Origin of the sequence: Acinetobacter haemolyticus (genome assembly GCF_900406815.1) — a bacterium.
Taxonomy (GTDB): domain Bacteria; phylum Pseudomonadota; class Gammaproteobacteria; order Pseudomonadales; family Moraxellaceae; genus Acinetobacter; species Acinetobacter haemolyticus_A.
Window position 1 is genome coordinate 115,343 of record NZ_OVCN01000006.1, and the last position, 48,892, is coordinate 164,234.

Here is a 48,892-nt window from a genome sequence, read left to right on the forward strand (position 1 = left end):
CTTCAGAATGGGTTACGTCAACTGAAATAGCACCTAAAGGCGTTGCAAATGCAGTACCCAATAATGCTGATGCATATCGCTCTGTTGCTTGAAAACCCGTGTATCCAGTCAGGTAATTGTTAATACCGAGTTGGTATTTACCTTGCACTACCCAAGGATCTAAGTCGATATCGCGATCGCGGAATTCTCCCGCCGTGACAGAGTAACGGCTCATGCCGGGTCTTAGCATCTGCACGACCGAAGCGTAGGGAATTGAAAATGTTTGAATATCGCCATTTGATTCAATCACAGAAACTTCAAGCTCTCCACCAAACCCAGTTGGGTAGAGATCATTAATTTCAAAACTACCTGGAGATACTGTGGTTTGGTAAATCAATTGTCCTTGCTGACGTACTTCGACTTTGGCATTGGTTTTTGCATTACCACGAATTCGTGGAGCATAACCCAACATACTATTTGGTAGCATGCGGTCATCACTCGAAAAATCGACACCGCGATATCCAAATGAATCGAAAACTTCACCATTGGTGAAGCTTTCACCTAATGTAAGTACACCACGATATTGTGGAAATGCACGTTGTAAATAGGTGCTTGTAGATTGATAATTTGATTTACTTTCTTTTTCGTTCGGCTGATCTTTCCACTGCCATTGACCATTGTGACGTAATTGCCAACCAGCAAGATTCGCCCCGGCAGTTAATGCCATAAATGCATTGGTGGTTTCTTTATTATCATTGCTTCGATTAAATGTTTTATATGCACTACCGCTATAAGATAAAAAGCCAGCATTTACACCACGATCCCAAACACTTGGATCGACATAGCCTTGAGCATTTTTTTGTATCGCAACCTGAGGAATAGAAATATCTACACGCAACTTAGACGTATCGAAATCGTAGTACGCATCTTCAATCCATTCATCTATTTTTAAACAACTATTTTGTGAAAGAGCAGATTGATGGATCGCTAAAGCATCTTGCTTAACACCATACTCAAGTAAAGTATTAGAGTTGAAACAGGTAACCGCATTTTGCTTAGGATCGATGGCTTTAAATTGCATGCGACGTTTGCCGAACCATTTACCATTGATATATACATCCACATTATATTCACCCGGCAATACTGGGTTACCGTATTTAAAACGTGAAATATCGATCTTTTGCGCGTCACCAATCAAAAATGAAGAGTCGAACTCAGCCTCCATTGCATTATTGTTCTTGAGTTCGTCTGCATACACCATCACTGGCATAGTCATGCTGATCATGCCAGAAGTAAGGTAAAAACAAATATGACGCTTTAATAATCTATATGGTGCGTGCTTTTTTGACATGATAAGGATCGCCTATATTGTATAGGTACTTAAAATTATTGGTTATTTGGATGGAAAATGATTATTGAAACTTAATCGGTTTCTCGACACGTCCGCCGTAATCATTCACATTGATAAAGCTCATTTTCTCAGTATTAGAGATTTTTAATTGGACTCGGTCTTCAGAAAATGGCTTTAACATTAAACCTTTAGGTAGCAAATCAACTTTTTTATCACCATTGACTTGATAGATTGAAGTCATCGTAATGTGAAAAGGCGTTGGGTTTTTGATGACCACATTTTGACCCGCTTTTTGCCATTGCAGCTTATCAGCTGCCAAGTTAGCATCTTCTTTAAGACTCGCTGGGCGGTAGAAGAATTTAATTCTTGAACGAATCGCAAGTTGTAAAAAATTATCTGGTGCTGACTCTGCGCCTTTACCTGTCGGTCGAGGTGGAATATCCAATACGTTTAACCAAAGTACAGATTCCTGCTGTTGATTTAGCTGTGATGCATTTGGTAAAGCGGTAATCCGGAGAGTTTGGCTTTTGGTTGCTTCAACACGTGAAATCGGAGGGGTGATCATAAAAGGGACTTTTGATTGATCAGGCGTACTTTTTGGATCTCCTTCATCAATCCAAGCTTGGACTAATGCAGGTTTTGAGCCGTTATTACTGAGTTGTAAAGTGACTTCACGTGCATCAGAAGGATAAATAACACGCGTGCCGTGAATGACAATCTCTGCATGAGTAGCGGTCGCTAACATTGAGCAGAGTGCAAAACCAGACAAGAATTTACTACCATTAAATGACATGTGAAACAATCTCAGAAAAAGGCAAAAGTTATTAAATAAAGAGGAGTTTCTATGCTCGTAAACATAGAAACTCGGTTATCAATAAATTATTGATAAATAATTGTGTATTGTACTGAAGTTGTTACTTCACCAGCAGTTGAAGCGCCAGTTGCATAGTATTCAGCATAGTAGTTAAGATCAGCGCTACCGCCTTCTACTACGTCAACCCACTGAGAGTTAGCTTGAGCACCATTCGTACCAGCAGCTAATACAGGGATTACTTGGTTGTTGTCACCGAGTAATTGAACATCAACGTTTTGAGCACCAGCAGCAGCTTGGTTGATTAAACGGCCAGTATTGAAGTCAACAGTTGCACCTGGTTCGAAATAAGTTGCAACTTTACCAGCTGAACAGTCTTCCAAGTTGATTTGGAATGGTGTACGACCAGCTACATCACCAGAATTTGCTAGAGTTTGTCTAGAAACTGTTGGGAGAGTAACAGTGAAGTCTTTACCTGCTGGAGTAACGATATTGCAAGTTTTGTCAGTTACTAAACCATTGATTGTAATTGTTCCGTCAGCAGCTTGTACATTTGCAATACCAACAACTGAAAGAGCAGCGATCAAAGCAAGTTTTTTCATAATAAATTCTCAAATACATCAGCTAAAAGTTTGAATTATATTACCTTTTCAGTTAAATTTTTGCGCTGAACAAGTAATGTGCGAAATATACCATTTATTAAATAAAATGCAAACTACGTCACAAAATTGCACTTGTGGATTTTTTGTGGAGATGAATTAAAAATAACTTATTGTTTATTTTTAACATTTGGTAAAAAATTACAAAAGAATAAAAAATATAAATCAGAATTTTCATAAAAACGATGAATTTTTATTTAATAAATTTTGATTGATTGTTTAATTTTTGTTCAGAATTAAGGGATTTTTATATGAATTTTTTATGACAATCGAGCTATTAAGTAGAAGAATTAAACTAGAGTCGAAAAGTTTAAAAAAAATGGTTAACAAAAACCTTCAACTATTTTTAAGAAATTTTTAAGTTTGCAGGACTAGTTTTTAAGCATGAATCGATGAAAAAAACACCGTCAGGAGATATTGATGAACATGCTTTATACCCATAAACCAGACTACTATTTCTTCGCACACAAGTTTGTTTTGTTCCTACAAGATTATTTGAAATCTCATCCGACAGAACAGCAAACCAGTTTTAATTTGCAAACGATTTATGATTTGTTTGGACATGATCGTGCTTCGAGTACTACTAATCTTGAAGGTATTCTAAATATCGCTGATGAATATGTACTTGAAACAGATCAAGGGAAGCAAGCATTGATTGATGCCTATCAAGTTCATTTAGATAGTCATATTTTAACTTTGGAATTTAACCCTAAAGCATTGCAAAGTCTAATCGCAGGAATTCAAATTGCACGACCACTTGCAGCGTAAGGTAGACTTAAGCACTGAAGCTGAATGTTTTATATATTTTAGACAAGTGTTTTAGCTTTAGCTGAATTTATCTAGGCTATTGGTTATGATGTTATTTCATCACATGATCAGAATAGTGCAATGGATAAGAATTTTGACTCTGAAACCTATACTGTAGATAAGAGTTTAACCGATACCTTAATGTGGTTAATGCGACATCAGGATGTGTTTGACTCTTTTCATTTTGATGTACACTCACAGGAACTATCCGTTACACATGCTGCTGGTGTAGATATTATTCGAGAAGGTATGTTTCTAAATGCAAAATATGGCATCTTAGTAACTTCAATTTAATTTTTCTAATTCTTTTAGTCTATCAAAAAGAACAGCCTTGCTTTGTAACAAGGCTGTTTGTATTTATGCACTCATCGCATCGATAGAAAGTTCAGCGATGGTTGGTTTTGGTTTTTCAGCAGTTAAACCTAATTTGGCAAATAACACTTGATCTTTACCTTCACCTGCATTTGGCGTAGTAAGAAGTTTCTCACCAGAGAACAACGAGTTTGCGCCAGCCATAAATGCCAATGCCTGATCCGAATCACTAAGAGATTCACGTCCAGCAGATAAGCGAATATAACTATGTGGCATAATGATACGAGCAACTGCAATGGTACGAATCCATTCTGTTACATCAAGCTTCTCGACATCAGCAAGTGGTGTTCCTTCGATTGGCACAAGCATATTAATCGGTACAGATTCAGGATGCACAGGCATAGTAGCGAGTTCATGTAATAAACCGATACGGTCATTGCGACTTTCACCTAAGCCAACAATACCGCCACTACATACTTTCATGCCTGCTTGACGGACATGGTCTAAAGTATTTAAACGGTCATCAAAAGTACGTGTACTGATAATATGTGAGTAGTATTCACGTGATGTATCAAGATTGTGGTTGTAATAATCCAAGCCCGCATCTTTTAAACGTTCAGCTTGAGATTGATTTAACATGCCGAGAGTCATACAGGTTTCTAAACCTAATGCTTTTACTTCGCGTACCATTTCTAGGACATAGGGCATATCACGCTCGTGAGGGTTACGCCAAGCTGCGCCCATACAGAAACGAGATGAACCAGAGTCTTTGGCTGCTTGCGCTTCACGAATCACTTTGTCGACAGCTATACGTTTTTCTGCTTCTAGTTTTGAGTCATAACGTGCTGATTGTGAGCAATATTTGCAGTCTTCAGGACATTTACCCGTTTTAATTGAAAGAAGTGTGCTGACCTGAATCGTGTTGGCTTGAAAATGTTGGCGATGAACACGTTGTGCTTCAAAAACTAAGTCTAAAAAAGGTTGATCATATAAAGCTTGGATTTCATCACGAGTCCAGTCATTACGTAGGGTCATTGTTATATCCATGATGATTGATTACAAAGATTGAGATTAATCATACAGAAATCATGCCAAAGCCATAGGGCAAAAAACATCATTTTTCTATTTGATGAACAGTAGATTGTTGCAATTGTTGTTGAATTGCCCAATCAATATGTACATTTACAATCTCATCATGCCAAGGTTTAGCTTCTTGCAATTTGGCTATGATTTCATTTGAGTATGGCGCATTTCCGAGTCCGATTGCAATATTACGTTTAAAGGATTGATAGCCTGTGCGTCGTATTGGACTGCCTTCAGTATTTGCTAGAAAAGTTGCTTCATCCCACTGCCAAATATCCAGTAAGCTAATATTGTCTAAGCCATGTCTAGGATCAAAATCTGGAATTGTTGCTGTCTTCGCGAAGCCGTTCCACGGACAAATTAACTGACAATCATCACAACCAAAAATTCGATTTCCAATGCCTGCGCGGTATTGTTCTGGAATAATGCCTTTATATTCAATTGTTAAATAGGCAATGCATTTCCTGGCATCTAACATATATGGTTCAACGATCGCTTGAGTTGGACAGATATCAATACAAGCTGTACAAGAACCACAATGCGCCGTTGCAGGCTGATCAAAGGGTAGCTCGAGTGAGGTAAAAAGTTCACCCAAAACAAAAAAAGAACCTGATTTTTTATGGATGAGTAAAGTATGTTTCCCAGTCCATCCCATACCTGCACTTTCGGCTAAAGATTTTTCAAAAATTGGTGCTGAATCTGCAAAAGGGCGTGACTCAAAATCGCCGACTTTTTCTTTAATTCGATTCGCTAAAGTTTTGAGTCGTCCACGCATGACTTTATGATAATCCCGCCCTCGGGCATAGCGTGCAATAATCGCTGAATTTGGCTCAAACGGTACATAACGGGGTTTAGGCGATGCTACAAGATAGTTCATTCGTACACAAATAATGCTTTTTGTGCCTGGAACCAGTAGCTTGGGATCCGCACGTTTTTCTAGGTTTTCTTCTAAATAGTGCATATCTGCATGATAGCCACGTTCTAAATATTCTTTAAAACGGGGCATTTGATCTTGAGCATCTGGTTTGGCAATGACACAATCAGAAAAGCCCAAGTCCAAAGCTTGCGCCTTTATCCAGCTTTTAAGCTCGTAAGGATCAAGCTGTTGAATCTCAATCTTTTGAGAAGAATTTTGAGAGAAATGAGTTGAGGCCATAAACCGATAATAAGAGGAAAACCATGCAACGTTTAGTTTACCATAGCCCAGTTTATGATAGTCAAAGTATACAAGCGTGGGAGCAACGGTGGTTTGCGCAGCAAAATTCATCTTTAGGGTTAATGCAGCAAGCAGCGTGGGCAATCTCAGAACAGTTAGCTGCCCAGTTTCATCAAAATAAGATTCAATCTATTGCAGTTTGGTGTGGGCAGGGTAATAACGCGGGTGATGGCTATTATATTGCGGCATTTCTGAAACAACAGGACTTTAAAGTCACCATTTTTGCTACTGAACTGGGGCATTCTTTTGATTTACAACAGGCTTTTCATTATGCGCAAAGCCAACAAGTTGATATTCAAGCAATTGACTATTTACTATCTGAATATGAAATAAAACAAGATTTGCCAATATTTGAATGCCACGTAGATGCATTATTCGGGATTGGGTTAAACCGAATGCTGGATCAAAAATGGCAGAACATCATTCAACTCTACAATCTGCAAACAGGTTTAAAAATATCGATTGATATCCCCAGTGGATTACATGCCAATACTGGACAAGCTTTGCCTTGTGCAATTCAAGCAGATCAAACCTTTACCATATTAGGATATAAGGCTGGGTTATTTACGAGTCAAGGCAAAGAGTATGTTGGGCAATTACATTTAGTCAGCTTGATTCCAGTCGATACTGAATTAGAGCCGATTGCCTATTTGTCACCAAAAAAAATTTTACTGCCGAAACGTCAAGCATTTGGTCACAAAGGTAGCTATGGACATGTTCTCGTCATTGGGGGGCATGCAGATATGGGCGGAGCAGTGATCATGTCTGCTGAAGCAGCATTCCATGCGGGCGCAGGAAAGGTAAGCGTAGTTTGTCATGCTAGGCACCATCAAGCGATTTTGGCACGTTCTCCAAATATCATGGTCAGAGATATAAATGCCTTAGAGCAAAATGAAATTGAGCAATTATTAAAACACATCGATGCAGTCTGTTTTGGTATGGGTTTAGGACGGGATGAATGGGCCAAAACAGTATATTTGAAGTGGTTTGAATGTCTGAATCAGAATTCACATTTAGAAGTCGTACTCGATGCTGATGGACTTTGGTTCTTGGCCAAACATCCACAACAATTAAACAATCATATCTATGCAACCCCACATTCAGGTGAGGCTGCGACTCTATTAGGTTGTAGTGCTACAGATATCGAGCAAGACCGTATCGCTGCAATTCATCAGCTACGACAAAAATACGCTGGTCAATGGGTACTTAAAGGCGCGGGTAGTCTCATTTTAGAGAAAGAATTAGTTATTTGTACTCAAGGCAATGCAGGTATGGGTACAGGTGGAATGGGCGATGTGTTGGCAGGTATGATTGCCAGCTTAAAAGCACAATTTCATGAGCAAGTCGCATTACATGAAATTGTCAGCTTACATGCACAGGCAGGTGATTTACTTGCTGAATACGGGAAGAGAGGCTTGCAAGCACATGAAATGGGCAAAACGATTTATCAAGTGGTGAATCAATCTACTTAACGCCGTCTAGTACTTGAACGGCTGCGTCCGCGTGCCATACCGCCTAGTGCATTTAAAACTGCTAGCTTTGTCATACTTCCTGAAGCGTGAGCATGGCAAATTGCAGCAGCAAGGGCATCGGCAGCATCTGCTTGAGGCTTAATGGTTAAATTTAATAAGCGCATCACCATCATTTGTACTTGTTCTTTATCCGCAGCGCCATAACCTACGACAGACTGTTTAATTTGACGAGCTGTATATTCCGCTACTTGTAAGTCTAGATTCACCAATGCAGCGATCGCTGCGCCACGAGCTTGACCAAGCTTTAAAGCAGAGTCAGGATTTTGTGCCATAAATACTTGTTCTACAGCTGCTTCAGTTGGTCCGTGAAATTTAACAATGCGCTCCACGCCTGCAAAAATACGTTTTAAACGTTCAGGCATTTCTTGAGTTTCTGTACGAATAGTGCCTGCATCAACAAAACGTAATTTATTACCGTCTTTTTCGATAATGCCATAACCTGTTAAGCGGGAACCCGGATCAATACCAATAATCAGTGACATGAAGCGCTATAAAAATATAAATGTGCAGCTATTGTTGCATAAGCCATTCTATGACGGCACTATTTTTTGTAGTGTTTTGAATTAAAAAGAGAATAATTGATCAATGATATAAGGTAAAAGTTTTAGGTTTTGATGCTGATCTTAATTAAGGCGTTGATAAAAATAATCTTTGAAAATGCTAGACAATGTAAAAAAATTCCTGATTCGTACTATTTATGAGCAATATTTTTAATATTTTGCGAATTTTATAGAAAATGTTTGCATTAAATTAGATATGGGCGTATAAAGCTAACTCGCTGATGCGGGGTGGAGCAGTCTGGTAGCTCGTCGGGCTCATAACCCGAAGGTCGTTGGTTCAAATCCAACCCCCGCATCCAAATTAATTTTGCTCTGTGATGTATTGAAAGTAGTTGTTTGTTCCATAAATCAAACATATGCTACCTTAGCTTAAATAACCCTAAATATAGCTAAAATTATTAGATTCTAGAAATGTAGTATTCCCGTCTCATCTGTCTAGCATTGTAGTAAATTAAATCGATCACCTGAGCTCAGTAATGAGTATAGTGAATTGAAAATTATTAATGAGTGGCGTATAGCCAAAGCCAGTAATGGCAATGAAATTTGTGTGAAAATCATCCCTTTGAAGCGTCAGCAAAATACGTTGAATGGTTCAAAATGGGTAGAAGTAGGTAAGAAAGTACTGTTGCAGTCTGGTCAAGAAGTTGACTTTAACTTGGATGGTAAGAGCTTTTATGCTTCGGTTAATCAGTTATATCGATTGATTTAGATGTTTTTTGTACTTGAAGTATCTATTTAATAAAGATAGATTGAGTTAAATCTAAATATCTAATCTAGATTTAATTCATAAATGAACAAAGTTTAAAAGGTTTAAAAAGTATGTCTGATACAGTTACTGGCACTGTGAAGTGGTTCAACGAAACTAAAGGTTTTGGTTTTATTCAAGCTGATTCAGGGCAAGACGTTTTTGCTCACTTCAGCGAAATCCAAAGCAATGGTTTTAAAGTTTTACATGAAGGACAACGTGTTTCGTTCGTTCTTGGCCAAGGTAAGAAAGGACCACAAGCGACTAGTATCTCTGTTATCTAATAGAAAATACTTTTAGCGAAAAAAGCCTGCATCTCGATGTAGGCTTTTTTGTTTTATTTTTTTACGATTTTTCGGGGTTAAACCTCAGAATAGCTCACTCTCTTAGACGAGATAGTTATTGCGCAAAAAAAGAAAAGTCGTGTATAGTGAATATTAACTAGAAGAATAAGACTGCTGATTCAAAAAATCTTTTCATTTCGTAGTTTAGTCAAACCTTTCGTTTTATCAGATTTCTTCTCAGAGTTTATGATTCCAAGTTGCTTGCTGCTAAGCACCCTCCATTTTTAAAAATAGGTTAAAGATATGTCTAATACTGTGACTGGTACAGTGAAGTGGTTCAACGAAACTAAAGGTTTTGGCTTTATTCATGCAGATTCTGGACAAGATGTTTTTGCACATTTCAGTGAAATTCAAAGTACTGGCTTTAAAGTTTTGCATGAAGGTCAAAGAGTAACATTTACGATTACTGATGGTAAAAAAGGACCACAAGCAACAGGTATTACTGTTGTACCTTAAAACTCAGCAATAGCTTTAAAGAAGCCCGCATTTTGTGGGCTTCTTTGTATTTTGAAATGTTTAAATCATAAAAGTTAGATATTAAGCTGAAGTTGATCTAAATAATGTGACAATTACTGTCGGAAATGAATTAAATTTTTAATAAAATGCACTAACAGGATATACGACTTTTTGCTAATTCCATTTCATTATTTTTTTAGGCAAATTAATGAATGTAGTACATTCAAAGAGTGCTAAAGTGATGGAAAACTTAAAACCCTATGCTCAAGGATTTGAGCAAGATATACATGTACATTGTTGTAAGAGATCGATAGGGACATTGCTGTTTAGTCTAGCGATTTTGATTACAACAAGACTTTAAGCGATAAAGCACCTTATAGGTGCTTTTTTTTATTTATTCCGCCTTTCTATGTTGAATAGACAATTGATCACCTATATTCATTTTTATTAGTGAGGCTTTTTATTTAAGATGTTAGACTTATTGCAAAAGGAATAAGTCGATGGACATTGTACAAGTAAAAGATTTTTCAGCTGAGAAAGGATATACAAAGGCAATCATGGCAATGGATGAATGGATAAGTAACCTACCTTATTTTTATATAGTCAAGAACCATTATTTGGTTGATGAAGCCATTCGTCTCGAATACATAATTATTCAGTAATTAATCAAAATCTTGAATTTAGATCAGAAAAGATACTTTCTGTTTCAAATCATAGACATAATAATTTATCTTTTTTGATATCTTAATTTTTTAAAATTTAAGAATACAAACTTATGAAAAAGATCTTATTTTTAGGTTTAATCATGTCTTCACTTGCTGCATGCTCATCCACACCAAGCAATGAAATGACACCACCAAAAATTGGAATGGCGAACCCTGCAAGTAAATATTGTGTTGAACAGGGTGGTCAGCTAGAAGTTCGCAATGAAGCAAATGGGCAGGTGGGTTATTGTAAACTACCAAATGGTCAAGTTGTAGAAGAATGGGAGCTTTTCCGTGCGAGCCAACCAAAATGTTTAGAAGATGAAGCACAAAAATTGATTGGTCAAACAGGCTTAAGCGAAGCGCAGATTAAAGAAAAAACCAAATCTGAAATTGTACGTAGCATTGGACCAAATCAAGCAGTAACTATGGACTATCGGGAAAATCGGATTACGGTAACTGTTGATCCAACGTCTAAAAAGATTACCAAAGCAACTTGTGGTTAAGCCATAAGCTATTCATTGCTCTCAATTAAAAACATTTGATTGAGAGCTTTTTTATATCTGTGAATAATTGAAGACTTGATAAATTTTAAAAAGCACCCATCTCTTTATTTAGTTATTTTTTTATTTGCTGTGCTGGCTTTACTTTTATAAACTCTGTGCTGCATATTTTTTTCAACCTTCTGAGATAGACGAAGCTTTGACATGAATCTACTTCTTATCGTGGTATTTGGCACAATTGCTGAAGTTTTAGTATGGATCGGCGTGGGCGACCTTGTGGGGAGTATGTGGTACGTATTCTTTTGGTTTATTATCGCCTTCTTTATCGGTCTAAATATTATGCGTTCAAGCACGTCTAGTATTATGCCGCAATTACAACAAATGCAAATGACAGGGCAGCTAGGCAGTGATCCAGCAGTAACGAAAAAAATAGCGTTGGCAATGTCTGGTTTCTTGTTAATGATTCCTGGGTTGATCACAGATGTGTTAGCAATGCTCGTACTAGTTCCAGCAGTTCAAACAGGTCTGCGTAATGCATTAATGAAAACCATGGCAAAACGTCAGCAAGCCATGATGAATCAAATGATGAATGGAATGGGTGGTGGTGCCGCAGGACAGAATCCTTTTGCTGATATGATGCGCCAAATGCAAGAAATGCAGAAACAACAGCAAGGTGGTGGTCAGTATCAAGATTCAACAATTATTGATGGTGAAGCAAGAGAAGTAAAACCTGAACAAAAGAAAATTGAGTTTAAAGACGTAAACTAAGCCATAAACAAAGAACGAAAAAGCACACTTTAAAATAGTGTGCTTTTTTTATTGCTCATCTTTTGATATAGATGATTGTTTTTGTTCATCTTCCGAATTTGAAGTTGTTTTTTGAGGTTGATATTGGCTAGCGGCAAGAGTAGTCAATTTATTTTCTGACTGTTTGTAATTACGACTGCGGTTGGCACGTTCTCTGAATCCGCCTTTATTAATCAGTTGGGTCATGATATCTGATCCTGTGATCAAGTTTTAAAAGAATATTTTAGCAAATAATTGGTTTGTCATCACATTAGATATAACACTTTAGCCAGTCTGATATCACATCATATTGTCATAAAGTTTTGTTACTTTGACTTTATATCTCAGTAATCTTGATTGAATTCTTATTTTTTTTCTCATAGGATGAAGTTATGGTCGTAAAACTGCTACCAAATGAAAATAAAAAATAAGAAGTGGGAGGATAAATAATGTTATCTCAATATCATTGTGCATGCTGTGATAAGGTGGTTGCATCGACAGACAAAGAGTGTCCGTATTGCGGTTCACAACATATTCGCAGTCCCTATGGTTTGTGGATGCTCTGTATTGCGGCTTGTTTAGTGGTTGTGGTGATTGTAAAAATTGTACATGTTTATGTTCAGCAAACCCATGAAGATCAAGTAATACAAAAGAATTCATTGTTTGAAATCTTTAAGCATGAAAATACTCATCCCAAAAATTAGATATATTCAATAGAAATAAAAAAGCTCACAGACAGGGCTGTGAGCTTTTAATAGATTTTATAAGTCTAAGACTTATAATCCTGCCGCATCTTTTAGGATGTTAACTTTATCTGTTTTTTCCCAAGTAAATGCAGTATCTGAACCTTCACGACCAAAATGCCCATAAGCAGCAGTTTGTTTGTACATAGGCTGAATCAGATTTAGCATACGAGTAATACCGTAAGGACGTAAGTCAAAGTGTTCACGAACAAGTTGAACAATCAGCTCATCTGATACTTTGCCCGTATTAAACGTATTGATTGAAATTGAAGTAGGTTCTGCCACACCGATCGCATAACTTACTTGGATCTCGCATTTGTCAGCCAAACCTGCCGCAACAATATTTTTCGCAACATAGCGACCTGCATAAGCAGCAGAACGGTCAACTTTTGATGGATCTTTACCAGAGAAAGCACCACCGCCATGACGCGCCATACCGCCATAAGTATCTACAATAATTTTACGACCAGTTAAACCACAGTCACCTACAGGACCGCCAATAACGAACATGCCTGTTGGGTTGATGTGGAATTTTGTTCCAGCATGGAACATCTCAGCAGGGATGATCGGTTTAACAATCTCTTCAATCACTGCTTCTTTAAGTTGAGTTTGAGAGATTTCAGGATCATGTTGCGTTGATAGTACCACCGCATCTAAACGTACAGGCTTGCCATTTTCATAAGCAAATGTCACTTGGCTTTTCGCATCTGGACGTAACCAAGCCAAGGCACCTGAACGACGTAATTCAGCCTGACGTTCCATTAAACGATGTGCGTAAGAAATTGGTGCAGGCATCAGTACGTCAGTTTCACGACTCGCATAACCGAACATTAAGCCTTGGTCACCTGCGCCTTGATCTTCTGGTTTTTGGCGATCAACACCTTGGGCAATCTCAGGAGACTGTTTGCCGATCATGTTGATCACGGCACAAGTTGAACCATCGAAACCTAGGTCGGAGTGGTGATAGCCAATTCCGTTTACGGTTTGACGTACAATTGCTTCAAAGTCCACATTTGCTGTCGTTGTGATTTCACCAGCAAGAACAACCGCACCTGTTTTTACTAATGTTTCACAAGCGACACGCGCATACGGGTCTTCTCTTAGGATTGCATCTAAAATTGCATCGCTAATTTGGTCAGCCATTTTGTCTGGATGACCTTCGCTTACAGATTCTGAAGTAAAAACAGCATACTCGCGCATGAACGTCCTATCATTGGTATTTTCAAAAAGACAGAGTATGTTACATCGACTTGGCGCATAGGACTAGCGTAAGCTGACCAAAAAGCATGAATTTATTTCATTTTCATTATCTTTTTATTGATATGTGTATCAGTAAAACTAATATTAACGAACTAATTAATAAAGTTTTTCTGAATTGTTGGGGTTAACCACATGATGAAACTTTTTATTTAATGTTTATCCAGTGAGCATTTACATAAAGAATTGTATTTGAATGATCAAAATATAAGAAATATCGTGTATTGCACTTTACCCCATCTTGTTTTTTTAAGACAATAGTCGCAGCTTTTGAAAGATGATTTCTCATCTTCTCTCATCTTATTGATTTAATCGGATTCTGACTTATGACAACCCCTTTAAATGAACGTCGTATTGCAAACGCAATTCGTGTCTTGGCTATGGATGCTGTGCAACAAGCAAACTCAGGGCATCCTGGTGCTCCAATGGGGATGGCAGATATCGCTGACGTAGTTTGGCGCGAATTTTTAAATCATAACCCGACAAACCCTCAATGGGCGAACCGTGACCGTTTCGTATTGTCAAATGGTCATGGCTCTATGTTGCAATATGCATTGTTACATTTGACGGGCTATGATTTGTCTATTGAAGATTTAAAACAATTCCGTCAATTACATTCTAAAACTCCAGGTCATCCAGAATTAGGTTATGCACCTGGTATTGAAACAACAACTGGTCCTTTAGGTCAGGGTATTGCCAATGCAGTGGGTTTTGCTTTAGCTGAAAAAACTTTAGCTGCTCAGTTCAATAAAGACGACTTAAAGATTGTTGATCACTTCACTTATTGTTTCTTGGGTGATGGCTGCTTGATGGAAGGTATTTCCCATGAAGCATGTTCGCTTGCAGGGACTTTAGGTCTTGGTAAGCTCGTTGTTTACTATGACGACAATGGTATTTCGATTGATGGTGAAGTTGAAGGCTGGTTCAGTGATGATACTGAACAACGTTTCAAAGCATATGGTTGGCAAGTACTTCGTGTAGATGGTCATGATGCTGATGCAATTCGCCAAGCAACGAATGAAGCAAAAGCAGAAACAAACAAACCTACCATTATTATTTGTAAAACGATTATTGGTCTTGGTTCACCGAATAAACAAGGTAAAGAAGATTGCCACGGTGCGCCACTAGGTAAAGACGAAATTGTTTTGACTCGTGAAGCATTGGGTTGGAATGAAGACGCATTTGTTGTTCCTGAAGATGTGTATGCAGCTTGGGATGCAAAAGCCAAAGGTCAAACAGCTGAAGCAGCGTGGAATGAATTGTTTGCTCAATATCAAGCAAAATATCCAACTGAAGCAGCGGAGTTATTACGCCGTATCAATGGTGATTTGCCTGCTGAATTTGCTGCACAAGCAGATGCATTCATCGCTGAAACGAATGCAAAAGCTGAAACAATTGCAACACGTAAAGCGAGCCAAAACACATTACAAGCTTTTGGTCCATTGCTTCCAGAATTATTGGGCGGTTCAGCTGACTTAGCAGGCTCTAATTTAACACTTTGGAAAGGTTGCCAAGGCGTTCAAGAAAACCCTGCGGGCAACTATGTGTATTACGGTGTTCGTGAATTCGGCATGACTGCAATTGCGAATGGTGTAGCTTTACACGGTGGTTTTGTTCCTTACGTTGCAACATTCTTGATGTTTATGGAGTATGCGCGTAATGCAGTACGTATGTCTGCATTAATGAAGCAACGTGTGATTCATGTATATACCCATGACTCGATCGGTTTAGGTGAAGATGGTCCAACGCATCAACCAGTTGAGCAAATTGCATCATTACGTGGAACACCAAATTTAAATACTTGGCGCCCATGTGACACAGTTGAAGCTGCGATTTCTTGGAAATCTGCATTACAACGTAAAGAAGGTCCAACAGCATTAATTTTCTCTCGTCAAAACTTGCCATTCCAAACACGTAGTGAAGATCAAATTCAAAACGTTGCGAAAGGTGGTTATGTACTTGCTGAAGAAAAAGGTGATTTGAAAGCAATCATCATTGCGACAGGTTCAGAAGTTTCATTGGCAATGGAAGCGTATGCACAACTTGAAGGTGTGCGTGTTGTGTCTATGCCATGTGCGGAAGAGTTCATGAAGCAAGATGCTACATATCGTGAAGCGGTACTGCCTGCACACATCCGTGCTCGCGTAGCGGTTGAAGCGGCTCATGTGGATTATTGGTGGAAGTTTGTTGGTTTAGACGGCAAAGTGATCGGTATGACCACTTATGGTGAGTCTGCTCCAGCGAAAGACTTGTTCCAGTTCTTCGGTATTACCACTGAAGCAGTTGTGGCTGCGGTTAAAGAATTGACTGCTTAATTGAATTAAGTGGTATAAAAAAGCGTCCTGATTCAGGGCGCTTTTTTTATGATGATTAAATGGAATATAAAAATGAGACGATTTGCATTATCAAATAAAAAAGAACGGGGGATTCCACGTAAATTAAGGAATCTTAGGCTTTGGAGTGAAAGTTTTAAAGGATATTTCCCTGATTTAGAGGGGTACGAAGAGCGATACTATAATTGGAAAATACCTGTTCCTATAAATCTCGTTGAGGGTAAGCATGCAAGCCAAGAAATCAAAGCAGAATGTGCTCAATACCTGATCAATGCTTGTCAGTATTTAATTGAAGCAAAACCGCAAGGACTAAAATTCTGTAAAGTGGTCTGTATGATTGAACAACCAGATATGTTTGCTAGTGAGATTTGCTTATATCTGGATGAAGATTATTTTAATGTTCATACTGTCTCGGCGGGTTCCTATGATCCCCAATATCTTATAACAGACGAGCTAAGTTTATCCAAAAGTTGGGGACTACAAATTCCTGAGCATATGTATGAACGAGGGGTACAAATCCGTTATACCGACCTAGAGGATGAAGCAGAGAATTATATAGCTGATCGGTGGTTATTTATTGAAATTTAAATAAAGGAGTCTCAAAAAAGAGACTCATTTAAAGTGATTTCAAATTTTCAGCTCAGTCTGAATCGAAATATTTGACGTTAATAATTTATGAATCGGGCAACTTTCCGCTACTTTTAATAAGCGCTTATGCTGATCTTCGGTAAATTCACCTTTTAAGAGAATTTTACGTTCGATAGTATTATGACCTGATTCAGGTTGACCATTTGGGTTTAAGCTTAAATCAACTTGAACATGGTCAAGCTTAATTCCTTTATGCTTTGCATACATTTCCAAGGTAATGGTAGTGCAAGCGCCTAAAGCTGAAAGCAAAAGCTGAACTGGGTTGGGTGCAGTATCTTGACCACCTTTATCGGCTGGCTCATCTGCATACCAGGTATGACCAGATGAATCAGTTAGTGTTACTCGAAAAGGAGTCGATGTGCTTTCAGCTTGTACAGGATGAGTCATGATTTACCTTATTGATCATGTAAATAATTGAGCATATCTCAAAAGTGTTAGGGATTGGATGAAAATAAGCACATTAAAGCCCTTATTTTCAATCTATTTTAAAAGCGTGCTTTAGCTAATAAATTTGCATTATGATCTAAAAACTCAGCATCTAAGAAGTGAGCTTTACCACCATGCTGGATGACTATGGATAATATATCATCCACAATATCATCAGTTGTAGTTGTACCCGTATCAAGCTCAACAGTAGAAGTCACCGAATCAATATTCGCGGGTTGAATGTAACCTTTTTTAATAAAGATTTGGTCAAGGCGACCTTCATTAGCAGCACGATAAATTGATGATAAATCCTCAATTAATAAATTTTGACTTTTGGCTTGGTTGATTTCAGTTTGAGCCACTTGTTGTAATTTGTTTCGGTACAAATTCACTTGCTCTTGCGCTTCTTCGATAATCAGACGTGCTTCTGCTTCTAAATTTGTACTGTTCGTTACGGTCGCTACAATGGCATTTGGATTGTCACAGACTTGTTGATAAAAAGAGACTGTACGTTCATCACCCACAACAATCATAGGTAAAGGATTTTTGTTATAGATTTCTTGAACGCTTTTATCCACACGATTTAGAAACTCTTTAATATAGTTTTCTTCTTTGGTTGCATTAGAGCGATCATTTGAACTGGTTGTATAAAGATGGGTATTTTCTACTGGAAATTCTAGCTCTTGCAGTTCGTCATCTTGATTAAATTCATGAACGAGTTGGTCGTTAAATACTTCGAATAATCGTCCTTGCATTCTTGACACAATGACCATGTAATAATGAACAGAACTGTTCAACTCACGGAGCAGATCACGTGTAGCAAAATGCTGATCGATAATGACCCGTGGTTTCACCTTAAAAGGAAAGTTGAAAATTTGAGTACTTTCGGGTGTTGAAAAGATTGCTAAAGTATCAAGGTTATAATTGTGGTCATGCTCAGCAAGCTCTTTCTCTATGTGTTCCAAACGCGTCTGAACCTCACGTTTATCATGGGTTTCGGATAAGCGAGTTTCTAATTCTTTCAGTGAATTTTTTAAAGCAATTGCATCTTGCTGGTTATCTGGAAAAGTACGATGTGTTGGAACAAAAACGCTGATGGCTGGATTGGCTTGAATTGTGTTTAATTGATCAAATACTTGTTGTAAATTCATAATATTTCCTCTAAATGAATAAATTTTTTAAAGGTGATTAATTTTTATAACATTGATTGCTAAAAACCACGGTTAAGAAATGATAAGTTTTGTATAGCTCGAATTTATGTGAGTTATGCTTTATTGTCATTTGTGTAATTTAATGATCTTTATTTCTCACTAGTCGTTGCAAAAATAAAACACTGTGTCATAAATCAACCGCAGTTTATTCCTACACTTTTCTACTACAATCAATGAAATTTGAAAAAATGATTCGAGGATGTCATGAACAAATTACAAACTTTATCTCTAGGTGTATGTTTAGCATTAGGTTCAACGCTTGTACAAGCAAAGGCTGTTGACTACAAAATTGATCCAACGCATACAGCCACAGTTTTTAACTGGGACCATTTCGGTTTTTCTACACCAAGTGCAAATTTCACTGATATTCAAGGTGTGATTAAAGTCGATAATGCAAAGCCAGAAAATTCTTCAGTAAATGTGACAATTCCAGTAAGTAGCGTAAATACAAATGTTGTTGCGCTCGATAAAGAATTTCAAGAAGAAGCTTGGTTTAATGCTGCAAAATATCCAAACATCACTTTTAAAAGTACTAAAGTAGAAACTAAAGATAAAAAGCACTTCAAAATTACAGGTGATTTGACTGTTAAAGGTGTGACCAAGCCTGTGGTCTTGGATGCGGTATTAAATAAACAAGGTGAGCATCCGATGGCAAAAGTTCCTGCCATTGGTTTTAACGCAACTACTTCATTTGATCGTTCAGCATTTGGTATTGGAAATTATGTTCCAAATGTTGGTGACAAGATCACTGTAAATATTACAACTGAAGCAACTGCGGCTAAGTAATATCTAACAGATAATAAAAAGCTCAGGTGAATACCTGAGCTTTTTTGCTTTTGATGAAGAAAAATTTTAATGCTTAGCTCGATTATTCTGTCGCATTGAATGCATCCGAATATGTAACTTTCCCAGTTGGTGTATGATCATAAAAAGGCAGAATTTGAAAATATTCAGCAGGCACACCATCCAGAATTAGTTTTGGATCTGCTTTAAATCCAAATCGACCATAATATTTAGGATCTCCAAGCAATACACAGCCCAAAGCGTCTAGGTCTTTTAATGCTTCAAGACCAGCATGTATTAACTTCGCTCCAATACCTTTACCCTGAAACTCAGGTAGTACGGAAACTGGCCCTAAACCATACCAGCCAGTGGTAGCGTCTGATATTTGCACAGGCGAGAATGCGATATGCCCGATAATCTGATTATCGCTTTCAGCGACCAGTGAAAGTGTTAATTGATTGGAGTCTCTTAACGCATTTACAATAAACTGCTCGGTGTGACTCGAATATTCCTCACGTTCAAAAGCTAATCGAGTTAAACCAAAAATAGCATTCATATCGGTTGGATTTTCATCACGAATGATTAGATTCATATTCATTTTCTCTTGAGTGTCTTAATCTAAAATGTCACGAATTTGTTCGATCAATGGTTTTGTATTAACGATTGTCTAATTGTGGGCGTACTGATCTAAGCCCGTGTAAATTTATTTGATAGGGCTGTCCATTCAGTGATTTGATCAGTTTCTTCTTTTTTAACTTGTTAAAAGTTTCAAGACTACAATCAGACAGCAAGAAACCTTCTCGGCTGTAACACTCTACAGCGATAGTTTGACCAGCGTCATTACGGATTTTTACGATTTTTCCGCCTTTAGCTAAGACGTGTAGTGTCCTTTGTTCGGACTTAGATAGGTTCATGTTGTATCCAGATATTAGTAATCATAAGCAAAGTTAAGCTTTTTAAAAGCCAATAAAATCGCGTCGATAACCCATTTCAATATGCTATTGAAATACGATTATCAGATTACTGCTATCTCCAACATAAAATCCTCGATGAGAAGTAGATTGATACGAAATGTACCGAATGGGAGCATTTTATAGAAGCTGATAATAGAAGTAAATATCTATGTGAATATACCCTATGGTTGAAAAACCCGTTTTCGATACAAGCTGGACTACTATTTTTTCGAATTTTTTTCTTTAAGTTGTAAGTAGATTGGAATAGGCTTCTTTGCTTGCTTTTTCAGCATGAGTTTGATGTATAACGCAATCGCAAAGCAGGCTGTTGCAACTGTAAGCATAAGGCTATTCATATAGCTCATAATTGAGCTTACATAACCAATCGTTGTCAGTCTTCGCTGCATACGCTCAACTTGGGTACTGGACTCAATGCCTGTGATTGCCCAAGTACAGAGGTGCTCGCAATTATTGATAATTAGATGATAGTTATTTTCATGCATACGAGAGCGCATGCGCTTTACGACCACTTTTGCTTTATATCGAGGTGAGGGGTAATGTCGAATGTAAATCGGCTTACCACGAGCAAAACGCTGAAGCGTAGTCATTTCAATCGGGTGCTTTTTAAAAATATGAGCAAAACCAGAGTAATGGATCACACGTCCACGACCTGCATAAATTCCATGATGGCTGTAGCCAAAATGTTTCACAATGAGATGCGCGCCGAGAGGAAAGCGTTGGTGTTTTTGCTGCATGCGGATACAAGGTCTTTGTATTTACAATTGTATTCTAATCAAAAATATAGAATCTATCGAGTACCTTTATGGTGTGATTGACTTGAATATGTTTGGAGATTGTATCAAGGCTTTTGCGTTATATTGAGTGTGGATCAAGAAAATTATATTTATTGAAGATAGAGACATGTATGAAAGCTGGTTTTCTGTTATTAATCGGTATATTGGCAATGCAAAATGTTTTTGCGATGCAACATCAAGTTTATCAATTTGAAGAAATTAATTATAGCGTAGTCGAGGTGCAAGATTTTAGCGCATTAAAGCTCTATTTAAAAAGTCCAAAAACCAATCGTTATTATCATAAGTTTTCTAATATTCGAGGTGAGCTACAAAAGTGTGAGCATTTAGACTTTGCCATGAATGCCGGCATGTATCATCCCGATTTTCAGCCAGTAGGCTTATATATCGAATCTGGAAAGGAAATAGTTGCATTAAATGAAAATAGCGGTTTTGGAAACTTCTTTATGCAGCCCAATGGGGTGTTGGCTTGGAACCAAAAACAAGCAATCATAAAAACAACATCTGAATATAAGCAGCAACGCTTTGATGCGATATATGCGACCCAGTCAGGTCCTATGCTGATTTACGATAGAAAAATAAATCCTAAGTTTTCACCCAACTCGAATTCTTTGAAAATTCGTAATGGTGTGGGAATCAAGGGCAATACATTGTATTTCGTCATATCACAACAAGGTGTGAGTTTTTATCAGTTTGCACAATTTTTCAAACAACAACTGTCCGTAGAGAATGCCTTATATCTTGATGGTTCTATTTCGAGCTTATATTCTACCGAGACACAACAACATGATTCTTTGATGAATCTAGGACCAATTGTGGCGGGTGTGAGGAGTGTTAAATGTAGATAGTACCGAATCCCTTTACAGGAAAGGAATTCGGTTTTTATTTTATTGAATTGGTGGCTTGATCATTTCTAGAAGTTCTTTACGGCTGTAGCCTCGAGAAATCAGAACCTTTTTGATGCCCTTAATCACGTCTTCATCTCTTGCTTTAACGAGAGCTTCTAACAATTGTTCGTTTGTTTTACATGAGCAATCATTTTCGACGCAAGCAATTTGATTTTTATGTTCATTGTGCTGTTGATCAGCAGAGAACAGTTTTTCCCAAAAACTCATAGAGCCTTTCATATTCGGTTTAACATAGATCGAAATATAATCAATCTAAAATAAAATACAAGCCAGAAACAGTGATAAAAGCAACAGTTGAACTCTAATTTTTCCGATGATAATCGATGAGATCAACGAAAATATGACAGTGTTATGACTTGATATTTAAAGAATAATATTTTTCATTTTTAAAAATGATTAGAAATTAAAGAGTTAAAATTCTCTTTAATTTCTAATGTTACATTGACATAATTTGTTTAAATCTTTTCGAGCAAAACACCTGACTCAATATGGTGCGTAAACGGGAATTGATCGAATAACGCAAACTTGCTGATGCGATGTGTTTGCGTCAAGGTTTTTAAATTATCATGCAGTGTGTCAGGGTTACATGATATATAGATAATCCGTTCAAATCCTTGCATAAGTGCCAAGGTCGCGTCATCAATACCTGCACGTGGTGGATCAACAAAAATCGTATCAAACTGGTAGCTTTGAATGTCTATATTTGCTTCTTTTAAGCGTCTGAATTCACGTTCACCTTGATAAGCTTGAGTAAATTCTTCTGCAGAAAGACGTGCGACTTGAATATTCTCAATCTGATTTTGTTCAATATTCCATTGTGCTGCATTGACTGAACTTTTTGCGAGTTCTGTTGCAAGAACACGATTAAATTTTAAGGATAGTGGTAGGGTGAAGTTACCATTACCACAATATAATTCTAATAAATCTTTTTGTGAGTTAGCTGCCGCGTCACATGCCCATTCAAGCATGTGTTGGCAAACTTGTGCATTTGGTTGGGTAAAGCTACTTTCGATTTGTTTGTATTTAAATATGCGTCCGTGAACATTAAGTTGTTCAACAACATAGTCATCACCGACAATGACTTTTTGACCACGGCTGCGACCCATAATTTTAATATTTAATTTCTCAGCCAGTGCCTTCGCTGCAGTTTCCCATTCTGCCTCTAATCGACGATGATAGATGAGTGTAACGAGCATTTCTCCGCTTAAGGTCGCGAGAAAGTCAGCTTCAAAGATACGTTCAGAAAGAATGGGTACTGCTTTTAATTCTTCTAATAAACGTGGCATCAACGCGTTAATACTGTGGTCAGCAATTGGAAAGTCATCGATACGGACAACTGTTTTTTGTTTACCATCTTCAGCGCGTTCAAACATGGCATAGAACAGATCATCCTCAGTATGCCAAAGACGAAATTCGGCGCGCATACGAAAATGTTGTTCAGGTGATTGAAATACTTCTAAGGCAGGGGGATTGAACGGTGCAAATTGTGCGGTAATTCGTTCAACTTTCTCTTGAAGTTGCTGTTGATAAGATACAGTCATATATAAAGAAAACTACAGGTGAAATCTAAACGGGAATGGTAACAAAAAAGCTGCACGGGGTGCAGGGAAATTGTGATTTTCATTTATTTAATATTATTATTCGTATCCAACACTCGTTGGATAAATTCTGCTTTTAATTTACGGTATTTAAGTCTAGAAAGTAATAAAACCCGAACCATGTAAACATGATTCGGGTGGGAGAGAAAGCCTATAAATTTACTGAAATTAATCTTCAGATAAAGTCATCAAGCTTGCGTTACCACCAGCTGCAGCAGTATTCACACTGATTGCACGCTCAATCACAAGGCGCTCTAAAGGAATTTGCTCATTGGCTTGCAGTTGAGTAATGCCAACAATCGCGCCTGAACGGGCAGCAACTTTAGTTTGCAAATCTTGCAATTGTTCAACAGAACCATGATGAAGCACGGCATCAAAGGCATCTTTTTCAACACTTGAGATCACAGTGATTGCATCTAAAACATCTTTCGGTAAAGACGCTTTATGTTTTACCAAGAATGCATTGTCTTTCAATACCGCCGCTGTACTGCTGACAGCGAAAATCGCAAGCAATTGTTGAAGCTGACTAGCATCGTCATTGGCAATCGAAAGCACACGATGACGCGGCAGGATAATGTACTGATTGCTTTCGCCAGTAGGGCCTTGCAACTCGTAGAATTTACCTACACCAAATGCTGGAGTCGTTGGTACTGCCTGAGCCATGTTTTGTTTAGCCCAAGTCAACAAGCTTTGATAAGCAACATTTGATACTGCATCAAACTGAGAGATTTCAGCTTTCACCGCAAATGGTGTAGCCAATACTTTCTCAGAACAATGCTCCATCAAACGGTACATATAAAGCGGACCGCCAGCTTTAGGACCTGTACCAGACAAGCCTTCACCACCAAATGGTTGTACGCCTACCACTGCACCGACGATATTACGGTTGATATATAAGTTACCTACCTCAGCACGTTGGATTACGGTGTTGATGGTTTCATCGATACGGGTATGTAGACCCATAGTTAGACCATAACCTTTGGCATTAATACGATCGATCAATTGCTCAAGTTCACCATACTTATAAGTGATGATGTGCAATACAGGACCAAATACTTCACGCTCAAGGTCATCGAGGTTTGGTAATTCAATCGCTGTCGGTGGAACAAAAGTCCCTTGAGCAAGTGCCTGTTGGCTTGCCGCATCGTTGAACATCAATTGATGAACAGGGTGGCCTTTAGATTTCATCTTTTGAATGTGATTATCAATGGTTTGTTTTGCTTCAGTATCGATTACAGGACCAATGTCAGTTTTTAAGATCGCAGGGTTGCCAACGATCAACTGTTGCATCGCACCTTTCAACATTTTGATGACTGTTGCAGCACTATCTTCTTGCACACACAAGATACGAAGAGCAGAGCAACGTTGACCAGCGCTGTCAAATGCAGAACTTACCACGTCTAATACGACTTGTTCCGTTAAAGCTGAAGAGTCCACGATCATCGCATTTTGACCACCAGTTTCCGCAATCAACGGAATCGGTTGACCATTTGGTGACAAACGTTTTGCGACAGTTTTTTGCAAAATTTTCGCAACTTCTGTCGAGCCTGTGAACATGATGCCTTGAATGCGATCATCTTGGCTGAGTTGAGCACCAACAGTTTCACCGCGACCTGGAACAAGTTGAACGGCACCGTGCGGTACACCTGCTTCCCAAAGTATTTGAACTGCTTGAGCTGCAATAAGAGGTGTTTGTTCAGCTGGTTTTGCAATCACACAGTTACCGCTTACTAATGCTGCTGCAATCTGACCAGAGAAAATTGCAAGAGGGAAGTTCCATGGGCTAATACAAAGTACAGTTCCCAAAGGTTTAACTTGTGCATTTACAGGTAAGTTCTCAATTTGAGTTGCGTAGTAACGTAAGAAATCTACTGCTTCACGTACTTCTGCAATCGCATTGGCATAAGTCTTACCACTTTCACGGCAAAGTAAAACCATAAGCTCTTGAATGCGTGCTTCCATCAAATCAGCAGCACGTTTTAAACAAGCAGCACGATCAACTTTATCTGTCGCAGCCCAGCTTTGCTCAGCTTGTATCGCTGCTTCTAAAGCAAGTTGTACATCAGCACTTGTTGCCTCATTTACATAGCCCACAATTTCGCTATTTTGTGCAGGGTTTGTAATTGCAATAGCATTACTTTGATCATGAACTGTTGATTCAAATCCAAGTAACGGTGCACTTTTCCATACATGATTGCGAAGTTGTTGTGCTGTTGCGTTTAGATCAGCAAGTGGCGTGTCATTATTGAGATCAAAACCATTTGAGTTTGGACGCAATGGATATAAATCATGTGGAAGAGGAATTGCAGGGTGTTTTAACCCGAGCTGACCTTCTTCTTTTGCAGCAGTTTGAATGTCTTTGATCGGTGACTGAATTAAATCATCAACTTTCAATGTTTTGTCTGCAATACGGTTCACAAATGAAGTGTTAGCTCCATTCTCAAGCAAACGGCGGACTAGATAAGCCAACAATGTTTCATGGTTACCTACAGGCGCGTAAACACGACAAGGGATACCGAGTTTGTTGTCTTCTTTAGAACCTACGACTTGCTCGTACAGAGGCTCACCCATACCGTGTAAGCATTGGAACTCATATTGACCAGGATAGTATTTGCTTGGATCAGCTAAATTGTAGATCGTCGCAAGTGACTGCGCATTGTGTGTTGCAAATTGCGGATACACTTGGTCTGGAGCAGCAAGTAGTTTTTTCGCACAAGCGATGTATGACAAATCGGTGTGTACTTTACGCGTAAACACAGGGTAATCAGTCATGCCATCAATTTGAGCCTTTTTGATTTCGCTATCCCAATACGCACCTTTTACCAAACGAATCATTAAGCGTTTCTTACTACGCTTAGCAAGATCAACGATGTAATCAACCACATAGAAACAACGTTTTTGGTAAGCCTGAATAACGAAACCAATTCCTTTCCAGTTGGCAAGTTTTGGTTCGAAGCATAAGCGTTCAAGTAATTCGAGTGAAATTTCTAAACGCTCAGATTCTTCAGCATCAATATTCAAACCAATGTCATACTGTTTTGCCAAGCAAGCAAGTTCAAATACTTTGTTGTAAAGTTCATGATGTACACGGTCGATTTGGGCACGTTGGTAACGCGGGTGCAAAGCGGAAAGCTTAATTGAGATACCTGGACCGTCATAGACGCCACGACCATTTGATGCCTTACCAATGGCATGAATTGCCTGAGTGTAGTCGTTATAGTAACGTTCAGCATCATGTTCGGTAAGCGCCGCTTCACCTAACATGTCATATGAATAACGGAAACCCTTGTGCTCAAGTGGTTTTGCATGTTCAAGTGCTTCTTCGATGGTTTCGCCAGTTACAAACTGTTCGCCCATCATACGCATTGCTACATCAACTGCTTTACGAATGATGCCGCGACCACTACGTGCCAAAAGACCTGTTAAAACGCTTGATAAACTCGTTTGCTTTGGTGTTTCCATCAGTTTGCCTGTGAGCATCAAGCCCCAAGCAGCAGCATTGACAAACATCAGGTTACTTTGACCGACATGGTCTTTCCAGTTACCTTGATTGATTTTGTCACGAATCAATAAATCACGTGTTGCTGTATCTGGAATACGAAGCAATGCTTCTGCCAAACACATCAGTGCAACACCTTCTTGTGATGAAAGTGAAAACTCTTGAAGTAGACCTTGAACGATACCCGCTTTACCAGCTGAGCTTTTACGCTCACGTAAATTGTTTGCTAGGTTAAAAGCGAGTTCATAAATTTTTTGATCAAGATCAGGGGAGATATTGGCAGCTTCAGTAAGTTCTGCCACTGATTCAGGTTCTGCACGTCGCCAAGCAGTATTAATGCGTTGCTCAAACTCACTTTTTTCTTTAAATTCGGTGATATAAGCACCGGTGTTTTGAGTCGTGTCCATGTCTAGGCGGGTATCCAAAGTATTCATGCTAAATTCCGATAACAATCTTGAAGTTCTATCGGTACTTGATGCCTTGCCTGATGCAATTGTAGCTTGCAACGCAGTTAACAAATAAAATACCAATAGACTCTATCTCTATTGAGTAGAGAGGTTTAGATAATTTATCATTACAGAATAAAACCCGTATAACTCACTATATTTCGACCATTTTTTAGAGGAAAATTCTGTTGGATAGCCCAATTTATACTTTAGATCGAACTGATTTGAAAATTCTGGATATTCTTCAAACAGATGGGAGAATATCAAACAGTAAGTTAGCTGAATTAGTGAACCTTTCTCCGACGGCGGTGATGGCGCGTGTGCAAAAGCTGACAAAGGATGAATTTATTCTCGGTTATGAAGCAAAGCTTAATCCGAATAAGCTGAATGCAAATTTTTTAGTGTTTGTCGAAGTACTTTTAGATAAAACCACACCCCATGTTTTGGATGATTTTATTGATGCTGTTACACAACATCCAGAAATTGTGGAATGCCATATGGTGAGTGGAGGATTTGATTTTCTAATTAAATTGCGTAGTGCAGGTATGGAAGAGTTTCGCCGAATAGCAGGGCAAATCCTATGGCAACTGCCGGGTGTGAAAGAAACGCGGAGCTATCCGGTAATGCAGGTTGTAAAAGATAGCTCTAAAATCAAGATTAAATCACGTGCAAAATACTAAACAAAAAAAGGGGCTCGAAAGCCCCTTAAATTTTATTGAAAGAATTATTTCATTTCACGTGCATAGATTTCATCAGCTTGTTCAAAGCGACTTGTAACATTCGCATTTGGCGCTTTACCAAGTAAGCTGACAACCACAATGCTGATGAATGCAAATACAAAACCAGGGATGATTTCATAAATGCCTGTATCGCCAAAGAAGTTTTTCCAAACGATAACAGTTACAGCACCAACGATCATGCCTGTCAATGCGCCGTTTAGCGTCATGCGTTTCCAGAACAATGAAAGAATAATCAATGGACCAAATGCAGCACCAAAACCTGCCCAAGCATAAGCAACTAAACCAAGAACTTTACTTTCTGGATTTTGAGCAAGGAATAACGCGAGCATTGCAACCACAAGTACCATGCCACGACCGATCCAAACTAACTCTTTTTGAGAGGCATTTTTACGGATAATGCCTTTGTACAAATCTTCGGTTAAGGCACTTGAACACACCAACAGTTGGCAACTCAAGGTACTCATGACCGCAGATAGAATTGCAGCGAGGATGATACCAACAACCCAAGGATTGAATAGAATTTTAGTCAATTCCATGAACACGGTTTCAGGGTTAGCAGTAACTGCAGCTGCAAGTTCTGGATGTTGCTGGAAATACGCGATACCAACAAAACCTGAACCAACAGCACCTGCTAAACATAAAATCATCCAGGTCATGCCGATACGACGAGCAGCAGGGATAGATTTCACTGAATCAGCCGCCATGAAGCGAACCAAAATATGAGGTTGACCAAAATAGCCTAAGCCCCATGCAGCTGCTGAAAGAATCGCAACCAGACTTAAATTTGAAGCAAAATCATAAGCATGTGGGCGAGCAGTTTCTACTAAAGCAGCAAATTCTGCAGCACCTGCATCCAACGAGAGGTAAGTGATGATTGGAAGGAGCAACAACGCAAAAATCATCAAGGCTGCTTGGAAAGTATCCGTCCAGCTGATTGCTAAAAATCCGCCAATACACACATAACCAATGGTTGCGAATGCGCCGAGCATCAATGCTGTGCCATAAGGGATTTCGAATAAGGTTTCAAACAAACGTGCACCAGCGACCATGCCAGAAGCACAATAAATCGCGAAGAAGACCAAAATAATCAAAGCGGATGTTACGCGTAAGATTTTTTTCTGATCATCGAAACGACCGGTGAAATAGTCAGGTAGGGTGAGGGCATTATTCTGCACTTCGGTATGTACACGTAACCGTCCTGCAACCAAATACCAGTTGAGCCATGCACCAATAATCAAGCCGATAGCGATCCATGATTCAGACAGTCCAGCTAAGTAAATCGCGCCAGGTAAACCCATGAGTAACCAACCACTCATGTCGGATGCACCAGCGGATAAAGCGGTGACAAAACTGCCTAAACTACGTCCTCCAAGAATATAATCATCAAGACTTTTGGTAGAAAAATAGGCGTACAGACCTATACCCAACATGGCGGTAATATACACCACGAACACAACAACAGTGGGATTAGAGAAATTCATAATGGATGCTTATCCTTATATATCCATAACGGTACAATCCCATCTGAATAGCCAAAAATTGATTTACTATTCTAATAAGACTGATAAGGTCACAGATTCAAGCATGAATGTTTTTTGAATTACTGTTATTTTTATGTATTTATATTGTGTGTTTTGTGTAACTTTAATTAAGTATATGAATATTAATTTTTTTATTTGAAAATCACTCATTATTTGAGCATTAAAAAGTCTAGAAATATCCTTTTTCGATATGAAATTGCTGCTCACAATGACAAGTGTTGGTTTTTCTGAAAGCAAAAATGAGTAATTTGTTTGAAAAATGATTAAAAATACAAATGTATACTAATTTTTTAAGTGCTCAATCGAGTGCTTTTGGTAAGTTAATGAGTCGATGAGGTAGGATTTATATGCTGATTAATTTTGCTTGAAAATTAAGAAAATTCGATTCTAGAGGAAATTTTAAGATAAGATGAATTCATGTTTTTGGACTTTTGTTTGAGTTCGCCATCTATAAATATAAAAAGCCCAACTCATATAAGTTGGGCTTAGCTCAGATTTATATAAAATTATAAACCCGATTCATATTCACTATTGGATAAAAGTTTTTCGACATCAGCCATATTGTCTGGTTTGATTTTATAAATCCAACCTTTGCCATAAGGTTCTTCATTGACGAAATCAGGATCATCTTCAAGATCTACATTCACTTCAACCACTGTACCTGAAACAGGTGCATGAATATCAGAAGCTGTTTTTACAGATTCAACAATACCTGCTTGTTCAGTTGCAGTAACTTTACTGCCAACCTCAGGGGTTTCAACATAGACTAAATCACCCAACTCATCTTGTGCATGGTCAGTAATTCCCGTTACAACCAAGTCACCTTCGACTCTTACCCATTCATGCGTACGCGCATATTTCAAATCCGCTGGATGATTCATGACAACTCCTTAACAATTCATCGTATCATTTTTTCTAGCTTTATACAGGTTTTTCAATAAAAACAAAAGCATCGATCAATGAAGCCATTTAGAAAATTATAAATATGGATCTTTACGCCAGTTACTTGGGCTACGACCACTCCAGCGCTTAAATGCACGGCTGAAATTGGCAACATCCGAATAACCTAACTCGTCAGCAATTTGTTCTAGACTATAATCTGTACGAGAAAGGAGCGATGTGGCATGACGATAACGGACTTCATCCACTAATGTTGAGAATGATGTGCCTTCAGCTGCCAATTGACGTTTTAGGGTTCGATCAGACATATGCAATCGTTCCGCTACATTTTCGATACTCAAGTAATGCTGTTCTGAGTTCGTCAAAATATCACGTACTCGCATCGCCAAACGACGTCTTTCACCCAGCGCTGATAATTCAGTTTCACACTGATTAATCGCGATTTGACTGGCGATCGGATCGGCATTCACCATTTTTAAGCCGAGATATTTTTTGTCAAAACTTGAAATAAGGTGAGGTTGATTAAAACGAATCGTACTATTTAATTTATCTTTATATTTTTCAAAACCTACAGGTTCAGGAAAATCCAGGTCAACTTCGCCTTTTAAATCTTCAATTCCTGTTAGGGCTTTTGCCATGGTCATGATACCAATCGTTAAGCCTAAAATGATCTCAGTGCGTAAAGGCTCAACCTCAATATCACATTGCAATTGTAGGGTGGCTTTTGGACCGAAGGTTGAGAAGTACAATTGTAAAAATGGTAAACGTAATTGAATGAACCGACTGGCGAGCGCAATTGCATCTGTAATATCATGCGCTGTCATAATGGCGTAGCCAATAAATCCGTGAATTGAAATACGCATTTGGGTTCCGAGATGGAAGCCCAAAGTACTTTCACCTGTCAGACGCAATGCATGTTTCACCAATTCATTCGCAATGGGTGTAGGGATTCGATAATTCGGATCAGCCAATTGTTCGCTCGTTAAATGAAATGGAGCGAATAAAGTTTCATCGTTATATCCCCAACGAGAAACAACATCTAATAGCAATAAGCCATAGACGCCTGGTATACCTTGATCTTGACGAGTTGAAGTTGTTTTCATCTGCTTTCCGTGGCGCTCATCAATTTTGCCAATATCTTTTAAACATTAAAGTCTTAATCATCTTTACATGAAATAAAATAATCAATCATAAAAATTGTTGGACAAACGGGTCATTGCTCATCCGAAACATTAAGTTGGTTTTCTAAATACCAGCACTTTCGTGGTAGATATTAATAACACATCGCCGTTTTGGTTCAAAGCTTGTGTGACGTAACTCACAATACCACGATCAAGTTTGGTTTTAGAGGGGACAATTGCAGTTATTTCAACTTCAACATGGATTTTATCACCTGCGCGAGTTGGTCGAGGCCAACGTAGACTTGATTCAGTCCCTAATAAACCGCCTGCAATTGGAAAACATTCAGTCCATAAGCGCATCGTAACGGCAGAGGTATGCCATCCACTTGCTGCTAGACCTTGAAAAATAGTGTGTTGTGCAGCGGCTTGTTCATCAAGATGAAAAGATTGTGGGTCGTATTGACTTGCAAATTGTTTAATTTCTTCGAGTGTCATTTCATATTCACGACTAATGAAACGATCACCAATATTCAAATCTTCTAAATACAACATTATTCCGTATCCTGAGCCACCACACGCTGTTCAACTAAAAAACCACCTGTTTGGCGTTTCCATAGCTGGGCGTATAAACCATCATTTGCAATGAGTTCTTCATGTGTGCCTTGTTCAGCAATTCGACCTTCATCTAACACAATCAAACGATCCATTTGAGCAATAGTAGATAATCGATGTGCAATTGCAATGACCGTTTTGCCAACCATTAAGTCATTTAAACTGCTTTGGATTGCCGCTTCGACCTCAGAGTCGAGTGCACTTGTTGCTTCATCTAAAATTAAGATGGGTGCATCTTTGAGAAAAACACGTGAAATCGCAATACGCTGGCGTTGACCGCCTGAAAGCTTAACACCTCGCTCACCAACGAAGGCATCAAAGCCAACGCGTCCCTTTTGATCGGTGAGTTGAGGGATAAACTCTTCTGCTTTGGCTTTTCTTACTGCTTGTTGAATTTCCTCTTCAGTTGCATTTGGGCGACCATATTTTATATTTTCAGCAACAGTGCGATGCAATAAAGAAGTATCTTGAGTAACTAACGCAATATTTGCGCGCAGACTGTCTTGGGTTACATCATTAATATCTTGGCCATCAATGAGGATGCGACCTTGATTTATCTTGTAAAAATGCAGAAGCAATTGGATTAAAGTTGATTTTCCAGCCCCAGAACGACCGACTATTCCAATTTTTTCACCAGGTTTTATGGTTAAACTCAAATGATCAATTACATTTTTCTGATTATAAGCAAAGCAGACATTTTCAAACTGAATTTCGCCATGCTCAACTTTTAATTCTGTTGCATCTTTTTTATCTTGAATTTGAATCGGTTTACCTAAAGTTTTCATGCCGTCCTGAATGGTACCGACATTCTCAAACAGCATGGTGACATGCCACATGATAAATTCAGCCAGACTATCCAGTTTAAGCACCATTGCCGTGGTTGCCGCAATAACACCTAATGCAGCTTGTCCTTGTGTCCATAACCAAACAGAGGTTCCAATCACGCCAATAAATAGAAATGCGCTAAGTAAACGAATACTAATCTGATATTTAACGCCAAGACGCATTTGTTTATAGACGGTGACCATAAACTCTTGCATTGATTCTTTGGCATACTGACTTTCACGTCCCGCATGAGCAAATAATTTTACTGTTTGTATATTGGTATAAGCATCAGTTACACGTCCAGTCATGATTGAACGTGCATCCGCTTGTTCTTGAGATACTTTTCCTAAACGTGGAATAAAATAACTGGCAATGATAATAAACAAAGCCAACCACACGATTAGAGGAATAATTAATACAGGCGAGATCGAACCGAGTACAAGACTGATGGTGATAAAATAGATGAAAACATAAACCACCATATCACCGAGAATCATCCAGAATTCTCGGACAGCCAATGCAGTTTGCATGACTTTAGCTGATAGACGACCTGCGAAATCTGTATGGAAGAAATCTAAGCTTTGTTGTAAAAGCAAATTATGAAATCGCCAACGCATACGCATTGGAAAATTACTGAATAGGACTTGGTGTTTAACGATTGCTTGTAAACTAACAAAGAAAATATTGGCAAATAATATGCTTATTAAAATCGTAAGATTTTGTTGATTGGTTGCGAAGAAGCTATCAGGCTGACTGTTACTCAGCCAATCGACAAGTTTGCCTATATAAGCAAAGAATAATGCCTCAAAGCATGCAGCGGCAGCTGTACAGGCAACCAATAAAAATAAATACGGTCGTATGCCTTGAGTGGCTTGCCAAACAAAAGCAAAAAAAGTGGTGGGTAATGGTTTGTTTAAGTCTTTGGTGGGATATGGATCGACTAATTTCTCAAACCACTTCAGCATTGTTTTTTCCTCAAGACGTAGCGCTTAGATTCAATGACTATAAATACTGTGCTGTTATCTAAATGTATGTATAAAGTTTTAGCTTTGGGTGTATAGGATAGCAGAAAAATAAAGTAATTAATGATAATCAAACAAACGCAATTCTATTATTCCTTAATATGAATAATTATCAATAATACTTGAGAAATAACATATGAAACTTCTTTCTGATCATTCACAAAGTCCTAAATTAAATATTGAAACAACACAAATTGATCGTTTTAATCCAGCTTATTGGCGGATTGATGGTCCGCAAATCATGTCTTTTGCAATTACAAATTACTTAAATGGCTTTGAAGCGGTATTTAGATCACGTACAACAACAGATCTTGCTGGAATTGTTTGGGACTCACATGATGCAAAAGATCATAAGTTTTTGGCTTATGAAACGAAATATGATTACTCAGGAATGATCTGGGATTTTGATCTTGAGCTATCAGCTTCTATGCCAGCATTAAATAACGAAACATTAACCCCAACATTGACTGTGCATTACCATGAGCAAGGTCAAGATAAAGTTGCTTATATCGTATTGTTTAATTATGCCGATCAACCTGCTTCACGAACTGCACATATTCAGATTAACTGGGATACGGTAAAGGCAGGTTTTTCGGCGACTGATTCTTTTCCAGTGACTGATATTAAACGCATCTCATTTTCTGCATTTACGTTGAGTTATAACGGTCACTCAACACGACCATTGTCACAAGCTGAGGATGGATATATCCGGGTAATTAATTCGATCACGACAGGAGTAAACTCAAAATTAGCTTTGCAACGAGTCATCGTGGCGCAACACCAGCATGGCATTTGCACCAGTTATGACGATCATTATGATTTAAACCCTCAGCGCTTGGTGGATAATATAAAAGCATTGGGCTACCACGGATTGATCAATCATTATTGTGGTATGTCCAAATATCCTGAGATGAAATGGCGCAATGATCTGAATACTTGGCAGATCCCTGACACACTTATGAGCAATGAAAACGTTGTGAATCCATGCGCGCTAAAGTGGCATGAGTATTTTGCTAACGCTTTACATCAAGCAAATATGCAACCTATCTTTGGGGTGAGTTTTGAAATGTATTCGCTTGCGGCAAATGAGTTCTGGGCGCAGCGGGACTGGCATAGTAATCTAGGTCGAACGGGTTATGAACCGCCTAGTTATTTTTTTAGCCCATGTGATCAAAATGCAATGGCTTATTTACATAAAGTTTTCATTGAGTTTTCGGACACTCTGGCAGCAGCGGGGTGTGAGGTCAACATGCAGATTGGAGAGCCGTGGTGGTGGTATAACCAAGGAACTGATTTGCCGTGTGTCTATGATTTCCCAACCAAGCTAGCTTTTAATGCGGATACAGGGTTATACGCACCTGATTTTGGAACCATCTATGAAGCTATGCATAAAACGGGGACACCCTATGATGAGTTCAAAGCATGGCTGAGAAATAAGTTGGGTCAAACATGCCAAAATATTCGCACTACGATTAAATTAAAACATCCAGATGCTAAAGTTAGCCCGTTAATTTTTTTCCCAACAATACGAACTCCTATAGAAACGCTGGTTACCGATATAAATTATCCAAGCCAACATTATGCTTATCCTCATTTTGATTATCTTACAACAGAATCATATGACTGGATTTTAGAAGCTAAATTAAGTTTGGCGCATCAGGTTATCTCTGAAATTCCGACCCAAGATTTAAACTATCCAGCAGACAAGGTTGCCTACCTAGCAGGTTTTGTACCAGATGCTTCCATTGCTCATCTGTATGGTTTTGATCGCACTAAACCGTATCAAGCACCAATTTGGCAACGTATTTTCGGTGATATGGAAAACAATCATGTACTGGGGTTGATGAAACAGTTTATTTGGGCATACCCGCAAATAATGTCAGATTCAATCACAATCGATATTGAACAAGCACCTGAAGGCTTTTTTATAGAGCAGGTTTATCATACGCCTATAAGTGACGATAGACCTTATCCGCCAGAAATTTACTTATAACCTCACTACTAAATCTCCTCGCAATTAGCTTGAAATCCAGAGGTATTTTCATCTGGGTTTTAGCTAATTGTTATGGGATTTGATGAGCAATATGAATTAATAATAACGAGAATAATAAAATAAAAAATTATCTTTTGATTTGATTTTGAGGAATTAACAGCTTTTTTTATTGATATTTATAATGATAGTTGGGATAAGTGGTTAAAATTGGGCGACAATCACACTGGAATTTTTTGCAAAAAACGTAGATAATTGTGACTTGGTATACATTTACATGGAAGTTGAAAGTTGAAAAGAGTAGGAAATTTGGGTGCTTGTTTATTGTTCATTGCGGGTGTTTTTTTCTTGGTCATGGGGGTGCCATCAACGGATTTCATTCTGATCGCAATTGCGTTTGCTTTGATGGTTGCAGCTTTCTTATTGGTGTCTGAGTTTAACTTAAATTTATTTAAGTGGACCAAATAACATCATTCAACATTAAAAGTCTCTTAAAATAAAATTAAGAAGACCTATGCATTTAGATTAGGTAAATTGAATTCGCTTATGGCTTGAGTATTTGCAGCATAGAATGATTGAAAATACCCAAGCCGTTTCAAGATTTAATTTAAGTCAGAATCTTAGTGTCTGTTTGAGGGTTAAAATTTTGAAAATCATGTCCAGAAGGTGCTTGATAAATTCTTAACCCAAATTCTGGAATAATTGCGATTAAATGATCAAAAATATCTGACTGAATTGCTTCATATGAAGCCCAAGCAATCGTATTGGTGAATGCATAAATTTCTAGGGGTAAGCCTTCACTTGTTGGTTGTAGTTGGCGCACCAAGATCGTTTGGTTTTGAGCAATACCACTATGCTGGCGCAAGTAAAATTCAACGTAAGCTCTAAAAGTCCCTAAATTTGTTAAGCGTCTCTGATTATATTGTGATTGATTGCTTAGATGATTATTAAACTCTTGTATTTCTGATTTCTTCGCATCCAAATATTGATCTAATAATAAGAAATCTCTAAGTTTTTGTTGCTCTTCATCGCTCATGAAATGAACACTACTTTGATCAATGAATAGTGAGCGTTTCATGCGACGACAACCTGAATTGCTCATGCCACGCCAATTTCGAAAGGTATCTGTAACTAACTTATTGGTAGGAATCGTGGTATAGGTTTTATCGAAGTTTTGTACAGTCACAGTGTGTAATGACATATCAATGACATCACCATCGGCATTTAAAGATGGCATTTCGATCCAGTCTCCGATACGAACCATATCATAAGAGGCAATCTGTACACTTGCGACCAGTGAAAGAATGGTGTTTTGAAATACCAACATGAGGACTGCTGCCATCGCACCAAAGCCAGCAAGGAGGGTGAATACATCTTTTTTAAGGAATGTACCTAGGATCATTAACCCGCAAACTACAAATAGGATGAGCTTAACAAGTTGTAAATACCCCTTGATTGGTTTATTTCTTGATTTTGGGTTGCGTTGATAAATCAGATTAAAAATATTAAGTGCTTCACTCACAGTGAGAGCAAGTGTTAAGAATATAAAAGCTTGAGCACCCATTTGCACAAAACTAGCCAATTTTTCAGGCAAATGAGGGACAGTGGTAATCCCATTCATGATGACAATTGCTGGAACAATATTAGCAAAACGACGGGTAACACTATGTTGCGCGAAAATAGATTGATTAGGTGATTTGAGTTTTGTAATTAAATGTCGTATTCCACGAACAATGATGCGTTTAGCAACAAAATTTGCGAGTGCTGCAAATAGAATTAAAATTGTTAAACCAATGAGCATTTCCAACCAAGGATATTGACTCAACTCAACTTTTATTTCACGTATAAAATCTAAATAATTCAAACCCAAACACCTTACAATTCTTTAAGAAAGGATTGTAAGGTGGAATGGGAAAGATATTATTTTAAATCACAGTTTATATACGATTTGTAAGGCGTTTTTACACAATATGTGTAGCATTTACCACATAAGATCATCAGGAATGACATAAGCTGCATACGGATCATCTTCATCAGTCGTGTCTTTGTTTTGTTCGCTGTTATTGTTGACCAAGATAAAACCTTGCATTTTTTGATTGATTTTCTCTGCTAAAGCTTTCGGAAGGTAAGCATAACTTTCTTGATCTTTTGCAATAACCAATGAGCCTGAGACAAGTGCGTTATAGACCTGTTGAGATAAATAAACTTTTTTAATTTTGTTGTCATCAATAAATTGATAGGCGATATCACCTTCAGTTTGAAGAACTTTGTGTTGTTTAATCATTTGAATGATAGATGCTTTTAATGCTTTTTCTTCTAAGATACGCTGTTTTTCTGAATTTAATGCTTGATCTTTGGCAAGTTTTTCTTGTTTGGCACGGTCAATATCAGCCTTTAAAGCGGCGTCATCATTTTGTCCAAGGCGTTGTTCATGTTGAACTTGCTTAGTGAGCTTTTTCGCTTTTTTGTTATCCACTAAGCCTGCTTTTAACAACTGAGCTTGTAGTGCATTTTTAACCATGATTTAGTCCGAATTTAAATTTGATGGAGAAAGAAAATAATAAATCCAATATGCCACACTCATCATTAAGCTTAAAGCCATCGGAATGAGGAAGGTTTGTAATTGTAGGTAAGGATAGAGCAGGCTGGCAATAATACCACCGACTAAAAAACCGATAAAAATAAGCAAGTGAAGAAAAATTCGGCGTCTTTCCACATTCAAGCCACGGGCTTTGTAACCTAACGCTAGGCCAATATCTGTGAGGACGCCTGAGAGATGGGTGGTACGAATAATTGCGCCTCTGTAATGGCTAACCATCGCATTTTGGACGCCCATGGCGACGCATGCCCAAAGTAAACCATAGCGTGGGAAATAGGGGATAAGTAACCATGTCAAAAATAGGAAAATCGCTACGAGGCTCAATGGAAATCCATAATGGCGGCCGAGAGCCACATTACCATTGCCTAAAATCAGACCACTATAAAAAGAACCAATCACAAAACACATTAAAACTAGGCTGAGATATAAAAGATGATCAGGCTGCCAATTTACTAAGCTCATTGCGAGCAAGCTTGCATTTCCTGTCATGTGAGATACAGATTGGTGAAGTAGGGTAAATAAACCAAGAACGTTTACCATCCCTGCATTCAATGCCAGTAAAAAAGCACCCAGTTGAATCCAGTTTGGTAAACGTTGAAAAGGCATACTGACCTATGAGTCTTGACGGTTTCTAAAATCTACAGCAGCAGTGAATAAAACGTCAGTGGATGAGTTGAGTGCAGTTTCAGTCGAATCCTGTAATACACTGATAATCATACCAATCGCGACAACCTGCATGGCAATTTCAGATGATATACCAAATAAGCTACAAGCAACAGGGATCAGGAGTAATGAACCCCCAGCAACCCCTGAAGCACCGCAAGCTGAAACTGCAGCAACGATCGATAAAATCACCATTGTACTAAAATCAACATGAATACCGAGTGTGTTCACAGCTGCTAGTGTTAAAACAGTCACTGTGACAGCTGCACCAGCCATGTTGATCGTTGCACCGAGTGGAATAGATACACCAGCAGTTGCTTCATTCACCCCTAAGCGTTGCGCAAGATCTAAATTTACTGGAATATTGGCAGCGGAACTACGTGTAAAGAAAGCTGTGATTCCACTTTCTTTCAAACATTTGAATACCAACGGATATGGATTCGAGCGCATAGTAATACCCACTAAAATTGGGTTAATCACTAATGCAACAAAGATCATTGTACCGATGAGGACCATCAATAAATGTGCATAGCTTGCCAGCGTTGCAAACCCAGCATCTGCAAAAGTAACCGCAACTAAACCAAAAATACCTACTGGTGCAAAAGCAATAACGATATGAATAATTTTATTCACTGCATTGGAAACGTCGGTAAGTACATTCTTCGTAGCATCAGAACTATGACGTAATGCTAAGCCTAGACCAACTGCCCATGCCAAAATACCAATAAAATTAGCATCACTAATTGCTTGTACAGGGTTTGCGATAAAGCTGAGCATCAGGTTTTTTAGGATTTCTGCAAGGTTACCTGGTGCTTGTAATTCTGATTGCGCCGCTAAATGTAAAAATAGTTGGCTTGGGAATAAAATACTTGCCAACACTGCACTAAATGCAGCAAGTAGCATTCCTAAAAGATAGAGTGTCAGAACGGGTTTTAAATTAGAGTTTTGACCGACTTTGAAGTTTGCGATGGATGAAAGTACCAGCACAAAAACTAAAATTGGTGCGACAGATTTTAAAGCCTTGATGAATAACTCACCCAATAAACTTAGGTAAGGGGTAACATTCGGGAAGAGCAATGCCACGCCGACCCCTAAAAAAATAGCGATAATAATTTTGCTAACTAAACTCAAGCGAGACAATACATTAAACATATGAAGGCCTTATAAACCTATGCACGATTTAAGGTTAAACAAGCGCCGTATTCTATACCTAAGAACCGTGAATATTAAAATTTTTTTTGCAAGTGAATTGCGTTAAAAATAATTTAAAAAATAACACAATGTTTTTAAAAAGTATTTTTTAAAAATATGCCATATCTTTTTGAGTAAAAAAAGAGCTAAAAATTAATTTTTTGTCATACTAACATCTGAAAGTTGTTGTATCGCTTGGTAATGGGTTAGAAAAATTCGTCCAGACAATTCCTTGATCAAAGCTGATTTGACGAGCTTTTCCATCACAGGACTTTTTACTTCGGAGAGGTGTAATTGAATATTCAAAATTGATAATTCAATGTTGATCTCCTCTAACATTTCAAGTGCACTTAGATCGATATTGCTAATGCTTGAACAGTTAATGACAACATGTTGTATTTGTGGGTTTTGGCTTAAATTCGTAATGATATGGCCTTTTAATACGTGGGCATTGAGAAAGCTAAGATTCTCATCAACACGAAAAGAGACGATATGAGGTGAGGTGATCACTTTATAGCGAGATATATTTCTAAAATGTTGTGTGCCTTCTACCAACCCAATGACAGCGATATGTGGGCGGCTGACACGCCATAGTAACAGTACAAAAGTTAAAATAATTCCAATAATCAATCCAGTGGTGATATCAATACAGGTCACCCCTATAAAGGTTGCCCACATCGCTAAACCATCCGCTTTCGAATACCGCCATGTCTCAATAAATGGGCGAGGTGTTACGAGTTTCCAGATGGAAACAAAAATAGTCGCAGCTAACACTGCTAGAGGTAGATTTTGAAAAAAGCCAGTAAAATATAAGCTGACGACGATCATTAAAATAGAGGATAGGACACCAGCCATAGGGGTTTTTGCGCCCGCATCTGCATTGACCACAGTCCTTGAGAGACTTCCTGAAACTGCAAATCCAGAATTTATACCTGCAGCAATGTTGGCTAAACCAAGTGCGATCAGTTCTTGATTACTGTTCAAATCATCACGTTTTTTTAACGCAGTGGCTTGAGCAATAGCCAATGACTCTATAAAGCTAATCATGGCAATCATAAATGCACTTGGTAGCAGTTGTAGGACTAAGTTCCAGTTCCACGAGGGAAAATGAAAGCTGGGTAAAGCAGAGGGAATGACGCCTACCGTTTGAATAGAATAATCGTTCGTAGGGCTAATAAATGTCATCACGGAAATAGCGCAAAGTAAAATCAATAATGGAATAATTCTGTTTAAAAAATCTGAGCCAATTAATTTAGGCAATAAAAACAGTAAAACAATTGAAATGATTCCGATACTGAAGTTGCTTAAGCTAATCTGATGGAAATTTTGTTGAAAGCTGATAATAAACTCAGGAATATTGTTCGCTTGCAAAGTAACAGCGAATAAAAACTTGAATTGTCCCAATGCGATCAATAAAGCAGAAGCAATGATGAAACTTTTGATCACAGGATGGCTTATCAGTTGAATTAAAAATCCAAAACGAAAAATCCCAAGAACAAATGAAATTAAACCTACTAGAATGGCCAGTAGACAAGCAGCCTCAATATAGGCTTGAGATCCCACTACAAAAAGAGGGTTTAATGTTGCAAACACCATCATGGAAATAATGGCAACAGGACCAATCGAAAGAGTTGAGCTACTTCCTGTAAAGGCATAAATGATCATCGGTAAAATACTCGCGTATATACCCATAATCGGAGGTAATCCCGCTAACATTGCATAAGCCATGCCTTGAGGAACCAACATAGCTAAAACAATGAAGGCAGCAATTAGATCAGCCCTAAAATCTGCTTTTTGATAATGACGCAACCATTTTCGAGCTGGAAATAATTTGTCAAAATCAGGCATTAGCAATTTCATGCATAATATTCTAAATCATAAATTCATATATATTATGCAGAAAAAATGCTAAAGAAAGGAGGGGTAATTTAAACTTGTGTTTGAGGACAATAGTGTTTGTATAAAGTTTGAAGAAGAATGCTGAGTTTGGGGTCGAGTATAGAATAAAAAATTTGCTTGCCATCTCGTCGAGTAGAAACCACTTTACTTTTACGTAACATCATCAGTTGTTGAGAAAGTGTGGGTTGAACAATTTTTGTTACTTCAGCAATTTGAGAAACATTGAGCTCTTGTTGAGTTAGATGGCACAAAATGATTAATCGGTCAGTATTTGCAAGAGATTTAAGTACATTTACAACGATATCAGCAGATTCTCTCATTGCTTCAATTTCAAGATCCTTTTGCATACGCTCATCACTACCAGAAAACCGGGTCTAGTATAAGGTGAGAAATAGAAAAAAATGTAGTAAAACTGCATAATTGCAATGGATTTTAATGACATGATATATCAGTTAAACCAATAAGCATATATATTTTTGTGATTCATTTCTCATAAACAAACGTATTGTAGATTCAATTCACATGCATATACCTATTGTATAAAAAGCAAACAATATCTTGAGTTGAAGCTGTTATTGTTAATATTTATTAAATAATAAAATTAAGTAGTTAATATATCTAAAAAATATATAAAAATTTAAAAAAAAGATTGTGCTTTGTGTAAAAGTGTATACAATTGCTCATAAGACAGAATAATCTGTCTGCATAAAAAGGATCGGAAATGTGAAAACATAACCGCCAGAGGGTAATAATACTTATTATTCTTTTACACTCAGACGCAAGCGTGAGCCAGAAAAAAAATTATAAATCACGCTTTATTTTTTTATCGAATTCTTTTTATTAAGCTATCCCTTTATTAATAAAGGGATAGGGTTGTTTTATGTAAGTGCTTGCTCAAAACTGATCAAGTGGTTTACACGTTTCCAGTATTCATTGATATCGACTGAGCTTTTGTTGACATGTGCCTGTATTGTCATGCCATCAAGTATGCTTACAATGAGAGTCGCAAGATGAATCGGGTTTTGAATATCAAGATTTGCGAGCAAATTTTCAATGAGGGCAGTCAACCAAATTTTGTATTGGGTAGCAGGTTCCAAGGTTGAAGGATAAATTTTAATAACTTCTTCAAGTGCTTTTTGGAACATGCAGCCATTAAAATCGTCGCTGTGGAACCAAGCTGAATACCATTCAAAAATTGCTTTAAGCTGTCCCAAATGATCTGTTGGGTCGCATTCTGCAAGAGTTAAGTTTAATGAGGCTTGTAAATTTTGATTGCGTTGAATCAGACATTCTTGAATTAATTTTTCCTTAGAAGGGAAATATTTATAAAATGTCATCTTAGCAACGTTAGACTCGCTGATAATTCGATCAACCCCAACCGAATTGTAGCTATGCGAGTTAAATAGTCGTAGTGCAGTGGTAATAATATCTTCTTTTTTTGACATATAACGCCTCGAGTTTGCTCGTCATCAAGAGCATCTTTTTGCATTTCATCATGCAATTTTGGCGAATAGTCTACACCTTATCAAATAAATATCATAGCGAAAAATAACAATATTTATTTGTTTGATTTTAAATTTTACTATGAAACAGATGAGTTAAAAATAACAGCATGAATTTATAATATTAATATCTAAACTATATATATGAGTTAAGAGAGAAATATAAAAAATAAATTGTGATTAACTTTAGTTTATACAGATTATCGTTAAATAACTAAGTACATTATTTTAAATAATAATCATTTTCATTTTTGAATTAAAGATCAATTGTTGCGACACAATTGATCTTTAATGATGTATAAACAAGGAGGAATTAGCGAGGGAGTCCACTCAGGAGTTGTGCAAAGTTATGGTAAAGCATAGATTGTTGCGTTGAGGTATAAACTGAACGTTTAATTACTCCTTTATTGGTATCTATAGTAAGATCCACATTTTTGGCATTTCTCAACTCATACAAAAATGAACTCGGAATAATGAAAGTATTAGATGAACGTTTTGGAATCAAACGGTTTATATATTTTTGCTGGCTTGACCCTATAGGTGCATAGCTAAATGATTTGCCGTCGACGGTAAAAGTAATGTTGCCGATATCATAATAGTCATAACTACTTGTTAGTGCGACATCAAGCTTTAGTTGTTGTTTGTTTTGCTTGTCCCATTCAACCACCACACTCGGACAAAGTTCGTTCGCTTTACAGGTTAAAGAACCCGCTGTTGCTATAAGATCATTGCTGTTACTACTTGTTGATGTTACAGGTGTGGCACAAGCAGCAAGCGTGAAAGAAAGGCCAATTAAGGCAATGATTTTTCTCATATTTAAATTCTCTTGAATGAAATTTTTTAACGTGAATGGTGGAGCTGTGGACCAAGAAACTCAAATGGCTTGGCAATTTTAAATTGATTCGTGGCATCACCAGCAAAGCTATTCTGCTGATCTTTGCCAAGATCAAGTTTACGCGTTATTCCATCTTTAAAATTAATTTTCTTTAAATCTATCCAAAAAACATTTGGGGAAACTGCAGATTCGAAGAAATATAATTGCTGTTTATGATCTGCTACAGTTCTCCAGCGTGTTGAAGAGATATTCGGTTCTTCTGCTGTATTTAAACCATAGGGTACAGATGCATTGCGAATAACACTAAATACAGAGGCGATAGCATCTTTGGGATTATCATTTTTAGGAATTGCATTAATATAGAATGATGCGCGTGCAAATCGGTCCGCCGCGCGATTTGTACCAGGTAGCATAACGGTTCCACCTATTTGCTGCCAATAGCTATTTAATGCAAGTTGCTGGTCAAAGGTTGGTGAATTGGTCATAACTTGATATTTCTTATGATGATGAATAACTTGCTTACCACCAATATATTCAACAATTGCACTGTCGCCAGTTTTATCTGAAATCGACAAGTGTAATGTTGCTAGACGTTGCTCACCAGGAACGTTGTCTGTAATCAGATCAAATGGTTCTTTCTCTATGGTTTTAACAGCTTCAGCTACTGTTGAGAAATTATCAAGTACGTATTGTGCCCAAGCGGAGATACTTAATTGTGGTTTGCTTGATTTTTTAGTGTCAGGGTATTGAGATTCTACTAACCAAAGCACATTTGCCACTAAGCCTGCTTCATTCATTCCATCTGTTGTCGAAATATCATAGCCAGTTGCGATCACACTACCGTATTTGGATTTCCATTTCAGTGATTTTGGTCCAGCATTGCTATCACGTTCGATACCGCTTGGCATAATCCAAAGGTTTGTTCCGACATCAACTTTCCAATCCATTGAGCGTGCAGTAATAATATGATCATTGTTGCCTAAATACACCGCTCTAGTGCAAGCGTGAACCGTCTGAAGAAAGAGGGAGGAAGCAATAAATGAACAAACTAAAGTTTTTTTAAGCATAGTTGGCACCGTTGTAATCAAAAAATAATTAGCTTTAATGTATGTTTAATATTATTAATAAACAGTTTATAAATTTTTTATTGTTATTCAAATATTAATATGTAATTTTTATACCAACAATTGGATTACAACTTTCGAGTATAGTTAATGACCTGTAATAAAACGACATAATTGATGTGTTTTATATCCTTCTATAAATTTACTCGAAAGTCGTTTCTAAAAAGTTAATTTGGAGGCAAAAGCATCACGATTGCATTATTCAGTAATTGAGCAATATCTTCTAAAACTTCATTTTGATTGAATTGCTCATTAAACTCTAAGCTTTCACCATCTGCGATTTTCTTTAATTCATTTTCAAAATTTTTGGACACACAAACATTTTCACTGTTTGCCCAGAAATCTAAACCCTCACCTAATTTTCTGTAGAGCAGTCTTGATGCTGGTTCAAGAATTAACTGATAACCAGTACCAATCACCTCCAGTAAATCTTCTGCTGTAATTTCTTCTGGTTCAGGAATACTGTTTGGATAGTTTGATTCACTCATATAAGACATAATTGCTGCTTCAAACTCAGGTGCTTGAGTAAGGTATTCAAGCAATTGTGTTTTTAAATAAGAGAGCTCAGTACTGTTAATCTCGCCGATTGCAGCGGTGTGTTGACGTACAATATCAATCAGTGGTTTTTTGAGTGAATCATTTTCAGCGAATTTATCACTGACTTGATCAATCATTTCTGAAAGATTCGGCATACGGAAGCCAAAAGAAAATGTTAAGCAGTCATCTTCTGCAACACCATAATGTGCAAGCCCTGGTGGCACATAAAGTAAATCACCTGGTGCAAGTATTTCGTCAAACTCAACATGCATTTCAGCAAGAAGTTTGAGAGGCTGATCAGGAATAAGAGCAGTTGATTCATCACATTTTTGACCCAATTGCCAACGACGATGACCGTAACCTTGTACTAAGAAAACATCATAAAAGTCAAAATGTTTACCAACAGATCCTCCTTTAGGTGCATAAGACACCATGATGTCATCACGTCGCCACTGCGGAATAAAAGGAAATTTCTTCCACAACTCTGCAATATCAAAAGAATAATGGTCTACTGCTTGTACCAGAAGTGTCCAAAGGTTAGGTAGTTTTTGGAAATCACCTTTGGTAAGTGGTGACGATTTTACATGCCATTCATTTGGATTTTTATTTTTTTGACGGATTAAGCGAGCTGTAACATCTTCTTCCAAAGCAAGTTCTTGAACATCGGCTGACTCTAATAAACCAATAATTTCAGGCATCGCATTACGGACGAGTAAAGGTTTCTTTTGCCAATATTCGGCAAGAAATTGTTCTGCAGTAATACCGCCTAAAACCGTCAAAGATTGTTGAGACATAAGGAGAAAACCAAAACGTATAAATTTAAGGTGTATTGTCTATGGAGTTGAATGTTGGCGCAAGCATTGTTGTGATGTAATCATTTCAGAAATAAAATTATCGGAATGTACTTAATCTTGATCAATTAGCAGCGTATTCGTTCACAGCCTTTCAAAAAAACAGTATGCTTAAGATGCGAAAAGGGAGCATACATGTATCAAGTACTGGCAAGAAAATACCGTCCTCGTAATTTCAATGAGTTAGTGGGTCAAAATCACGTTTCTCGTGCTTTAACTAGCGCTTTGGAGCGTGGGCGTTTACACCATGCTTATTTATTTACTGGTACGCGTGGGGTAGGTAAAACCACAATCGCACGTATCTTAGCCAAGTGTTTGAATTGTGAGACTGGTGTAACTTCAACTCCTTGCGAAGTATGTACTACCTGTAAAGCGGTCAATGAAGGACGTTTTATAGATTTAATCGAAATTGATGCGGCATCACGTACCAAAGTCGAAGATACCCGTGAACTCCTCGATAATGTTCCTTACGCGCCGACTCAAGGTCGATTCAAAGTATATTTGATCGATGAAGTACACATGCTTTCCACGCACTCTTTCAATGCCTTACTTAAAACATTGGAAGAACCACCCGAACATGTAAAGTTTCTATTTGCAACGACAGATCCACAAAAGCTGCCAATCACCGTCATTTCGCGTTGTTTGCAATTTACTTTGCGACCTCTGGCTGTAGATGAAATTACTGAACATTTAACAGCGATCTTAACTAAGGAGCATATTGATGCAGATCGAGATGCAATTTGGCAAATTGCAGAGTCTGCACAAGGTTCTTTGCGTGATGCGTTATCTTTAACTGACCAAGCAATTGCCTATGGCCAAGGCGCAGTGCATCATCAAGATGTCAAAGATATGTTGGGCTTGATTGATCGTACGATTATTTATGATTTGATTTTAGCGATTCATCAAAATCAGCAGGCGCAAGTCAGTCAATTGCTGATGCAATTTAGACAACAAGCATTAGATGTTTCTTTGGTTCTTGATCAGTTGGTTTCGACATTGCATGAATTGGCGATGTTGCAGTATTTGCCTGATCTTGCCCTAAAATACAGCGAAGAAATTAATCAGAAAATATTACATCTCGCTCGTTTAGTCTCAGCACAAGATTTACAACTTTACTATCAGATCGCCTGTAAAGGTCGAGCTGAGCTGCAACTAGCAGTCACACAAGAACAAGGTTTTGAAATGTGTGTGCTGCGTATGCTTGCATTTCGACCGCTACATATAAATGAAATCACAGTTAATGATCATTCGAATGTAGCAGTTGATACAACAATATCTCAACAGTCGATTCAAAGTTCAGGTGTCGAACAACAGCTTGCAGTCGATTCTAAATTAGTTAATGTTGAACCTGAACCTGAACCTGAACCTGAACCTGAACCTGAACCTGAACCTGAACCTGAACCTGAACCTGAACCTGAACCTGAACCTGAACCTGAACCTGAACCTGAACCTGAACCTGAACCTGAACCTGAACC

General features: G+C 37.9%; 49 protein-coding genes and 1 tRNA gene (1 of these 50 only partly in view). 19 read left to right on the top strand and 31 right to left on the bottom strand.

Annotated features, from left to right (window positions below):
* The 3 genes from DK207_RS05830 to DK207_RS05840 all read right to left on the bottom strand — a co-directional run.
* A protein-coding gene (locus tag DK207_RS05830; RefSeq protein WP_109440351.1) for a fimbria/pilus outer membrane usher protein crosses the window boundary here: on the bottom strand, positions 1 to 1,330 show its 5' portion. 1,223 nt of this gene lie to the left of the window's left edge; 1,330 of the gene's 2,553 nt are visible here — the first part of the coding sequence; it begins with the start codon at positions 1,328 to 1,330; its stop codon lies beyond the left edge, outside the window.
* 61 nt (positions 1,331 to 1,391) lie between these two features.
* Complete coding sequence (locus DK207_RS05835) at positions 1,392 to 2,123, bottom strand: molecular chaperone (protein WP_109440352.1); 732 nt, start codon at positions 2,121 to 2,123, stop codon at positions 1,392 to 1,394.
* 86 nt (positions 2,124 to 2,209) lie between these two features.
* A complete protein-coding gene (locus tag DK207_RS05840; protein ID WP_109440353.1) occupies positions 2,210 to 2,743 on the bottom strand; it encodes a fimbrial protein in 534 nt (177 codons plus the stop codon).
* Between the two features lie 477 nt (positions 2,744 to 3,220).
* Here DK207_RS05840 and DK207_RS05845 point away from each other — a divergent pair, with 477 nt between their 5' ends.
* On the top strand, positions 3,221 to 3,568 hold the full coding sequence (locus DK207_RS05845) for a hypothetical protein (RefSeq protein WP_109440354.1): 348 nt from the start codon (positions 3,221 to 3,223) through the stop codon (positions 3,566 to 3,568).
* 120 nt (positions 3,569 to 3,688) lie between these two features.
* A complete protein-coding gene (locus DK207_RS05850; protein ID WP_109440355.1) occupies positions 3,689 to 3,901 on the top strand; it encodes a hypothetical protein in 213 nt (70 codons plus the stop codon).
* 63 nt (positions 3,902 to 3,964) lie between these two features.
* On the opposite strand, the gene bioB is transcribed toward DK207_RS05850, so the two are convergent.
* A complete protein-coding gene (bioB, locus tag DK207_RS05855) occupies positions 3,965 to 4,954 on the bottom strand; it encodes a biotin synthase BioB (protein WP_109440356.1) in 990 nt (329 codons plus the stop codon).
* A gap of 79 nt (positions 4,955 to 5,033) precedes the next feature.
* Complete coding sequence (gene queG, locus DK207_RS05860; RefSeq protein ID WP_109440357.1) at positions 5,034 to 6,158, bottom strand: tRNA epoxyqueuosine(34) reductase QueG; 1,125 nt, start codon at positions 6,156 to 6,158, stop codon at positions 5,034 to 5,036.
* A gap of 23 nt (positions 6,159 to 6,181) precedes the next feature.
* Here queG and DK207_RS05865 point away from each other — a divergent pair, with 23 nt between their 5' ends.
* Positions 6,182 to 7,690, top strand: a complete 1,509-nt coding sequence (locus DK207_RS05865) for an NAD(P)H-hydrate dehydratase (RefSeq protein WP_109440358.1) — start codon at positions 6,182 to 6,184, stop codon at positions 7,688 to 7,690.
* On the opposite strand, the gene ruvC is transcribed toward DK207_RS05865, so the two are convergent.
* On the bottom strand, positions 7,687 to 8,232 hold the full coding sequence (gene ruvC / locus DK207_RS05870) for a crossover junction endodeoxyribonuclease RuvC (RefSeq protein WP_004638800.1): 546 nt from the start codon (positions 8,230 to 8,232) through the stop codon (positions 7,687 to 7,689). The genes DK207_RS05865 and ruvC overlap by 4 nt on opposite strands.
* Before the next feature lie 300 nt (positions 8,233 to 8,532).
* Between ruvC and DK207_RS05875 the strand changes: the two genes are divergently transcribed.
* The 7 genes from DK207_RS05875 to DK207_RS05900 all read left to right on the top strand — a co-directional run bounded on the left by DK207_RS05875 (position 8,533) and on the right by DK207_RS05900 (position 11,830).
* Positions 8,533 to 8,609 (top strand) — tRNA-Met (locus DK207_RS05875).
* A gap of 191 nt (positions 8,610 to 8,800) precedes the next feature.
* Positions 8,801 to 9,019, top strand: a complete 219-nt coding sequence (locus DK207_RS05880; RefSeq protein WP_109440359.1) for a transposase — start codon at positions 8,801 to 8,803, stop codon at positions 9,017 to 9,019.
* 110 nt (positions 9,020 to 9,129) lie between these two features.
* Positions 9,130 to 9,339, top strand: a complete 210-nt coding sequence (locus DK207_RS05885) for a cold-shock protein (protein WP_004638802.1) — start codon at positions 9,130 to 9,132, stop codon at positions 9,337 to 9,339.
* Positions 9,340 to 9,642: 303 nt separating this feature from the next.
* Entirely contained in the window at positions 9,643 to 9,855 is a 213-nt protein-coding gene (locus tag DK207_RS05890; RefSeq protein WP_004638805.1) for a cold-shock protein, read from the top strand.
* Positions 9,856 to 10,355: 500 nt separating this feature from the next.
* Positions 10,356 to 10,517 carry a hypothetical protein gene (locus DK207_RS15820; RefSeq protein WP_171293636.1) on the top strand — a complete coding sequence of 54 codons (162 nt, stop codon included), beginning with the start codon at positions 10,356 to 10,358 and terminating at the stop codon, positions 10,515 to 10,517.
* Between the two features lie 113 nt (positions 10,518 to 10,630).
* Positions 10,631 to 11,065 (top strand): DUF333 domain-containing protein, encoded by a 435-nt coding sequence (locus DK207_RS05895; protein WP_109440360.1) that lies wholly within the window; start codon positions 10,631 to 10,633, stop codon positions 11,063 to 11,065.
* Between the two features lie 201 nt (positions 11,066 to 11,266).
* On the top strand, positions 11,267 to 11,830 hold the full coding sequence (locus DK207_RS05900; RefSeq protein WP_109440361.1) for an FxsA family protein: 564 nt from the start codon (positions 11,267 to 11,269) through the stop codon (positions 11,828 to 11,830).
* A gap of 48 nt (positions 11,831 to 11,878) precedes the next feature.
* Here the strand turns inward: DK207_RS05900 and DK207_RS15825 are convergent, their stop codons facing one another.
* Complete coding sequence (locus tag DK207_RS15825) at positions 11,879 to 12,055, bottom strand: hypothetical protein (protein ID WP_171293637.1); 177 nt, start codon at positions 12,053 to 12,055, stop codon at positions 11,879 to 11,881.
* A 242-nt stretch (positions 12,056 to 12,297) separates the two neighbouring features.
* On the opposite strand from DK207_RS15825, the gene DK207_RS05905 reads away from it, so the two are divergent.
* Positions 12,298 to 12,552: a hypothetical protein gene (locus tag DK207_RS05905; protein ID WP_109440362.1), complete on the top strand. Its 255-nt coding sequence runs from the start codon at positions 12,298 to 12,300 to the stop codon at positions 12,550 to 12,552.
* 72 nt (positions 12,553 to 12,624) lie between these two features.
* Here the strand turns inward: DK207_RS05905 and metK are convergent, their stop codons facing one another.
* Positions 12,625 to 13,791: a methionine adenosyltransferase gene (gene metK / locus DK207_RS05910; protein ID WP_109440363.1), complete on the bottom strand. Its 1,167-nt coding sequence runs from the start codon at positions 13,789 to 13,791 to the stop codon at positions 12,625 to 12,627.
* A gap of 383 nt (positions 13,792 to 14,174) precedes the next feature.
* Between metK and tkt the strand changes: the two genes are divergently transcribed.
* Together tkt and DK207_RS05920 are read left to right on the top strand one after the other, a co-directional pair.
* Positions 14,175 to 16,163: a transketolase gene (gene tkt / locus DK207_RS05915; protein ID WP_109440364.1), complete on the top strand. Its 1,989-nt coding sequence runs from the start codon at positions 14,175 to 14,177 to the stop codon at positions 16,161 to 16,163.
* Between the two features lie 72 nt (positions 16,164 to 16,235).
* Positions 16,236 to 16,769, top strand: a complete 534-nt coding sequence (locus DK207_RS05920; protein ID WP_109440398.1) for a DUF3916 domain-containing protein — start codon at positions 16,236 to 16,238, stop codon at positions 16,767 to 16,769.
* Between the two features lie 39 nt (positions 16,770 to 16,808).
* Here DK207_RS05920 and DK207_RS05925 read toward each other — a convergent pair whose 3' ends face one another.
* Positions 16,809 to 17,216: an OsmC family protein gene (locus tag DK207_RS05925; protein WP_109440365.1), complete on the bottom strand. Its 408-nt coding sequence runs from the start codon at positions 17,214 to 17,216 to the stop codon at positions 16,809 to 16,811.
* A 98-nt stretch (positions 17,217 to 17,314) separates the two neighbouring features.
* A complete protein-coding gene (locus DK207_RS05930; protein WP_109440366.1) occupies positions 17,315 to 18,406 on the bottom strand; it encodes a hypothetical protein in 1,092 nt (363 codons plus the stop codon).
* Positions 18,407 to 18,670: 264 nt separating this feature from the next.
* Here DK207_RS05930 and DK207_RS05935 point away from each other — a divergent pair, with 264 nt between their 5' ends.
* Positions 18,671 to 19,252 carry a YceI family protein gene (locus DK207_RS05935; protein ID WP_109440367.1) on the top strand — a complete coding sequence of 194 codons (582 nt, stop codon included), beginning with the start codon at positions 18,671 to 18,673 and terminating at the stop codon, positions 19,250 to 19,252.
* A gap of 82 nt (positions 19,253 to 19,334) precedes the next feature.
* Here DK207_RS05935 and DK207_RS05940 read toward each other — a convergent pair whose 3' ends face one another.
* The 3 genes from DK207_RS05940 to DK207_RS05950 form a co-directional block, all read right to left on the bottom strand.
* Positions 19,335 to 19,841: a GNAT family N-acetyltransferase gene (locus tag DK207_RS05940; RefSeq protein ID WP_109440368.1), complete on the bottom strand. Its 507-nt coding sequence runs from the start codon at positions 19,839 to 19,841 to the stop codon at positions 19,335 to 19,337.
* A 64-nt stretch (positions 19,842 to 19,905) separates the two neighbouring features.
* On the bottom strand, positions 19,906 to 20,163 hold the full coding sequence (locus tag DK207_RS05945; RefSeq protein WP_109440369.1) for a YjhX family toxin: 258 nt from the start codon (positions 20,161 to 20,163) through the stop codon (positions 19,906 to 19,908).
* A gap of 260 nt (positions 20,164 to 20,423) precedes the next feature.
* Positions 20,424 to 20,957, bottom strand: coding sequence for a lecithin retinol acyltransferase family protein (locus DK207_RS05950; RefSeq protein ID WP_109440370.1), 534 nt, complete (start codon positions 20,955 to 20,957; stop codon positions 20,424 to 20,426).
* Positions 20,958 to 21,127: 170 nt separating this feature from the next.
* On the opposite strand from DK207_RS05950, the gene DK207_RS05955 reads away from it, so the two are divergent.
* On the top strand, positions 21,128 to 21,862 hold the full coding sequence (locus tag DK207_RS05955) for a phosphodiester glycosidase family protein (RefSeq protein WP_109440371.1): 735 nt from the start codon (positions 21,128 to 21,130) through the stop codon (positions 21,860 to 21,862).
* Between the two features lie 39 nt (positions 21,863 to 21,901).
* Here the strand turns inward: DK207_RS05955 and DK207_RS05960 are convergent, their stop codons facing one another.
* The 3 genes from DK207_RS05960 to putA form a co-directional block, all read right to left on the bottom strand.
* Positions 21,902 to 22,129 (bottom strand): hypothetical protein, encoded by a 228-nt coding sequence (locus DK207_RS05960; protein WP_109440372.1) that lies wholly within the window; start codon positions 22,127 to 22,129, stop codon positions 21,902 to 21,904.
* A gap of 248 nt (positions 22,130 to 22,377) precedes the next feature.
* Positions 22,378 to 23,463, bottom strand: a complete 1,086-nt coding sequence (trmA, locus tag DK207_RS05965; RefSeq protein ID WP_109440373.1) for a tRNA (uridine(54)-C5)-methyltransferase TrmA — start codon at positions 23,461 to 23,463, stop codon at positions 22,378 to 22,380.
* A gap of 225 nt (positions 23,464 to 23,688) precedes the next feature.
* Positions 23,689 to 27,453, bottom strand: a complete 3,765-nt coding sequence (gene putA, locus DK207_RS05970; RefSeq protein ID WP_109440374.1) for a trifunctional transcriptional regulator/proline dehydrogenase/L-glutamate gamma-semialdehyde dehydrogenase — start codon at positions 27,451 to 27,453, stop codon at positions 23,689 to 23,691.
* Between the two features lie 200 nt (positions 27,454 to 27,653).
* On the opposite strand from putA, the gene DK207_RS05975 reads away from it, so the two are divergent.
* The gene (locus DK207_RS05975) at positions 27,654 to 28,145 is read left to right on the top strand and encodes an Lrp/AsnC ligand binding domain-containing protein (RefSeq protein WP_109440375.1); all 492 of its coding nucleotides are present in this window, start codon (positions 27,654 to 27,656) and stop codon (positions 28,143 to 28,145) included.
* A gap of 44 nt (positions 28,146 to 28,189) precedes the next feature.
* Here DK207_RS05975 and putP read toward each other — a convergent pair whose 3' ends face one another.
* From putP to DK207_RS06000, 5 genes are all read right to left on the bottom strand, one after another.
* A complete protein-coding gene (gene putP, locus DK207_RS05980; protein ID WP_109440376.1) occupies positions 28,190 to 29,686 on the bottom strand; it encodes a sodium/proline symporter PutP in 1,497 nt (498 codons plus the stop codon).
* Between the two features lie 566 nt (positions 29,687 to 30,252).
* Positions 30,253 to 30,627: a glycine cleavage system protein GcvH gene (gene gcvH, locus DK207_RS05985; protein ID WP_109440377.1), complete on the bottom strand. Its 375-nt coding sequence runs from the start codon at positions 30,625 to 30,627 to the stop codon at positions 30,253 to 30,255.
* A 96-nt stretch (positions 30,628 to 30,723) separates the two neighbouring features.
* Entirely contained in the window at positions 30,724 to 31,749 is a 1,026-nt protein-coding gene (locus tag DK207_RS05990) for an AraC family transcriptional regulator (RefSeq protein WP_109440378.1), read from the bottom strand.
* A 129-nt stretch (positions 31,750 to 31,878) separates the two neighbouring features.
* Positions 31,879 to 32,319, bottom strand: coding sequence for a MaoC family dehydratase (locus DK207_RS05995; RefSeq protein WP_109440379.1), 441 nt, complete (start codon positions 32,317 to 32,319; stop codon positions 31,879 to 31,881).
* A complete protein-coding gene (locus DK207_RS06000; protein ID WP_109440380.1) occupies positions 32,319 to 34,169 on the bottom strand; it encodes an ABC transporter ATP-binding protein in 1,851 nt (616 codons plus the stop codon). Before DK207_RS06000 ends, DK207_RS05995 begins: the two co-directional genes overlap by 1 nt.
* Positions 34,170 to 34,362: 193 nt before the next feature.
* On the opposite strand from DK207_RS06000, the gene DK207_RS06005 reads away from it, so the two are divergent.
* Entirely contained in the window at positions 34,363 to 36,219 is a 1,857-nt protein-coding gene (locus tag DK207_RS06005) for a phage capsid protein (protein ID WP_109440381.1), read from the top strand.
* A gap of 288 nt (positions 36,220 to 36,507) precedes the next feature.
* A complete protein-coding gene (locus DK207_RS15755) occupies positions 36,508 to 36,684 on the top strand; it encodes a hypothetical protein (protein WP_162540206.1) in 177 nt (58 codons plus the stop codon).
* 139 nt (positions 36,685 to 36,823) lie between these two features.
* Here the strand turns inward: DK207_RS15755 and DK207_RS06010 are convergent, their stop codons facing one another.
* The 10 genes from DK207_RS06010 to DK207_RS06055 all read right to left on the bottom strand — a co-directional run bounded on the left by DK207_RS06010 (position 36,824) and on the right by DK207_RS06055 (position 47,360).
* Entirely contained in the window at positions 36,824 to 38,080 is a 1,257-nt protein-coding gene (locus tag DK207_RS06010; RefSeq protein ID WP_109440382.1) for a mechanosensitive ion channel family protein, read from the bottom strand.
* A 117-nt stretch (positions 38,081 to 38,197) separates the two neighbouring features.
* Entirely contained in the window at positions 38,198 to 38,737 is a 540-nt protein-coding gene (locus tag DK207_RS06015; protein WP_109440383.1) for a DUF2058 domain-containing protein, read from the bottom strand.
* Positions 38,738 to 38,740: 3 nt separating this feature from the next.
* The gene (locus tag DK207_RS06020) at positions 38,741 to 39,421 is read right to left on the bottom strand and encodes a YoaK family protein (RefSeq protein WP_109440384.1); all 681 of its coding nucleotides are present in this window, start codon (positions 39,419 to 39,421) and stop codon (positions 38,741 to 38,743) included.
* Between the two features lie 6 nt (positions 39,422 to 39,427).
* The gene (gene sstT, locus DK207_RS06025; RefSeq protein WP_109440385.1) at positions 39,428 to 40,630 is read right to left on the bottom strand and encodes a serine/threonine transporter SstT; all 1,203 of its coding nucleotides are present in this window, start codon (positions 40,628 to 40,630) and stop codon (positions 39,428 to 39,430) included.
* A gap of 192 nt (positions 40,631 to 40,822) precedes the next feature.
* Positions 40,823 to 42,529, bottom strand: coding sequence for a SulP family inorganic anion transporter (locus DK207_RS06030; RefSeq protein ID WP_109440386.1), 1,707 nt, complete (start codon positions 42,527 to 42,529; stop codon positions 40,823 to 40,825).
* A 68-nt stretch (positions 42,530 to 42,597) separates the two neighbouring features.
* Positions 42,598 to 42,915 carry an ArsR/SmtB family transcription factor gene (locus DK207_RS06035; RefSeq protein ID WP_109440387.1) on the bottom strand — a complete coding sequence of 106 codons (318 nt, stop codon included), beginning with the start codon at positions 42,913 to 42,915 and terminating at the stop codon, positions 42,598 to 42,600.
* Between the two features lie 531 nt (positions 42,916 to 43,446).
* Complete coding sequence (locus DK207_RS06040; protein WP_109440388.1) at positions 43,447 to 44,013, bottom strand: TetR/AcrR family transcriptional regulator; 567 nt, start codon at positions 44,011 to 44,013, stop codon at positions 43,447 to 43,449.
* 370 nt (positions 44,014 to 44,383) lie between these two features.
* Positions 44,384 to 44,884: a hypothetical protein gene (locus tag DK207_RS06045; RefSeq protein ID WP_109440389.1), complete on the bottom strand. Its 501-nt coding sequence runs from the start codon at positions 44,882 to 44,884 to the stop codon at positions 44,384 to 44,386.
* Between the two features lie 26 nt (positions 44,885 to 44,910).
* Positions 44,911 to 45,972: a linear amide C-N hydrolase gene (locus DK207_RS06050; RefSeq protein WP_109440390.1), complete on the bottom strand. Its 1,062-nt coding sequence runs from the start codon at positions 45,970 to 45,972 to the stop codon at positions 44,911 to 44,913.
* A 224-nt stretch (positions 45,973 to 46,196) separates the two neighbouring features.
* Entirely contained in the window at positions 46,197 to 47,360 is a 1,164-nt protein-coding gene (locus DK207_RS06055; RefSeq protein WP_109440391.1) for a cupin domain-containing protein, read from the bottom strand.
* Between the two features lie 192 nt (positions 47,361 to 47,552).
* On the opposite strand from DK207_RS06055, the gene dnaX reads away from it, so the two are divergent.
* Positions 47,553 to 48,892, top strand: a 1,340-nt coding sequence (gene dnaX, locus DK207_RS06060; protein ID WP_109440392.1) for a DNA polymerase III subunit gamma/tau, incomplete at its 3' end; no start/stop codon positions are given.

Bases quoted from the DNA above. Each gene is read 5' to 3' on its own strand.
- queG (WP_109440357.1), bottom strand. From the start codon at position 6,158: ATGGCCTCAACTCATTTCTCTCAAAATTCTTCTCAAAAGATTGAGATT.
- DK207_RS05920 (WP_109440398.1), top strand. From the start codon at position 16,236: ATGAGACGATTTGCATTATCAAATAAAAAAGAACGGGGGATTCCACGT.
- DK207_RS06050 (WP_109440390.1), bottom strand. From the start codon at position 45,972: ATGCTTAAAAAAACTTTAGTTTGTTCATTTATTGCTTCCTCCCTCTTT.
- DK207_RS05940 (WP_109440368.1), bottom strand. From the start codon at position 19,841: ATGAATCTAATCATTCGTGATGAAAATCCAACCGATATGAATGCTATT.
- tkt (WP_109440364.1), top strand. From the start codon at position 14,175: ATGACAACCCCTTTAAATGAACGTCGTATTGCAAACGCAATTCGTGTC.
- DK207_RS05945 (WP_109440369.1), bottom strand. From the start codon at position 20,163: ATGAACCTATCTAAGTCCGAACAAAGGACACTACACGTCTTAGCTAAA.
- putA (WP_109440374.1), bottom strand. From the start codon at position 27,453: ATGAATACTTTGGATACCCGCCTAGACATGGACACGACTCAAAACACC.
- bioB (WP_109440356.1), bottom strand. From the start codon at position 4,954: ATGACCCTACGTAATGACTGGACTCGTGATGAAATCCAAGCTTTATAT.
- DK207_RS06000 (WP_109440380.1), bottom strand. From the start codon at position 34,169: ATGCTGAAGTGGTTTGAGAAATTAGTCGATCCATATCCCACCAAAGAC.
- DK207_RS05900 (WP_109440361.1), top strand. From the start codon at position 11,267: ATGAATCTACTTCTTATCGTGGTATTTGGCACAATTGCTGAAGTTTTA.
- metK (WP_109440363.1), bottom strand. From the start codon at position 13,791: ATGCGCGAGTATGCTGTTTTTACTTCAGAATCTGTAAGCGAAGGTCAT.
- DK207_RS05840 (WP_109440353.1), bottom strand. From the start codon at position 2,743: ATGAAAAAACTTGCTTTGATCGCTGCTCTTTCAGTTGTTGGTATTGCA.
- DK207_RS05895 (WP_109440360.1), top strand. From the start codon at position 10,631: ATGAAAAAGATCTTATTTTTAGGTTTAATCATGTCTTCACTTGCTGCA.
- DK207_RS05865 (WP_109440358.1), top strand. From the start codon at position 6,182: ATGCAACGTTTAGTTTACCATAGCCCAGTTTATGATAGTCAAAGTATA.
- DK207_RS05925 (WP_109440365.1), bottom strand. From the start codon at position 17,216: ATGACTCATCCTGTACAAGCTGAAAGCACATCGACTCCTTTTCGAGTA.
- DK207_RS05845 (WP_109440354.1), top strand. From the start codon at position 3,221: ATGAACATGCTTTATACCCATAAACCAGACTACTATTTCTTCGCACAC.
- DK207_RS05950 (WP_109440370.1), bottom strand. From the start codon at position 20,957: ATGCAGCAAAAACACCAACGCTTTCCTCTCGGCGCGCATCTCATTGTG.
- DK207_RS06055 (WP_109440391.1), bottom strand. From the start codon at position 47,360: ATGTCTCAACAATCTTTGACGGTTTTAGGCGGTATTACTGCAGAACAA.
- gcvH (WP_109440377.1), bottom strand. From the start codon at position 30,627: ATGAATCATCCAGCGGATTTGAAATATGCGCGTACGCATGAATGGGTA.
- DK207_RS05850 (WP_109440355.1), top strand. From the start codon at position 3,689: ATGGATAAGAATTTTGACTCTGAAACCTATACTGTAGATAAGAGTTTA.
- DK207_RS05955 (WP_109440371.1), top strand. From the start codon at position 21,128: ATGAAAGCTGGTTTTCTGTTATTAATCGGTATATTGGCAATGCAAAAT.
- DK207_RS05935 (WP_109440367.1), top strand. From the start codon at position 18,671: ATGAACAAATTACAAACTTTATCTCTAGGTGTATGTTTAGCATTAGGT.
- DK207_RS06045 (WP_109440389.1), bottom strand. From the start codon at position 44,884: ATGAGAAAAATCATTGCCTTAATTGGCCTTTCTTTCACGCTTGCTGCT.
- DK207_RS06020 (WP_109440384.1), bottom strand. From the start codon at position 39,421: ATGCCTTTTCAACGTTTACCAAACTGGATTCAACTGGGTGCTTTTTTA.
- DK207_RS05890 (WP_004638805.1), top strand. From the start codon at position 9,643: ATGTCTAATACTGTGACTGGTACAGTGAAGTGGTTCAACGAAACTAAA.
- DK207_RS05930 (WP_109440366.1), bottom strand. From the start codon at position 18,406: ATGAATTTACAACAAGTATTTGATCAATTAAACACAATTCAAGCCAAT.
- sstT (WP_109440385.1), bottom strand. From the start codon at position 40,630: ATGTTTAATGTATTGTCTCGCTTGAGTTTAGTTAGCAAAATTATTATC.
- DK207_RS06015 (WP_109440383.1), bottom strand. From the start codon at position 38,737: ATGGTTAAAAATGCACTACAAGCTCAGTTGTTAAAAGCAGGCTTAGTG.
- trmA (WP_109440373.1), bottom strand. From the start codon at position 23,463: ATGACTGTATCTTATCAACAGCAACTTCAAGAGAAAGTTGAACGAATT.
- DK207_RS15825 (WP_171293637.1), bottom strand. From the start codon at position 12,055: ATGACCCAACTGATTAATAAAGGCGGATTCAGAGAACGTGCCAACCGC.
- DK207_RS05960 (WP_109440372.1), bottom strand. From the start codon at position 22,129: ATGAGTTTTTGGGAAAAACTGTTCTCTGCTGATCAACAGCACAATGAA.
- DK207_RS05995 (WP_109440379.1), bottom strand. From the start codon at position 32,319: ATGTTGTATTTAGAAGATTTGAATATTGGTGATCGTTTCATTAGTCGT.
- DK207_RS05905 (WP_109440362.1), top strand. From the start codon at position 12,298: ATGTTATCTCAATATCATTGTGCATGCTGTGATAAGGTGGTTGCATCG.
- ruvC (WP_004638800.1), bottom strand. From the start codon at position 8,232: ATGTCACTGATTATTGGTATTGATCCGGGTTCCCGCTTAACAGGTTAT.
- DK207_RS05885 (WP_004638802.1), top strand. From the start codon at position 9,130: ATGTCTGATACAGTTACTGGCACTGTGAAGTGGTTCAACGAAACTAAA.
- DK207_RS15820 (WP_171293636.1), top strand. From the start codon at position 10,356: ATGGACATTGTACAAGTAAAAGATTTTTCAGCTGAGAAAGGATATACA.
- DK207_RS05990 (WP_109440378.1), bottom strand. From the start codon at position 31,749: ATGAAAACAACTTCAACTCGTCAAGATCAAGGTATACCAGGCGTCTAT.
- DK207_RS06005 (WP_109440381.1), top strand. From the start codon at position 34,363: ATGAAACTTCTTTCTGATCATTCACAAAGTCCTAAATTAAATATTGAA.
- DK207_RS06035 (WP_109440387.1), bottom strand. From the start codon at position 42,915: ATGCAAAAGGATCTTGAAATTGAAGCAATGAGAGAATCTGCTGATATC.
- DK207_RS06040 (WP_109440388.1), bottom strand. From the start codon at position 44,013: ATGTCAAAAAAAGAAGATATTATTACCACTGCACTACGACTATTTAAC.
- DK207_RS06030 (WP_109440386.1), bottom strand. From the start codon at position 42,529: ATGAAATTGCTAATGCCTGATTTTGACAAATTATTTCCAGCTCGAAAA.
- putP (WP_109440376.1), bottom strand. From the start codon at position 29,686: ATGAATTTCTCTAATCCCACTGTTGTTGTGTTCGTGGTGTATATTACC.
- DK207_RS05835 (WP_109440352.1), bottom strand. From the start codon at position 2,123: ATGTCATTTAATGGTAGTAAATTCTTGTCTGGTTTTGCACTCTGCTCA.